Here is a 57,671-nt window from a genome sequence, read left to right as displayed (position 1 = left end):
GATCGTTTCTATTAGCTGAAGCGAGTTTACGCCAAGTCTTTTTCGTTAGAATATTTAGTCGTGGCTAATGTGGAAGGGCCGTTATCCTCGCTATAAAAGCGACTCTCCGTTAGAGGGCATCGCTATGTAAGAATATGTACTGTCATGGAAAACTCCGCACAGCAGGTTTTGCATGATGGTGTATCAGATACGTATCAACGTTGCTGCATATAGTCATCGAGTATTCTGCGGCCGGTGGCCCCCGCTTTGAGTCGCCAGCTAGTAATGACGTTCTCGCTGGCTTCTACCAGTGCATCTTTCAGCGCACGGCGCGCGGGAGCCGCGACGGTGACGCCTTGCTCTGAAAGCGTAGTATAAGTGTTGATAACGCTATTACGCACGGCATCCCAACTGGCGAGATCAGCTTCTTTGGCAGCTTGTAGTATGGCTTGTTGCTGCTGTGGTTTGAGTGTCTCAAAACGCGCTCGTCCCATATGCACCATGTTGAGCGGCATGGCGTAGTGAATGGCGGTGTAGTACTTCATGTGGGCGGGATAATCGACATTGAGCCCAGCTTCTGCTGAGGTCAGTACTGCATCCAAGCTGCGATTCTCGAGCCCCGGCAATACATCATTCCACGCCATTACCTTCGGAGCTGAGCCTGTATTCAGTAGTACTCGCTGCCCATTGCGATCATAGGTGCGAATGGAGAGAGACTGGAGGTCTTCAGGGCTGCGGAGTGCCTTTCGAGACCAGATGCCGCTGGCGGGCCAAGGCGCGGCGTAGAGTAATATTTGATCATTTTCCATGAAGAGAGCGTCGTATGCCGAGCGAGACATGCGATAGAGCTGCTCTGCCTCCGCAATATCCTGTGTCACGAAGGGCAGTGATGAGAGCATGAAAATGGGGTCGTCGCTGCCAAGTGTACCCGCTAGCGTGTTGGCGATTTGTATCGTGTCATTATTGATGGCACGAGAATGATCGGTGGAGCGTAGTCCCGAGGTGCCGGCGCTTTGCAATATGATTTCCAGCTCATCATTGCTTAGCGCTTGCACGCGCTCGGCAAAGTGGCGTGAACGCTGCCCGATCAAAGTGGTGTCACCGTATTCACTGGTGAATATCAATTGAGTGGCCGAATAGGCGGGCAGGCTGATCAGGCTGCCAAGCATCAGCGCCGCGAGGGAGACAGTAATCCGTGCAGAAAATCTGTACGTCATGGGGTTTCTCTTTTCTATCGGCAGCCATTGAGGTGGGCTGGCGACGAGCGAAAGTACTGCTGAGCCACGGTGTGGCAGTTCCCAGTATTGCGTTGCATCCCGACAATCATGGGCCTAGTGCCGGCCGATAATCTCTTGTTTCGAACAACGATATATAAACGAAGTATGGGACGTGAATTCTGTTGCCGAGCATATGTCGGCGGTTGTGTGAGCCGTACGGACAATGACATTGCTGGCAGAAGGCGGCTTGTGGTCTACGCTCAAAACAAGGCCGTGCAATTGCCCTGACACGAATTTCGCGCCGGGAACGCATGACCGGATTGTCGACGACTGTCAACGGGAGGTAGACCACATGCTTACCCACGTATGGGGCCTGATGGCGCATCCGCAGCGGGAATGGCAGACCATCCGCAAGGAACATGAATCCATCACCCACCTCTACGCACACCATGTGCTGCTCATGGCACTGGTCCCTGTTATCTGCGCTTATATCGGCACTACTCAGGTCGGCTGGAGCTTGACGGAGGGGCATTCCATCCAGCTGTCGGCGCTGGATGCCTTCTTTGCCGGCATCGCTTTCTACATCGCTATTCTGACGGCCATCGGGTTCATGGGCACCGTCATCCACATGCTGTCTCAGCGCTTCTCGGGACATCCCAGCCGCCGCCGTTGCATCATCTTTGCTGGTTATGTGGCGACGCCCATGTTCCTGGCTGGGCTGGTCGCGCTCTATCCCATCATCTGGCTATGTATCTTCGCGGGCACTGTGGGGCTTTGCTACAGCGCCTACCTGCTATATCTCGGCATCCCGCCGCTGCTGGATATCTCCAACAAGGAAGGTTTTCTGGTAACAGGCTCTACGCTCGGTATTGGTGTACTGGTGCTGGAAGGGCTGCTGGCCGTGACAGTGCTACTGTGGGGTTATGGAGCCCGCTGGTTCTTATAGCGTAGCGGTTAAGCCTTATCTGCTTAGCCCTGATGATGTCGCTATCGCCGACACTGTGTGGTGGTCTTGAGAAAAGGAGTCCCGAGAAGAAAAGTCCAAGAATATCCTGATAAGTCATGACCAAGGGCGCCCTGATAGCAATATCGGTGGCGCCTTTTGCTGGATACCTACCTGTGCTGGACGCTGCATCGCTTGTGCTAAGCGGCGAGTCCGTGGAAAGTGAGCCCTATTATTGGATGGTCGAGGTGAGGGCGCATGGACAAGTTTGAGCAGAGGTTGGAGCAGGCCGCACGGGCAGCGTGGTTATCTTATGTCGGTGGGCGTACACAGGATGAGATTGCCACGCAGCTTGGTGTCTCGCGCCTGGTGTACAGCGTTTATTGGCACTCGCGCGGCAGGAACGACTGGTCAAGATCAGCATTGATCATCCAATAGCCGGCAGCATGGCCATGTCGGATGCATTGGTAGAGCGCTTCGGGCTAAGTTTCTGTGATGTGGTGCCTTCCGATACTCAATCTCGAGATAGCATCGCAGAATTCCTCGCGGTAGCGGGCGCTGATCGTTTGTCGTTTTACCTCAATCGCCTTGAACCACAGACCATTTCACTGGGTACCGGGCGTACGGTGCGTTCAGCAGTAGAGGCGCTGAGCCGTAGCGAACGGCCGCAGCATCGGATTGTCTCGCTGGTTGGCAATGTCGCACTGGATGGTTCATCCAATCGTTATGATGGGGTGATGCTGCTGGCGGACAAGATTGGCGCTGAACGTTTCCTGCTTCCCGCGCCGGTGGTCGCCGCTTCAATTGACGATAAGGAATCACTGCTGGGCCAGTACCTGGTCAATGCCGTCTTCAAGGTGGCCTGCGAGGCTGACGTTGGGGTGATTGGTATCGGTCGACTCGATGCGCAGGCGACCCTGTTTCAGGATCAGTTCATCAGTGCTGCCGAGCGCGATGAGTTACTGGATGCTGGTGCAGTCGGGGAGTTGATGGGGTGGCCGTTGGATGTGAATGGGCAGTTGATTGATTGCCCGCTGACTCGCCGAATCACCAGTGTGCCGCTTGCTGCGCTCAAGTCTCAGCCATTGATTGGTATGGCGGGTGGTTATGACAAGGGACCGGCAATTCTAAGCGCACTGCGCGGCGGGTGGCTGGAAGGATTGATCATTGATGAGTCGGCCGCTGCGCGTATCTGTGCCGAGTTGTAAGTTGCCTTGAGAGAGAGGTGATCGCTGCCAATACCACGTCATGCGGGACTATGAAGTGTCATGAGTATGGTGTGTGAGTGCTGCCGAGCTACTGGGTTCAGGCTGCGATGGCTACTCCCTTAGCATCAGATTCTAAGGTTGAATAGCCCAAGGTCTAGCGCACAAGAGTTTGCTTTTTCTGCAACCAGATCCGATCATTTGATCATCGGTTGATTGTTTTGATCGGGTAAAGAAGGACAGTCTTGACCTTGGGGAACGCGAGGACAGCGTCTCTTCAAGAGAGCGAACAAGGGAAGAAATCGGTACGGGTAAATCATTGATTACCGATGAGAACAATAACGCCAACAAACGCCCCAGTAGGAGAGCACCATGCGGTTATCTCACTCCATGCTTTCACGTCGTCGCTTGCTGTCATTGGCAGCTCTGGCGGCACTGACACCGCTCAGCGGTCAGGCCAGTGCTGAAACCATCACCGTCGCGACCGTCAACAATGCCGACATGGTGGTGATGCAGAGCCTGACCAATGAATTCGAGAAGTCCCATCCCGATATCAAGCTGGATTGGGTCGTGCTTGAAGAGAACGTGCTGCGCCAGCGACTGACGACCGATATCGCCACCAAGGGCGGTCAGTTTGATGTCATGACCATCGGTACCTATGAAGTGCCTATCTGGGCCAAGCAGGGCTGGCTGACCAAACTCGACAATCTTCCGGCTGACTACAACGAAGCGGATCTCATCAAGCCGATTCGCGATGGCTTGAGCCTGACGGAAGGGGACGATCAAGGGCTGTACGCACTGCCGTTCTACGGCGAAAGCTCCATGCTGTACTACCGCAAGGACCTCTTCGAGAAAGCGGGTATCGACATGCCGGCCAAGCCGACCTGGACCCAGGTCAACGATTGGGCTTCCAAGCTCAATGCACCGGATGAAGGTGTCTACGGTATCTGCTTGCGTGGCAAGCCGGGTTGGGGCGAGAACACGGCGCTGCTGAGCACCATGGTCAACAGCTTCGGCGGCCGCTGGTTTGATGAAGACTGGAAGCCGCAGCTGGATTCCCCGGCCTGGAATGAAGCCGTCAACTTCTATGTCGACCTGATGAACAACTACGGGCCGCCGGGGGCAACTTCCAACGGCTTCAACGAGAACTTGGCACTGTTCTCCAGCGGCAAGTGCGGCATGTGGGTCGATGCGACGTCCGCCGCTGGCAAGCTTTACAACCCGAAGGAATCCTCGGTTGCCGACAAGCTGGGCTTCGCCCCCGCACCGATCGCCAAGACTGAGAAGGGCTCGCATTGGCTGTGGTCCTGGGCACTCGCCATCCCTGAGTCGTCCAAGTCCAAGGATGCAGCACGTACCTTCATCACTTGGGCCACCTCTGAGGAATACATCAATCTGGTCGGTGAGACTCAAGGCTGGGCAAGCATTCCGCCGGGCACTCGCAAGTCAACCTACGAGAATCCGGCCTATCAGGAAGCGGCACCCTTCGCCAGCTTCGTGATGGATGCCATCAACAGTGCTGATCCGACGGATGCGACGCTTGAGCCGGTCCCGTATGTCGGTGTGCAGTTGGTCACCATTCCAGAGTTCCAGTCGATCGGCACTCAGGTGGGGCAGCAAATGGCGGCTGCACTGGCAGGTCAGACATCCGTCGAAGATGCATTGGCCTCTGCTCAGCGCTCCACTGAACGCACCATGCGCCAGTCCGGTTACTGATCACCCTCATCGGTTAGCCATGTCGTTGACATGCTGATCTCGCACCAAAGTCTCCCCGCCGCTCAGGCATGATCACGCGACACTCATTCGATATGCACTTGATATGCACTCGAAAGTTGAATGTTACGCGGACATGAGCGGCGGGACCCCGTCAGGCGGTACCAGGCAACTTCCTCTCCATCAGGTTTCTCGCAACGTCCTCGCGGCGTGGCACGGACAGCCTTGGCCGGAAGTTCGCCCTTCATCGTCAGACGCTTCTACCGTATTGAAGGACTCACCATGTCTACGAGAGCATCCGGACGCACCGTCGGGGGATTGCGAACCCTGTCGCTGCAAGCCCCAGCCGTTGGCCTGTTATTGATGTGGATGCTGATTCCACTGGTCATGACCCTGTGGTTCTCCTTCCAGCGTTACAACCTGTTGATGCCATCGGTCTCCGGGTTTGCCGGTGTCGATAATTATTACTACCTGTTGACTGATCCTTCTCTGTGGACGGCCATGGGTAACACGCTGTTGCTGGTGGGCTGGGTGCTGGTTGCCACGGTCGTGGGCGGTACCTTGCTGGCGGTACTTCTGCAGCAGGAATTCTTTGGACGCGGTGTCGCACGTCTGTTCGTCATCGCGCCGTTCTTCATCATGCCGACCGTGAGTGCACTGGTCTGGAAAAACATGATGATGCATCCGGTCAACGGCATCTTTGCCTGGATTGCCAGCCTGTTTGGTCTGCCGGCGATTGACTGGTTTGCCTCTCTGCCGCTGACCTCCGTGATCATCATCGTCACCTGGCAGTGGCTGCCGTTTGCGGTATTGATCCTGTTGACCGCCATCCAGTCACTGGATGACGACCAGGTCGAGGCCGCGCGCATGGATGGAGCTGGCCCGCTGGCCATCTTCTTCTACATCACGCTGCCACACCTCAAGCGCGCCATCAGCGTGGTGGTGATGATCGAGATGATCTTCCTGCTGACCATCTTCGCCGAGATATTCGTGACCACCTCGGGTGGCCCGGGCCTGGCGACGACCAACCTGGCCTACCTGATCTACATCCGCGCATTGCTGGACTTTGATGTGGGTGGTGCCTCTGCCGGTGGTGTGATCGCCATCATTCTGGCCAACATCGTCGCGTTCTTCCTGGTGCGTACCGTCGCCAAGAATCTTGAGAATTGATGACCCGCGCTCACACAGGGAGTCTGCATGATGACTAGTTCAACCAATTCCGTGGCAGCTGCCAGCATGGCAGTGAATGCCAGTCGGGCTCGCCGCTCTGTCCTCAACCGCAAGCTGGTACTGACTCTGGTGGCGTGGACCATCGCGCTGATGATGTTCTTCCCGATTTTCTGGATGTTCCTCACCAGCTTCAAGACCGAAGCGGAAGCGATTTCCACACCGCCGAGTCTGTTCTTCACGCCCAGCATCGATGGCTATATCGAGATTCAGGCACGGGCTGACTACTTCAAGTACGCCCTCAACAGCGTGGTGATCTCACTGGGTGCCACACTGCTGGCGCTGCTGATCGCCATTCCGTCGGCCTATTCGATGGCTTTCCTGCCGACCAAGCGCACCCAGACCACGCTGCTGTGGATGCTGTCGACCAAGATGCTGCCGTCCGTTGGCGTATTGCTGCCGGTCTATCTGATCTTCCGTGACCTGGGCCTGCTGGATAGCCGCACCGGCCTGATCATCATCTACATGCTGATGAACCTGCCGATCGTGGTCTGGATGCTTTACACCTTCTTCAAGGACATCCCGAAGGACATCCTGGAAGCTGGTCGCATGGACGGCGCCAGCACTTTGCAGGAAATCTTCCATCTGCTGTTGCCGCTGACGCTGCCGGGTATCGCATCGACAGGGTTGCTGTGCGTCATTCTCAGCTGGAATGAGGCCTTCTGGAGTCTGAACCTGACCACGTCGAATGCTGCACCGTTGACCGCTTACATCGCCTCCTTCTCCAGTCCTGAAGGGCTGTTCTGGGCCAAGCTGTCAGCCGCCTCCACGCTTGCCGTCGCCCCGATACTCATCTTCGGCTGGATGACGCAGAAGCAGATGGTGCGGGGCTTGACCTTCGGCGCGGTGAAGTAATCCCTGGCCTCGTGCGAGCCACACTTTGGTCGTTACCGGAGTGCACCTGAACGCGAATGATGCGCTGGTGTCAATCCACAAAATTTGCCATCGCCTGCTCTTGTGGCAGGCGCGGAAAGGAAGCTTACGATGTCCACACTCACGCTCAAGAATATCGTCAAGGAATTCACCTCCGGCAGCGGGGCAAGCGCCTCCACGACCCAGGTCATCAAGGGTGTCGATCTTGAAGTAAAGGATCAGGAGTTCGTGGTCTTCGTCGGGCCGTCCGGCTGTGGTAAATCCACGCTGATGCGCATGATCGCGGGACTTGAGAATGCGACCTCCGGTGACATCCTGATCGACGGCCAGCGCATCAATGATGTAGGCCCTGCCGAGCGCGGCCTGGCGATGGTGTTCCAGAGCTACGCCCTGTATCCGCACATGACCGTGGGCGAGAACATGGGCTTCAGCTTGAAGCTTGCCGGTGTCTCCAAGGAAGAGCGTGCCAAGAAGGTCAATGCGGCGGCGGACGTGCTGCAGCTGGGCCCGCTGTTGGACCGCAAGCCCAAGGCACTGTCCGGTGGTCAGCGTCAGCGTGTCGCCATCGGTCGGGCCATCGTGCGTAACCCGAGCATCTTCCTGTTCGATGAGCCGCTCTCGAATCTGGATGCCGCCCTGCGTGTACAGATGCGTATCGAGCTGGCGCGTCTGCATGCCGAACTCAAGGCCACCATGATCTACGTGACCCACGACCAGATTGAAGCCATGACCATGGCAGACAAGATTGTCGTGCTGCAAGGTGGCGTGGTCGAGCAGATCGGTTCGCCGATGGAGCTTTACCACCATCCGCGCAACCGCTTCGTGGCAGGCTTCATTGGCTCGCCGAAGATGAACTTCCTTGATGTGACTGTCACGGACGTGCAGGCCGAAGGCGTAACGGTACGTCTGCCGGATGACAGCGAGAGCCTGGTTCGGGTCGCTGGCCAGCCCGAGGCCGGCTCGGCAGTCAGCGTGGGTGATCGCCTGACAATGGGCGTGCGTCCGGAGCACCTCATCCTGGATGACAGTGGTCCGTTGGGTGGTCAGGTTCAGGTCATCGAGCGTCTGGGCGGAGTGACGTCGCTGTACCTGGCATCGCCGGATGGCTCGGGTGACGGCAAGATTGGGGGGCTCAAGGCTGACGACCAAGCAGATAGTGGTTGGATTCTGATCGCTGACGGTGATGTGGCGAGCCGCGTCGGAGATAATATTCGTTACACCTTTGATTCGGCACGCGCGCATCTGTTCACGAGCGATGGCTTGGCGTTGCCAAGTCTTGATCGCCATCCGCTGACGGGTCTGACGCGTCAGGACAATTCCTTGTCCAGCGTGTCTGCCGCGCAGGCGACGGACGTATGAACGGCGACGACCACCGCTCAGTGAGCGGACAGCCCTCTGCTACAAGAACAGTGCTCCAGCAGGTGATTTTCGATTGTGATGGTGTGCTGGTCGACAGTGAAGTGCTGGCCGAGCAGGTATTGACTCAGCAGCTTGCCAAATGGCTGCCAGATCTGGATGCCGAAACCGAACTGCGTGCAGCACTGGGCATGACAACCGATGCCATCCTCGCGCACCTGGAAGCCATGAGTGCCCATCAGCTGCCCGAGCAAGCACTGGAGCGTATCGACTCGGCCATCGAATCACGACTGGCAGATGAACTTGTCGCCATTGATGGCGTGGCAGAGTTGCTGGAGCAGCTTTCGTTGCAGGGCATGGCAATGGCGATCGTCTCCAATAGCTCAGCGCGGCGGGTGAAAGCCTCGCTGGCGGCAACGGGGCTGGATCGTTGGTTGGGTTCGGTGCCGCTCTTTACGGCTGAGGAGGTCGCCGTGCCGAAACCAGCCCCTGATGTCTATCAGCTGGCCTTGCGCCGTCTGGGGCGTGATGTGAGCGAGTGTGTCGTGGTCGAAGACAGTCTGGCGGGAGTCACGGCTGCCGTGGCGGCAGGCCTGCGGGTGATTGGTTTTACCGGGGCTGGTCACATCCCACCGGGGCACGATCATTCCCAGCGAGGCGTCGGAGCCTGGCAGTCCACGGCGAGTATGGCCGAGGTTTCTAGCTTGATCAGCAGCTTGCTCACGGATGACGCGCTAGCAAAGGAGTAGTCGCATGAGCCAGATGACAGCACACACCAGCGATAGCGCTCAACAACCTCGTGATATTCCCTCGCGCAAGCTGGTCGGCAAGGTGGCCGTAGTGACGGGCGGTGCCGGGGGGATTGGTCTGGCGATTGCCACGCGCTATGTTCAGGAAGGTGCCAGCGTGGCGTTGGCAGATATCGATATCGAGAGTGCGAATCGCTCGGCAGTGGCATTGCGTCAACAGGAGGGGTCGCAGGCCCGCGTACTGGCAGTGGAGTTGGATGTCACGTCCAGTGTCTCGCGCCAGAGCATGATCGAGTGTGTTCAGGCGCAGCTGGGGCCGATCGATATTCTGGTCAATAACGCTGCGGTCTTTGACATGGCGCCGGTACTGGAAGTCAGTGAAGGCATGTTGCACACCATGCTGGCGGTCAATGTCGAGGGGCTATTTTTTACCCTCCAGGCAGTGGCCAGAACCATGGTAGATCGTGGTCAGGGAGGGCGCATCATCAACATGGCCTCGCAGGCCGGACGTCGCGGCGAAGCGCTGGTCAGTGCCTATTGCGCCTCCAAGGCAGCAGTGATTAGCCTGACTCAGTCCTGCGGACTCGATCTCATCAAGCACGGTATCAACGTCAATGGTATTGCGCCTGGTGTCGTGGATACGCCGATGTGGGATGAGGTAGACGCGCTATTTGCGCATCATGAGCACCGACCGCTCGGTGAAAAAAAGCGTTTGGTCGGGGAGGCCGTGCCTTTCGGGCGCATGGGGCGCCCGCAGGACCATGCAGGTGCTGCCGTATTTCTGGCCTGTGAGGACAGCGATTTTGTCGTTGCTCAGACACTCAATGTCGACGGTGGCAACTGGATGAGCTAAGGATGGGGAACATGTTCCCTCCTGTTGCAAGGTTGTGCATCCATGAATGAGGTAGCCACGTGACATCTTTACCCAATTCTTGTCTGGCCCACATGGTGCCGGAACTTGGTGATATGGCCAGTCGCATACTGGCTCAACATGCCCGTAGTCAGCGTCCACGCACGGTCGTGGCGCTGGCAGGTCCGCCGGCGGCAGGCAAGTCGACGCTCTCTGAGCGTCTGTGCGAAGCATTGAATGCACTGGAATCCGATATCGCAGTGGTGGTGCCGATGGACGGCTATCACTTCGACAATGCTGTACTTGCTCCGCGCGGGCTGTTGGACGTCAAGGGCGCACCAGAGACCTTTGATGCTGAAGGTCTGCGTCAGGACCTGATACGTCTGCGCGCGAATGCTGGCCCGGTCGCTGTGCCCGTGTTCGACCGACCGCTGGATCTGGCGCGCGCCGGTGGGCGTATCGTCGAATCCCATCACCGTATCGTGCTGGTAGAAGGTAACTATCTACTGTTGGAGCACCCCTTGTGGGACACGCTTTCGGCGCTATACGACCTGAGTATCTTTCTCGATATCGAGGATGAAGTGCTGATTCCTCGTCTACTGAACCGTTGGCGGGAAATGGGGCAGGATGCGCGTGGTGCTCATGATCGCACGCATCATAAGGACATGCTCAACGCCCATCTGATCAAGACTGCCTCGCGGTCTGCCGATTGGCGTTGGCGTCTGGCAGACACACCCATTGCCAGGGAAGACGTACTGCCTCCGTCGGTTTGATTCTCTTATCTGTTGTTTACAGCCTTTGCTGTTGTTCATAGCCTTTATTGCCCCAAGGAGTGCCATCATGGCGGTGTCGACATCTACACCTTCTGCTTGTGTGTCCCTGACTCAAGCAGTGCTGGATAAGCCACAGGGGCTGAACAACAGCATTGCGCTGCCGGGGTATGATCGTCGCAGGCTCACCGCCGGGATCGTGCACTTTGGTGTCGGTGGCTTTCATCGCGCTCATCAAGCCATGTATCTAGATCAGTTGATGAACCAGGGTGAGGCACATGATTGGGGTATCGTGGGTGTTGGCGCGATGCCCGGTGATCGGCGCATGCAGGAGGCACTGGCGGCTCAAGACTATCTGTTCACACTGATGGTCAAGCACTCGGATGGGCGTATCGACGCACGGGTAATCGGCAGCATGATCGATTATCTGTTCGCACCGGATGACCCAGAGGCCGTTATCGAGCGCCTGTGTGATCCCGCAATTCGTATCGTCTCGCTGACCGTGACGGAAGGCGGCTACAATTTCCACCAGATCACCGGCGACTATGACGTGGATGCACCTGCCGTCGTGCATGACCTGGCCAATCCGACACGGCCGCAAACCACTTTCGGACTGGTCATCGAAGCACTGGTTCGCCGCCGTCAGCGCGGCATCGCGCCTTTCACCATCATGTCGTGCGACAACATTCAGGGGAATGGCGATGTAGCGCGGCGCATGTTTGTCGCGCATGCCCAAGCATTGGATGCGCAGAGCAGTGCTGGCAGTAATGCCAAGGCTAGCGAGTTGGGTCCTTGGATCGCGAGTGACGTCAGCTTCCCCAATTCGATGGTGGATCGCATAACGCCCGTCACCACGCCGGAAGATATTGCGCTACTGGAGTCATCGTTCGGGGTGGCCGACCGCTGGCCAGTTACCTGTGAGCCGTTCACCCAGTGGGTGTTGGAAGATCACTTTGGCAGCACTGGCAGTAGGGGCGAAGGCGGTGTACATGCCGAGCGTCGTCCAGCGTTTGAAAAAGTGGGTGTTCAGTTGGTCGACGATGTTGTGCCCTATGAGCTGATGAAGCTGCGCCTGCTCAATGCCAGCCATCAGGCCTTGACCTACTTTGGCTATCTCACCGGTTTTCGCTATGCACATGAGGTTTGCCAAGACCCTCTCTTCATCGACTTTCTGCTCGCCTATATGGAACGTGAAGCCACACCGACGCTGAGTCCATTGCCCGGGGTAGACCTTGCTGCCTATAAGCGTACGCTGATAGAGCGCTTCGCCAATCCGAATATTCGCGATACGCTCGCACGGCTATGTGCCGAGTCCTCGGACCGCATCCCCAAGTGGCTGGTGCCGGTGGTCCGTCAGCAGCTGGCTACCGAAGGCGATGTGCGCCTGTGCGCTGCCATCATTGCTAGCTGGGCGCGTTATGCCGAAGGTGTGGATGAGCAAGGTGAGGCTATCACGGTGGTTGATCGCTTGAGCGAGCGACTGACGCGTATCGCGCTGACGCAAAAGTCTCACCCATTAGCCTTCCTTGAGCAGCAGGATCTGTTTGGTGATCTGGCGGCTGTACCGCGCTTTGCCGAGGCTTATAGCGTGGTGCTCAATGACCTACATCAGCTGGGTGCACGTGTGACTCTCGAGCGCCTGATGGTGTCTGTCAGCTAGCCTGTCTGAGCGCTTGCTTTCAAATCGAACAGGGAGAGGGCACATGTTGGTAGGTGTGGATTGTGGCACTCAGAGCACCAAGGTCGTGATTCTTGATCCAGCCCTTGGCCGAATCGTCGCCCAGGGGCAGCGCAGCCATGAGCTGCACGAAGGCGCGAACGGTCGGCGTGAGCAGGACCCTGCTGACTGGATTCGTGCACTGGAAGGTGCCTTTGATGATGCCTTGGCGGCAGGTCAGATTGACCCGCAACACATTCAAGCCATCGGTGTCTCCGGTCAGCAGCATGGCATGGTCGCGCTAGGTGCAGACGGCATGCCACTCTATCCTGCCAAGCTGTGGTGCGATACTGAAACCAGCGAGCATAACGCTGCACTTATTGAGGCGCTTGGCGGTGAGCGTGGCTGCCTCGATGCGCTCGGGCTCGTGCTGCAAACTGGCTATACGGCTTCCAAGGTCGCTTGGCTGCGGGAGCAGCATCCTGAGCTATACCAGCAGATTGCAACGTTGCTACTGCCTCACGACTACCTCAATTTCTGGCTGACCGGTGAGCGCGTTACCGAGCGCGGTGATGCCTCCGGTACGGGCTATTTCGATACTCGTCGCCAGCAATGGCATCAGGAAATCTTCCATCTCATTGCACCGGAACTGGATGCGCGCCGCGTGCTGCCGAGGATAATCGAGTCGCATGCGCCGGCAGGGCGGATACGCTCAGAGATCGCTGCGCGGTTTGGCCTACGCGAGGATGTGATTGTCTCCAGCGGTGGTGGCGACAACATGATGAGTGCCATCGGTACCGGCAATATTGCGCCGGGGCGCGTGACACTGAGCATGGGCACCTCGGGCACAGTCTGTGCCTGGTCCACTGACTATCCTGATGGATGTGATTCGCAGGTAGCGAGCTTCAGTTCAAGCGATGGTGGCTGGCTACCGCTGGTGTGCACCATGAATGTCACCTCGGCCACTACGCGAGTGCGTGAGATGTTTGACCTTGATATCACGGCTTTCTCTGCTCAGGTGGCAAGCTCACCGCGCGGTGCGCAGGGCGTGCAGGTATTGCCGTTCTTCAATGGCGAGCGTGTGCCGATGTTGCCGCGTGCTGAGGCTAGCTTCCACTGCCTCGACAGTCGTAACACCACACCCGCGAATTTGTGCCGGGCGACCATGGAAGGTGCCAGTTACGGGCTACGTTACGCGCTTGAATGCCTCGGGCCATTGGGGGCCAATGCGCGCCAGATTCGCGTGGTGGGTGGTGGTGCCAAGAGTCCGCTATGGCGACAGATGCTGGCCGATATTCTCAATGTCGAGGTGGTTTGCCCGCAGGTCTCAGAAGCGGCTGCGCTGGGTGCGGCGATTCAGGCTGCCTGGTGCTTGGGGCTGCAGCAGGGTAATGAGGTGACGCTGAATGGTTTATGTGAGCGATGGGTGATACTGGACCTCTCCACGCGGACCTTGCCTGAAGCCGCTGGCGTCGCTGACTATCGCAGCGGTTACACCCGCTACCGCACGTTGCTGGAAGAGGTGCATGGTATTGCAGTAGGTGCCACGGTAGATTGATGTGACTCTCGTAAAACGCCCGCCTTCTGATCACTCAGAGGCGGCGTTTGTGTGTCAGAGTACTATTTCTACTCGATCTGGGCTTCAGCCCTAAAGTCACACGTCTCAAGCATCTGAGGAGCGCGCCCATAGATTGACATCGCCATCAACGGCGTAGCGATCAATCTCATCGAGTTCCGCTTGGCTGAATTCAAGGTGATCAAGTGCCTTCACGCAATCGGTGACCTGTTCTGGGCGGCTTGCGCCGATCAATGCTGTGGTGACGCGATTGCCGCGCAGTGCCCAGGCGAGTGCCATCTGCGCGAGCGACTGGTCACGCCGTTCGGCAATCTCGTTCAAGGCACGGACTCGCGCAAGGTTATCCTCACTCAGGTGACTATCCTTGAGCGCTCCGCCCCGTGCCAGGCGGCTATCTTCGGGGATGCCACCGAGATACTTGCCGGTCAGCACGCCCTGCGCCAATGGCGAGAACACGATGGACCCCATACCTTCATCATCAAGAGTGTCCAGCAGGCCATCGTCCTCGATCCAGCGATTGATCATCGAGTAACTGGGCTGATGGATGATGCACGGCGTACCCAGCTCGCGCAGGATGGCTGCGGCCTCGCGGGTGCGTTGGGCGTTATAGGAGGAGATGCCGGCATACAGTGCCTTGCCGGAACGCACCGCGCTATCCAGCGCGCCCATCGTTTCTTCCAGCGGAGTGTCCGGGTCGAAACGGTGGGAGTAGAAGATATCGACATAGTCGAGATCCATACGCTTGAGGCTCTGATCGAGGCTCGACAACAGATACTTGCGGCTACCCCACTCGCCATAAGGGCCAGGCCACATGCGATACCCTGCCTTGCTGGAAATCACTAGCTCATCGCGGTAACCAGCGAAGTCGCGCTTGAGCATGCGACCGAACATCTCTTCGGCGCTGCCCGGCGGCGGGCCATAATTATTGGCCAGGTCAAAGTGGGTGATACCGTGATCGAAGGCAGTGCGGCAGATGGCACGGGCATTGTCTTCGTGACTGTTGTGACCAAAGTTGTGCCACAGCCCCAGTGACAGGCGCGGAAGCTTGAGACCGCTCTTGCCACAGCGCTGATACTGCATGCGCTCGTAACGATCATTGGCGGGGGTATAACTCATGAGGGAATCCCTTCTGACACGTCACCTGACTTGGTCAAGCCAAGTGGTGCTATCGATGAGCAGGGCCGATGCACTACGCACCGGTTATCCATGTCAGTTTAGGTTGCCAGACAGGCACTGATAAGCCGCGCTCAGCGAATAGATTGTTTGCTATAACAGACAATCATCACGAGCTCATTAGTATAGAAAGAGGATAAAGAGGCTAGAGTGAGGCCAGCCCACTGGCTCGCAAGGGGCTGCACATCAGCATACGACAGGAGCCTGCATGCAGCAGCACAAGAAGATGGAGCGCCTGATGTTGTTCGCCCAGGTAGCAGAATCCCTGAATTTCACCCGTGCAGCAGAGGTGCTGGGTATTTCACGAGGTTATCTCTCCGAGCAAGTGCGCCGGCTGGAGCGAGAGATGGGCGCACCTCTATTGATTCGTACTACCCGGGCCGTGCGTTTGACCGAGGAGGGTGAGCGCATTCGTTTGCGCATGCGCGGTGTGCAAAGCGAGCTACTGGCATTGGAGCGCGACCTCGAACATGAGCGCCACAGCTTCAGTGGTGTGCTGCGGATTACCGCGCCGGTGTTGTTTGCCGAACGTTATCTGATGGCCATCTGTCGTGATTTTCAGGTGCGTCATCCGGCACTGGAGATTCGCCTCGACGTCAGTTATGAAAGTCATGATCTGACCCGGGAACCCTTTGATGTGGCGTTTCGCGCCACGCGTCAGCCGCCGGACAACATGATTGCGCGGCATCTACTCGACTATGCTCACTGTTGTTGTGCCTCGACCGGCTATCTGGCGGTTCATGGCACGCCTCATCAGTCGTCGGATCTCACCGCGCATCGCTGTCTGCGCTGGACGGGGCACGCCCATTGGACGATGGCCAACGGTGAGGTAGTCGTCAGCGGTGGCTTGGCCGTCAATGATCATCGCTTGCTGAAGCAGCAGGCACTGGCCGACGGTGGCATCATCCGCGTTGCCGAATATCTGGTGGATCGTGAACTGGCCGATGGGCGTCTGGTTCGGGTGCTGGAAGCCGAAGAAGGTGTACCGCACAGTATTTACATGCTCTACCCTCAGCGCATTCAGCAGTCTGACAAGCTCAGGGCTTTCATGGATGCGGTGATCGCGGGCATGCCGAGATAGGCATGAGCACACAAAAAGGACCAGCGTGCCATTCCTTCAGCATGCTGATCCTTTTTACTGCCAGCCTGACGAATGGCAGGCCAGGCCTGAGAGTTAGAGTCCGAGTGCTGCCACACCAGCCTTGGCGATCTGTGCATCTTGCTCCGGCTTCACGCCTGAGACACCGATGCTGCCGGCGATCTGGCCTTCCACCATGACGGGTACACCGCCGCCCAGCATGCCTTCGAGTTCCGGTGCTGACAGGAATGCTGTGCGCCCTCCATTGATGGAGTCTTCAAATAGCTGAGTCTCGCGGCGACCCAACGCAGCGCTCTTGGCTTTCTGCAGCGCAAAGTGGCCGGTCATCGCCGGAGTATTATCGAGACGCCGCAAGCCCATCGGATGGCCGCCATCATCAGCGACGGCGATGGAGACTGCCCAGCCGTTGGTATCGGCTTCTTTCTGTGCGCCCTCCAGCATGAGGTTGACGTCGTCGAGGGTCAGTACGTGGCGAGTGATCATGGAGCTTCCTTTCGTCTTGATGGATGGTCTTGATGGATAAGGAGTGTCAAATATGACTCAGGGTGTGGTGGACAGTGCTTCATCCACCAGTTCGATCCAGTGGCGTACCGGCATTCGTCCGGCACCATTGAGATGCGTCTGGCAACCAATGTTGGCGGTCACGAATGTCGTGGCACCACTGGCTTCCAGTGCATCCAGCTTGCGGTCTCGAAGCTGGTGTGACAACTGCGGCTGGGTGACGGAGTAGGTGCCGGCAGACCCGCAGCACAGATGACCCTCCGCCACGGGAGCAATGTTGAAGCCGAGCCTGCTCAACAGCGCTTCTGTCTTGCCGCCAAGCTGCTGAGCGTGTTGCAGCGTGCAGGGACAGTGGAAGGCCAGTGTCTTCTTGCCGCTCGTCGCTGCATTTAGCAGTAGCATATTGTGTGAGTGATCGGCGGATGCCTTATCTGCTGCGGCAGTGCTCACTGCAGCATCCAAGACCTCGACAATGTCCTTGGCCAGTGCGCTAACCCGTGCTGCTCGCTCGGCATAGTCAGGATCATCGGCGAGCATCTCACCGTACTCCTTGACGAAGGCACCGCAGCCGCTGGCAGTCTGCACGATGCTCTCGGCACCAGCTTCAATCGCTGGCCACCAGGCATCGATATTGGTGCGCATGCGTGCCCGACCCGCCTGCTGAGCGTTGAGATGGTAGTCGATGGCCCCGCAGCAACCGGCTTCTTTTACGGAGGCGACACCGATGCCGAAGCGGTCCAGCACGCGTGCCGTGGCGGCATTGGTGTTTGGCGAAAGGCTGGGTTGGACACAGCCCTCTAGTATCAACACCTGTCGGGAATGACGCTGTGGCGAGGGCCGCGCCACCGATGAGTGATGGTCTGGCACAGGAATTTTATCAGCCAACGAGGCGGGTGCGAGTGGTCGAAAGCGCACGCCCAGCGCCAACAGCGCCTTGAAGCGCGTGGGCTCAACTAGCGCATGGCGCAAACCGGTGCGCAGCAGTCGTTCATGCCACGGTCGGCTGACGCGACGTTCGAGTTCATGGCGGCCGATATCCAACAGCTTGTGATACTCGACGCCGGAAGGGCAGGTCGTCTCGCAGCTGCGGCAGCTCAGACAGCGATCCAGGTGCAACTGTGTCTCGCGCGTCACCTGTGATGCGCGTTGACGTTCGCTTGCCTCTGCGCTGTCGGGATCGCTCTCCAGCAGCTGTTTGATCAGATAGATACGTCCACGCGGTCCGTCGCGCTCGTCGCCCAGCAACTGATAAGTCGGGCAGGTGGCATTGCAGAAGCCACAGTGAACACAGCTACGCAGCACCTTGTCGGCCTTCTGGATGTGCGGCTTGGCGAGTGCGGCTTCGCTGAAGTGTGTCTGCATGGTCAGGCCTTCCTTGAAATAGGGCAGAGTTCTCTATTTATCATTGCGGTATCAATGCTTGTGCCTTATAGCCCTGCATATAGTCGGCCGGAATTCAGGATGCCGAGTGGATCGAGCTGCTGCTTGAGCTGTACGTGATAGCGGGCATTGATCGTGTTCAGAGGCATCAGTGGGCTGTCTTGCTCACTGACCACGCCTGGCGTGTAGCAGACAGCGTGACCGCCCAGGCGATGCGCTAGCTGACGGACGCGCTCGGCAGGCGCATCGCTGTAAAGCCAGCGCTGCGCACCGGCCCAGTCACACAGCAGGTCTGCCTCATCAATATGGCCCAGCGTTTCGCTGACGGCGGCTTGCCAATCGCCATGGTTGAGCACCAATGGCAGCGACAGGCGCCATAGCGCCTCATGGCTGGCATGAGTCGTGAAAAAGGGAAGTTGGTGCTCGCGCAGGTCTGACCAGTAACGGGCCGCTTCGATCGCGTGCAGTGACTCGCCCCCTAGCATCGTCACGCCGGCTTCTACGGAGCGCATCCCGCCTTCCAGCCGCAGGGATAATGTACCGGCCTGCCAGCTGGCAGCGGAGATCGGCAGTGGTGTGCGCCCCCAGGCGGTAAGCCGTGTGAGCGTCTCGTCCAGGGACAGCTCAAGACGCAGTGACTGACTCGCCGCTGGGCGCGGCATCACCTTGAGGGAGACTTCGCTGATGGCGCCCAGCGTGCCTTGTGCGCCGGTCATCAGGCGCGAAAGGTCATACCCGGCAACGTTCTTCATCACCTCACCGCCAAAGCGCAATGCCTTGCCCTCGGCACTGATGATGCGCGTACCCAACACCAGATCACGCAGACTGCCACTCCACGGGCGGCGTGGGCCCGATAGCCCGCAAGCAAGCGTGCCCCCGACAGTGGCATTCGCTCCGAAGTGCGGCGGCTCGCAGCTCAGGTGCTGATGCTGCTCGGCCAGCACGGCCTCAAGCTCAGCGAGAGGGGTGCCAGCACGTACCGAGACCATCAGCTCCACGGGGTCATAGTGAGTGATGCCGTGATGTGCACGCATGTCGAGCACTTCATCGGCCTCGACTGTCCGGCCGAGAAAGGCCTTGCTGCCACTGCCGGTGATGCGTAGCGGGCGCTGTGCCGCATGTGCTGCGCGCACCTGTTCACCGAGTGCCTCACTCGCGTCATGTCCGCTCTGATTACCGTGGGCATACTCGGCATGGGCCGGTACTTGACGCTGAGAAACAGGGGATGGCTCTGACATGTCATGTCCTTGTGTGGCAGTGCAGCCTTCGTTCAACGCGAAGCCGACAGATCAGCAGTACGACGGATGATCAAAAACGCGGCAGCTCGGGGTGCGGCAGCTGGTTGTGGTGTACATGCATGGCACCAAATTCAGCACACCGCGCCAGGGTCGGGATATTCTTGCCGGGATTGAGCAGGCCAGTCGGGTCGAAGGCAGCCTTCACAGCATGAAAGACGGTGATTTCATCGCTGGTGAACTGAGCGCACATCTGATTGATCTTCTCGCGGCCCACGCCATGTTCACCGGTGATACTGCCACCGGCGGCCACACACAGTTCGAGGATCTTGCCGCCGACGTCCTCGGCCAGCTCAAGTTCGCCGGGACGATTGGCATCGAACAGGATCAGCGGGTGCATGTTGCCGTCACCTGCATGAAACACATTGGCGACGGCCAGTCCCGACTGGCGTGAAAGCTCGGCAATTCCGGTCAGCACTGTCGGGAGTTCGCGGCGAGGGATGGTGCCATCCATGCAGTAATAGTCAGGCGACATGCGACCGACGGCAGGGAAGGCATTCTTGCGTCCTGCCCAGAAGCGCGCGCGCTCCTGCTCGTCACGTGCCAGACGAATCTCGGTGGCGCCGGCGAGCTCCAGCACCTCACGCACTCGCGCGCAGTCGTCACTGACATCCCCTTCGGCACCATCCAGTTCACACAGCAGGATGGCAGTCGCCTCGATCGGGTAGCCAGCATGAATGAAGTCTTCAGCGGCGCGAATGGCCAGGTTATCCATCATCTCCAGGCCACCAGGAATGATGCCGCAGGCGATGATGTCACCGACGGCGCGACCCGCCTTGTCGATATCATCGAAGCTCGCCATCAGTACCTTGCAGTCTCCGGTTTTGGCAGTAGACGAACCGTCACTTCCGTTACCACACCCAGCATGCCCTCGGAGCCCGTGAACAGCGCAAGCATGTCCAGTCCCGCGGCATCGAGGCTGTCGGCGCCAAGTGTCATCGGCTCGCCTTCGATGGTCAGCACTTCCAGTTTGAGCAGGTTATGCACGGTCAAACCGTACTTGAGGCAGTGCACGCCACCGGCATTTTCAGCGACGTTGCCGCCGATGGAACAGGCGATCTGGGAGGAGGGGTCCGGGGCGTAGTAGAGGCCATAGGGGGCGGCTGCTTCTGAAATCGCGAGATTGCGCACGCCGGGTTCCAGACGTGCTATGCGTGCATCAGGGTCAATCTCAAGAATTCTCGCCATACGTGACATCACCAGCAACACCCCCTGTTCCAAGGGCAATGCGCCGCCGGAAAGGCCGGTGCCAGCACCTCGCGTGACCACAGGTACGCCAAGGGCATGGCACTCGCGCAGCAGGGCGGCGACCTGCTCGACGCACTCAGGCAGCGCGACCAGCATCGGCATGACGCGATAGGCCGCCAGACCATCACACTCGAAAGGGTGCAGGTCTTCTTCACGGTGCAGTAGCGTCAGGCTCGGCAGCATCGCCGTGAGATGTGCCAGTACCTTGGCCTTGTCGTGTTGCGTCAGCGGTCCATCCAGCGCTGGGTCGTACAGGATATTCATGAGGCGACTCCCGAAACGGTCAGATCTTCAATCTGGCGTGCAGACCTCGCATTGTCCATGTATGAGTCAAGTGGTCTGACCAGACATTCGTCTAGTGACTGTCGCTAGTGCTCGTCTGTTTGATAGGGATGTCTGTAGGGTGTGAAGAGTGGTCTGACCAGTGAATCGCCGCGATTGATGACAACGAAAAACGACACAAAGAGGTCAGCGATGCAGGTAATGAACAGTGCTCTGCCATCTGATCTGCGGGCGCCCGAGCAAGCCGCGGCACGTCTTGAGCAATTGATACTCGATGGCGTACTGAAGCCGGGTCAGATGATTCCCTCTGAGCGTCGCCTGTGTGAGCGATTGGGGATCTCGCGCCCCTCGCTGCGCGAAGGACTGAGACTGTTGCGTGGCAAGGGCATCATTGAAACGCGTCACGGGAAGGGTTCAAGCGTCGCGCAGCTGCTGCCGAGTGCTGATATCAGCCCACTGATGCATCTGTTTCGTGATCATCCGCGCACACTCTACGATTTACTGGAGGTAAGGGCGTTGCTGGAGGGCGAGTCGGCGCGACTCGCAGCACAACGGGGGACGCCGGCTGACCGCGTATTGATTCGCCGCCACTATGAAGCGATGGCAGCCTGCATACGTGAAGCGACGGGCGATACGCTGCCAGATGCCCAGCAGCTGGCTCGCCTGGATCATGCTTTCCATCACGCCATCTGTGAGGCATCACACAATCCGGTACTGGTACATACGCTGCAGGGCATCAATGACCTGCTATTGAGTTCGGTCTTCGCGTCGTTGCGCAATCTCTATCACCGACCTATTCCTCGTGGACAGATCAATGCTCAGCACACGGCGATCTATCGTGCCGTGATGGACCAGCTTCCTGAGGTGGCCGAACAGGCGGCGCTGCATCACTTGCACAGCATTCGTGACAGTTTGCGTGAACTGGAGGCAGAGGACGAACGGCTAGTGCGATCAGCGATGCGTCTGGAAGGGTTTGGGTAGCAGAAAAAATTCGATGTGACGAAGCGCGAGGAGTAGCCGCGCGAGTTCACTCAGGGCAAAGTAGGCGGATCATCTACTCGGAAGCCATGCTGCCACCATGTTGAAACTCTCTTCTGCCAGTGACTGGCTCGATCGTCTCAATCGCTCGCGTCACGCCATGCTGTGGCTGTTCTTCGCTTCAGTGCTGGAGACGCTGCTGATCCCGATTCCGATTGAGGTGATTCTGATCCCGTGGATGCTGCGTCATCCTGAGCGCCGCTGGCGGATAGCTGCCGTGGCATTGGCGGGCAATCTGTCGGCGGCGTTGGTGGGCTTCTATCTTGGCTCCCATGCACTGGCACTCTGGGGTGACAGCCTGATCGGATTCTTTGGCGGTCAGCAGGCCTTTGATATGTTCCAGCAACGCTTCAGCGAACAGGGCTTTCTCGCCATCGTGCTGATCGGCATCGTGCCGATCCCCTTCCAGAGCGCGATGCTGGTCGCTGGCGCCAGCGGTTATCCCGTGGGGTTGTTCCTGCTGGCGGCGTTGATCGGGCGAGGTGTACGCTATTTCGGGCTGGCCGCGCTGGTAGCGCTGCTTGAAGACCGTGCGATGGCACTGTGGCAGCGCTACTCAGGCCCGTTGGGTCTGGTGGGGCTAGTCGCCGTGGGTGCCTGGCTCTGGCAGGCCTTCATGCAATAGCCCCCTCAATACTCAATAAGGCGACTCTCAGCGACGTGAGGCGAGCAGTGCCTTGCCTCGCTGATATTCCTCTTCCCACACTGCACGTGGCACCATGCTGCCGCCGGTCGACCAGACGATGTGTGTCGTATTGGCCTGTATCGTCGGGCTATCCAGGCCGACATGCTGTCGCCAGGCCCGCCAGAGCGGTGAATCCTCCAATACGCGTAGCATGCCCGGCACGCCGGCCAGTGCCGAGGGTTCAAGTCTCAACCCTTCGCTGTCATAGGCCAGCGCAAGCAGTGCCAGCAAGGTGTCATCCTGCAGGGTGTAGATGCCGCTCAGCAGTGGTGACATGACGCGCCCGACAAAGGCCGAGGCACGGCCCACTGCCAGACCATCGGCGCAGGTGGTGTTATCGATGCCAATGTCCTGCACGGCAATGGCGTCATGTTCGCCGGTCAGCATGCCCAGCAACATGCAGGGCGAGTGCACGGGTTCAGCGAAGAAACAGTGTACGGCATCGCCAAAGGCCAGTTTGAGACCGTACGCCACGCCCCCGGGACCACCCCCCACACCGCAGGCAGATAGACGCAAAGCGGATGCTGGGCATCGATATGAATGCGCTGGGCTGCCAGCTGCTGTTCAAGCTCTCTTGCTGCCGTCGCATAGCCATTGAACAGATCACGCGAGCCTTCGTCGTCGATAAAGTATGCGTTGGGGTGCTGAAGGGCCTCACGCCGTCCGGTGTCCACGGCCTCGCTGTAGTCTCCGGAATGCTCGACGACCTGTGCTCCGCGTTCGCGCAGCAAGTCCTTCTTCCACTGGCGAGCATCTGCTGACATATGTACGGTGACGCAAAAGCCGAGTCGTGCGCTCATGATGCCGATGCTCAAGCCCAGATTGCCGGTAGAGCCCACCAGAATGTGGTGCCGAGATAGCAGCTCACGCAGTGCGGATTGTTCAAAGGCGCGATAATTATCGCCAGTGCTGAGTAGGCCACTGTCCAATGCGAGTGTCTCCGCATGCTTGAGCACTTCGTGAATGCCGCCACGCGCCTTGATGGAGCCAGAGACGGGCAGCGCGTGATCACACTTGATCATCAAGCGGCCGGGGAGTGTATTGGCAGGCGTCGTGATCAGCGATAACGCATGCTGGAGTGCTGGGGCTTCGATCAGCGGCGATTCGATGTTCCCCGCCGTATCACGCGTGTCGGCAAAGGCCTCTGCTATCCAAGGTGCGAAGCGTGTAAGACGTGCGCAGGCTTCATCAACGTCCTGGGGGCTCAGGCCGCTGTCTTGCAGTGCTGGTGAGGCCAGTGCTTCGCGACAAGGCAGCTGGTCAGGGTTTATCCAGCTGGCTTCCTGGTAGGCGACAAGTGATGCGAGTTCAGGAAAGCGGGCGATGAGATCAGCGGTCGTGTGAGGAGTCACGGGCATGCATCAATCCTTGAGGCGACAGGGCAATAGGAGGTAGCGATAGGCTAGCCTGTCCTGCAGGAGCTTGTCAGCTCGGCGCCGTCTGATCAGTATTACGTTCCTCGCTGATATCAGCGGTGTCTTCAGTTGGCAACGCACGTAGTTCAGTCTTCACATCCAGTAAAGTATTGTGACAAAAAAGGCTGAATCTTTTTGTGTTGAACGGGATAGAAATCGAGAAGCGGTGGTCGTAGTAAGCAAGGATATGATGTTATCGCGATGTTATGTCTGGTTTTAACTGTTCTTATCTCCGCCACGGTTTTTCCTGGCGGATTTTTTTTTGTTCAAATTCAGGCAGTCACTCGCCACGTATACGTTCGCGGGAAGGTGCTCTTCTGAAACGGTCACTTTTCTTGCGATGTGAATGTGCCTGACGAGACAGGCGGGTAAATATGTCGCCGCCTGCTTGATTAGCTATCGGGTAATAGTTCATCGATCCGACGTAGTACTGCAGAGTGCTATCAGGTGATGTCGACACCCCCATGAAAATGCCCCGCTGGCGAGTGCTAGCGGGGCATTTTCATGGGGAGCGTTTTCGAATGGCGATACGGACTCAGCAGCCTGATTGCATGATCAATAGTGCGCTCAGCACATCTCGGCGAGTCACCAGGCCCAGTAGGCGGCCCTGCTCAACAACGGGGTAGACCTTGGGGCGCTGACCGTTCATTCGTTGCGCCAGATCAGTGATGCTGTCACTGGGGCTGACGCTAAGTACTTCATTGCGCATCAAATCACCGACATGGGCGTGTTGGCCGCAGTGGTAGGCACTGTCGAGTAGCTTGCCGAGAATGTCTTGCTCTGAGATAAAGCCGATCAGACGGTCTAGGTCATCGACGACAGGTACACCGGGTAGACGATGGTGTGTCAGGCCCTGTGCGAGTTCGAGAATGCTGGTGCGTGCCTTCACTCGATAGCAATCGCGGGACATGATGTCGCGAATAATCGAGGGAACCGTGAGTTGCGCTGCTTTCATGGCAGGCCTCCTGCTCCCCACAGGGAGTCGTTCAATGAATGCCGATAGTCACTCGGATGGCTACCGGCGGCATGCAACCTGTGCCTAGAGCATAGGGCATTCGTACGTGGGTTGCCTGAAGGCGTCAACTCACGAAAGACTCAGTCACCCGGACCACATTCCATGCAGCGCTCGACGATAGCTGGCCCCAGTTGCAAGTTGGCATTGAGGTCACGCAGTGCGGTACGCAGGCCTTCTTCGATCACCGGATGATAGAAGGGCATCTCCAGCATCTGCTCGATGGTCATGCGCTGTTGATGTGCCCACGCCAGCAAGTGAGCAAGATGCTCTGCGCGTGGGCCGAAGATCTCGGCGCCTAGCAGCAGGCCCGTTCCTTGCTCGCCGTAGACGCGTAGCATGCCTTTGTTCATGCGCATCACGCGGGAGCGGCCTTGGCCAGTGAAGTCGACTTCCCCGACCGCGTAGCAATCACAGGCACCATAGCGCTGCTCGATCTCGGCAGTGGATAGCCCGATGGTCGCCATCTGCGGATCGCTGAACACGACAGCAATAGTGCTTTTGCGATGTCCTGCGCGCACATCGGGGAAGCGACCTGCGTTGTCACCCGCGATACGGCCTTCATCCGAGGCTTCATGCAGCAGCGGCAAGTCATTATTGGCGTCGCCCACAATGAACACATTGCTTGGTTTGTCGTCGCAATAGCGAGTCTGCAGGGTATGACGATTGAAGATCGGCACGCCGCGTTCATCCAGTTTGAGATTCAGCGCCTCGATATTGAGACGGTCTACATTCGGGCGGCGCCCGGTGGCGGCGAGCAGGTAATCGAAGCGCTCGGTCAGGCGCGCGTCGCTACCGCGTTCGATGAAGGTGATCTCCACGCCGGCACCGTTCTCGTCTTCGACGCGTTCGATCTTCTCGACCTTGGCGTCGGGGTCCAGGTAGAACTCTTCATTGAAGACGCGATCAGCATTGGCACGGATTGTCTCGTCGCGTAGCGGCCCGATGGCACCGCCGACCCCAAACATGCGGATACGCACCCCCAGTCGACTGAGCGCTTGACCCAATTCGAGCCCGATGACGCCGGGGCCGAAGACTGCGACGGACTCAGGTAGATCATTCCACTCGAACACGTTGTCATTGATGATCAGGCGATCACCGGCGTTATCGAAGAAGCCCGGATAGCTGGGGCGTGAACCGGTCGCGATGATGACGCGCTCGAAGGTCACGCGGGTCTCGTTGTCGCCGATGATCAGGCTATTGGCAGTTTCAAAACGCGCGTTGCCACGTAGACGATCATGTGACGGAATACCTTCGATGGACTCGATCACGAAACCGACGAAGCGGTCACGCTCACGTTTGACGCGATCCATCACGGCGCGACCGTTGACCTTGACCTCGCCCTGGATCTCGATGCCGAAAGAGCCGGCATCACGGGCGTGATGCGCCGCTTCTGCCGCACTGATCAGAAGTTTGGAGGGCATGCAGCCGACACGGGCACAGGTCGTGCCGTAAGGGCCACCTTCGATCATGACAACGGAATCGGTGTGTGCCTTGGCGGCACGATAGGCACCGAGACCTGCACTGCCTGCGCCAATGATGGCGACTTCAACCTGGCGTTCGTTCATCTCGTACTCTCCTGAAGGCCCGTGGTAGGCATGAGCCCTTACTGATTAGTGGGATAGGCTTGCGATTGCCGGGTGATAGGCATGGCATGCGTGAGAAAAAAGTAACGACTCAGGCGCTGGTGAGGCTGCCGAAATAGCGTGCGACTTCATCACTTCCACCGATGTGCTCACCATCGATCCAGACCTGCGGTACGGTGGCGCGGCCGGTCATGGCACGCAGTGAACGGGAGGTGACGCCACGGGTGCCGACTTCAATCACCTCGTAGCTGATACGAGCCTCGTCCAGCATCTGTTTGGCACGTGCGCAGTACGGGCAGCCCGGCTTGCTGAACAGGGTGGCGAAGCTCGGACGACCGGCATCGACATCCAGGTAATCGAGCATGGTGTCGGCATCGGAAACTTCAAAGGGGTCGCCCGGCTTCTGTGGTTCGATGAACTGCTTCTCGACCACGCCATTGCGGACCAGCATGGAATAGCGCCAGCTGCGCTTGCCAAAGCCGAGATCACGCTTGTCGACCAGCATGCCCATGCCGTCGGCGAAATCGCCATTGCCATCCGCAATCAGGCTCAGGTTCTCGGCTTCCTGATGCTCGCCCCAGGATTCCATCACGAAGGCATCGTTGACTGACAGGCAGACGATCTCGTCGACACCCGCGGCGTAGAAGCGGTCTGCCAGCTCGTTGTAGCGCGGCAGGTGAGTGGAAGAGCAAGTTGGGGTGAAGGCGCCAGGCAGTGCGAAGACCACCACATTACGTCCAGTAAAGATATCGTCACTGGTGCGATCAACCAGTCGACCGTCGCGGCGAATCTTGAACGTGACCTGAGGGACAGATTGACCTTCACGGATATCGATATTCATGGAGATGATTCCTGGGACTGAAAGGCGAGTGTCGGGCCGCGGGTTGAGTCATCGTCTATAGACAATGAGCGTCAGGTCACACGTGCCCTCTGAAACTTGCGCCAGTCTAGGCAGAAGCTGTGCTGTGGTGAATTTGATTGAATCAAGCGAGTCGATAGTTTTTATTGATAATGGGGTATATGCGAGTGGATTCTCTGTCGTAACGTTCACTTCAAGGCTTGATATTCAGGATCACCAGCCTCAACTAAAGAGGTAGAACACGATATCGTCAGTTAAGCAGTTCTCTGACAAGTGAGGCATGCGATGAACGCAAAAGAATACATGGCCAAGCATGGCATCTCTCCCGACAGGAAGAGGACAAGCCGCAGAGTCTCGAGGAGCATGCATGGGCGCGTGCACGTGAGGCAGGCAATCACCGGCCGCGCAGTGGCACCCCGCATGATTGGGAAGACTGGGAACGTTATCACGATCAGTTAGCGGCTGATTCTGAGCAACTGACTCAGAAGATCGATCACGATTCTCGTGTGAAGGCATCTCAGTCGAAAGAAGTCAGCGATACCGACGGTGAAGGTCATCAAGACAGTGGCAGTGATGATGGCCATGTCGGTAGAGACACCAGCAGTAAGCACACACATTGATATTGAGTGCATCAGTCTCGATGAATACGTACTGGCAAGATAGGTGCTGGTGCAAGACTGGTGACAAGTGACCTATCGTTCATGACTTCCGTGAGTTCACGGTCGTCACATCCAGACCGCAAGGAGCACATCATGGATATTATCCGCATCATACTGGCTATCATTTTGCCCCCGTTAGGGGTACTGATGCAGGTCGGGATCGCCAACAAGCACTTCTGGATCAACATCATCCTGACGTGCTTCGGTTTCCTGCCAGGCGTCATTCATGCTGTATGGGTCATTACCAAGTTTTGATGCCGTGAATCGTTGAAAGATTTTGAAACCTGAAAGCCCCACTCGCAGACTCTGCGGGTGGGGCTTTTTGCGTTGGCACTTTTTATCGTCATTCAGACGGATGTTTGCCTGAAAGGCACGCCATATATCGGCTGTAAAGGGGCGTAGTTCATTTATCGTATTGACGCACGGGCTGAGTTAAACGCTATTCAGCGCGGGAATGCCTTGTCGACTTTGGTTTGACGCCGTAGGGTCAAAGTGGATGGCAGTGGCGGAGAGGGCGGTGGGCAAAGGCCCAGCGGTTCCCGAGTTACCGCTAGACTCCACTATAAGAACAACATGATGGATACAGCGTATGGTCATGACTGCAGAGCCCGACGTGCCGCAGGAGACCAGCTCCTGTTTTGCTCGATTCAGTGATGTACAGAAGAGTTACGACGGCGAGACGCTAGTGGTCAAGGGCTTCAATCTTGAAGTCCGCCGCGGCGAGTTCGTTACTCTGCTAGGGCCATCCGGCTCTGGCAAGACCACCTGCCTGATGATGATGGCGGGCTTCGAAACCCCTACCCACGGCGAAATACTTCTTGATGGCATCCCTATCAATAAATTACCGCCTCACAAGCGCGGTATCGGGATGGTATTCCAGAATTACGCGTTATTTCCGCACATGAGCGTAGCTGAAAATCTTGCCTTTCCACTGGAAGTCCGCGGCATGAGCAAGGAGGAAATCACCAGCAAGGTCGCCAATGCGCTAGACATGGTGAGGCTTGGTGAGTTTGGTGATCGCCGTCCTGGTCAGCTCTCTGGTGGTCAGCAGCAGCGCGTAGCTCTTGCTCGTGCACTGGTATTTGAGCCTGAATTGGTGCTGATGGATGAGCCGCTTGGCGCGTTGGACAAGAACCTGCGAGAAGAGATGCAGTTCGAGATCAAGCGTATTCATCAGCGTCTTGGCGTCACCATGCTGTATGTGACGCATGATCAAACAGAAGCGCTGACCATGTCGGACCGTATTGCGGTCTTCAATGATGGCATCGTGCAACAGTTGGCTACGCCCGAGGCGTTGTACGAAGCACCCGAGAATGCGTTTGTGGCGTACTTCATCGGCGAGAACAATCGCCTCAATGGCGTGGTATCTCGTCTAGATGGTGGCGAAGCGTACTGCACGGTGACACTCGATGGTGGTGAGGAGGTCAAGGCATTGCCGGTCGCCATCAAGGCCATGGGTGAGCGAACTCAGCTCTCACTGCGCCCGGAGCGAGTGCGGCTGTTGGCGGAAGAGAGCAGCGATGCGCCGTTGCCGGACAATGTCTTCACCGCCGAGGTCAAGGAAGTGATCTATCTTGGGGATCACCTGCGAACTCGCGTAGCAGTCTGCGGAAGTGAGGAATTCATCATCAAGACCCCCAATGCTGACGGTTATCCGGTGCTGAAGCCTGGGCAATCATTGAAGGTCGGCTGGGATGCACAAGACTGTCGTGCGCTGGATGCCTAGGGGCAGGTAACGCAGGCACGGGGCAGTACGCAGCAATCAAGACAGCACAACAACAATAAATCAGGGAGAATCATCCATGTCAGTGATCAAGAAAATCATTCCATCTCGCTCGGGTTTACCACTACGCGGTGCGTTGGTGATTGCCATCGCCGCCGCGGGGATGAGTGCAGGCGCCGTACAGGCCCAGACGCTCAATATCGTGTCGTGGGGCGGCGCTTACAGTGATAGTCAGCTCAAGGCCTATCATGAGCCGTGGGAGAAGAAGAGCGGCGATACCATCATCAATATCGACAAGTCTTCCAATGCACTCTCGGGGCTACGTGCCCAGGTGCAGGCCGGTAATGTGACGTGGGACCTGGTGGACATGCTACCCAGTGATGCGTTGATTGCCTGCTCGGAAGGACTGATCGAACCACTGGATGCCGATACGCTGTTTGCACCGGCACCGGATGGCACACCGGCCAGTGAGGATTTCATCGAGGGCTCGCTGGGTGAGTGCTTCGTGCCGCAGATCGTCTATTCCAACATTGTGGCGTTCAATACCGAGATGTTCCCGGGAGACAAGCAGCCAGACTCCATCGATGATGTCTTCAATCTCGAGGAATTCCCGGGCAAGCGTGCGCTGCAGAAAAAGCCGATCAACAACCTGGAGTGGGCCTTGGTTGCGGATGGTGTGGCGCCAGAAGATGTCTATGCCACGCTGGACACGGACGAAGGCATTGAGCGTGCTTTTGCCAAGCTCGATACCATCAAGGATAGCGTGATCTGGTGGGAAGAGGGCGCACAGCCACCGCAGCTGCTGGCGGATAAGGAAGTCGCCTTCGCCTCAGCGTATAACGGCCGTATCTTCAATGCTGAAGTGAATGAAAAGCAGCCTTTCTCGATCGTCTGGGATGCCCAGGTCTTCGAGCTGGATGGTTGGGTGGTACCGACTGGCAAGCTGGACAAGGTCAAGGACTACCTGATGTTTGCCACTGATACTCAGCGGCTGGCGGATCAGGCCAAGTACATTTCCTACGGCCCAGCGCGTACTTCGTCTGCATCACTGGTCTCGACTCATGCTGATACTGGCATCGACATGAAGCCACACATGCCGACCTATGGCCCCAACTTCGAGACTGCTATCCCCAAGGATGATGAGTTCTGGGCAGATAATCTCGATGAGCTAAGCCAGCGCTTCAACGCCTGGCTGGCACGTTAATCCTCGCACTGTCCTCGATGGCTCCAGTGGCTTAGGCACGCTGGAGCCATTCTTGATGATGCTCGACAGCCATGCGCTATCGTCATGTGTCTGCCGAGTTTTCGCGGATGGCCGATCAAGGAGTGCAGGATGAGTGATTCCTCCGTACCGGCAACGTCCGGCCCCGAGGGGCTGACTACCGCAGACGGTGTCCCCCTCAAGCAGAGTCTCAATCGCGCCGTGCGCCGCAGTCGCCTCAAGGCACTGTTGCTCGTGGCGCCGCTGTTGATCTTTATCGGGCTGGCCTTCGTCATGCCCATCTTCGACATGCTGTCACGCAGTGTCGATAACCCCGAAGTCTCGACCTACCTCCCGCGAACCAGTGAGTCATTGACCCACTGGGACGGAGAAGGATTACCAGATGAGGCAGCCTATGCAGCATTGGCTCAAGATCTGGCGGCGGGTCTCAAGGCACGTAATCTGGGGCGAGTGGCATCACGCCTCAATTATGAAATGTCCGGTATGCGTTCCTTGTTCACGAAGAGTGCACGCAAGGCAGGGCGGATGGAGCCACCGTTCAAGGAAGCCCTTATCAAGGCTGACAAGGACTGGCAGGATCCGGATATCTGGCGGTTGATCAAGCGTGAGTCTGGGCTTTATACCGCGTCCTACTATCTCGCAGCGATAGATCGACAGTTCTCGCCGACAGGGGAAATTGTCGAGAAGCCTGAGTATCTGCAGATCCATGTGGTGCTGTTCATCCGTACTTTCTGGATGAGTGCCGTCATCACGGGGCTAGCGCTATTGCTGGCTTATCCGGTGGCCTGGCTATTGGCGACCTTGCCTGCAGGGCGTGGCAATCTGTTGATGATACTGGTGCTACTGCCGTTCTGGACCTCACTGCTGGTACGTACGACCACCTGGATCGCAATCCTTCAACAACAGGGGGTACTCAATGACATGTTGGTGGGGGTGGGGCTGATCGCTGAAGAGGCGCGCATCCAGATGATCTACAACAAGACGGGCACCATCATAGCGATGACGCACATCCTGTTGCCGTTCATGATTCTACCGCTCTACTCGGTCATGAAGACCATTCCGCCCAGCTATATGCATGCCGCCCGTTCCTTGGGGGCAGGGCCAGTAACCGCCTTCCGACGTGTCTACTTCCCGCAGACATTACCTGGTATCGGAGCAGGCTCCATTCTGGTGTTCATCCTCTCCATCGCTATTACATCACGCCGGCACTGGTGGGTGGGCAGTCCGGTCGCTTCATTACCAACTTCATCGCCTACCACATGCAGACCTCGCTCAATTGGGGGCTGGCAGCGGCCATTGGCTCGATTCTGCTGGTCGTGGTGATCCTCTTCTATCTGGTCTACAACCGCTTGATCGGTGTGGACAAGGTCAAACTGGGGTGACAGATGGCCATACCTTCCTATGCAACGCGCGGTGAGCGGATCTGGCATTGGGTTTTCTGTACGCTCTGTGCGCTGATCTTTCTATTTCTGATCGGGCCAATCCTGGTCATCATCCCACTATCGTTCAATGCTGAACCGTACTTCACCTTCTCGGACAAGATGCTCTCGCTGGACCCTGAGGGCTTCTCGCTGCGCTGGTATCAGGACTTCTTTACCTCCGATGAGTGGATGCGTGCCATAAAGAACAGCATCATCATTGCCATCTGTGCGACGGTGCTGGCCACGGTATTGGGAACATTGGCAGCGTTGGGGCTCTCGAGTCGCTTCATGCCGTTTCGCAATACCATCATGGCGATTCTGATCTCGCCGATGATCGTGCCATTGATCATCAGTGCGGCGGCAATGTTCTTCTTCTTCTCAAAGCTGGGCCTGACCCAGACCTATCTGGGGGTCATTCTGGCGCATACGGCGCTGGGTATCCCCTTTGTGGTCATCACGGTCACCGCAACGTTATCGGGATTTGATCACTCACTGACGAGGGCAGCACACTCGCTAGGGGCAAGCCCGAGTCGTACCTTCTTCCGCATCATCTTGCCGTTGGTGACACCGGGTGTGGTGTCGGGGGCGCTGTTTGCCTTCATCACCTCGTTTGATGAGGTGGTCGTGGTGCTGTTCATTGCCGGTCCGGCGCAGACCACCATTCCGATCAAGATGTGGTCCGGTATTCGCGAAGAAATCAGCCCGACCATTCTCGCAGTCGCCACGTTGCTGGTACTGGTATCGATCATGCTACTCGCCACACTTGAGATGATCCGCCGTCGCAATGAACGATTGAGAGGTCTGACGCCCAGCTGACCATGTACGTTGATGGATAGGAATGGAGAGAAGAAGAGAGGTCCAGATAAGGACAAAGGGTGGTGAGATATGTCGTCCTTGCCGTAATACACAGAAGCCGCAAACAACGTTTGCGGGGCTTCTGTGTATTACGGCACTCCCCACCAGTCGCCGATAGACCAATGGCACCCCTGACTAGTCGTGTGTACCTAGTCGCTTGTAAAGCGTCGTGCGGCTGATGCCTAGTGTGCGCGCCAGGCGTGAGACATTGCCACCAAGGGCATCCAGCGCTATCTGTAGTTCTTGTGCAGAAGATAGGTCGTGCAGTGCAGCGATGTGATTGCCAAGTGAGCGTTTATCGATCAGTGGCTCATTGCCCATGACCGATAGCGGATTAGTGCTCGAGGTCGTGGGCGGCTGAACGCCGCAGGTGACGCGGAAATGCCGGTATTGATATTCATCAATGTCTGCATGGGATGAAGCATCAGATGTGGCACGTCCAGTTGATCGCCATCGCACAATGCCAGTGCCAGGCGTAAACAGTTCTCCAGCTCGCGGATATTCCCCGGCCAGTCGTGATCGCCTAGACAGCGCAGGATTTTCGGCGACAGAGAGGGCGCCTGTCGCTGTTGTTCAGCACACAGTCGCTCGAGCAGCGCCCGGCTCAGCCCCTCGATATCCTGACGGTCTCGCAGTGGTGGCAGGGCGATGGTCGCGCCACACAGGCGATAGTAGAGGTCAGCACGGAAGCTGCCTTCATGAACGCGCTCCAGCAATGGTTGATGCGTTGCTGCCACCAGCTCGAAGTCGACCCGTCGCGCTTGACCGCCCCCCAGCGGAGTGACCTCGCGCTCTTGCAGTACTCGTAGCAAACGCGCTTGAACGTGCAGGGGCATGTCGCCTATTTCGTCGAGAAATAGTCGTCCGCCATTGGCCTCTATCAAGCGACCCTCACGACCTGCTGGATCTGCGCCCGTGAAGGCACCTCTTCGATAACCGAATAGCTCGGCTTCCACCAGTTCATCCGGTAACGCAGCACAGTTGATGGCCACCAGCGGCTGATGGGCACGATTGCTGGCTTGATGCAGTGCCTTGACCACTTGCTCTTTCCCGACGCCCGTTTCGCCTTGTAGCAGTAATGGCAAGCGAGCATTGACGAGCCGTTGCAGCAGGGTACACACCTGTGCCCAACCGGGATCTCCATGATGCAGTCGCGCCAGATGGGCATTGAGAGGGGCTGTTGTTGAGCCTGACGCGAAGAGCGAAGGTGATGTCGTAGTGGCACGCGCTGCCGGTGCACGAGGAGTGATCCGAGGGACAGGCTGTTGGCAACGCAGTGCGTAGCCCGCGAGCTGAGGATGGTCTGTCAGTGTGAGCTGATGATTTCCCGTCAGCGCAGGCCAATTCAGTTGCCAACGATCAAGAGGTTGACCCAATAATAGATGCACATCATCTCGAGTAGGTATGTTTGTGCCGTTGGCGAGATTATCGTCAGGGCCTGTGGTTAGTTGACTGGCGAGTAACTGAAGTCCGCGTCGGCTGGCGGCAGCGATGACGCCGGAAGGAGTGACGGCCAGTAGTGCTGCGCTGGGCGAATCCAGTTGGCTCGTATTGAGGTGTAACCGCAGGAGGTGATGATCAGCTCCAAAATGTTCACTCAGCCGCCGTTGCTCGATGTCATCGGCCAGTACGCTCAGCATGCCCAGACTGTACTGGCGTACCCGATAGGGGTCACAGATCAGCCCCAGACATCCCTCGCAAGCACCCGGTGTCAGGCCACGGCCTGACTGCCAACATGCAGGAGACAACAACGCTGCGCTAGCGCTGGCCAGTCCCTTGAGTAACGGTGCCTCATGATCTTCCAGTGCCACGCGTGCCAAGCGATTGGCGCGTGGTGCATTCAGCGTCTCGGCCAGTGCATTGTGCCCAAGTGATTCCTCGCGCCAGCGAGCCCCAGGGCTTAACAACAGTGCATCACTGCTGAGCAAGCGCTGATGACCATAGCTGGCGAGCACCACACCATCACGATCGGTCAGCACCAGACAGGCCTGCCAGTGTTCGAGAAGATTGAGTGTATGTCCGGCGACAGCTGCCGCGACGGTCGACATCAAACTGGCTGACTGACGCTGGCGCCAGGCCAACTCATCGGGCGGACAGGCAGTGCTGAGGGCAGCACTGGCGAGCAGGTCGTTGGTGGTAGGCGAGAGGGGAGGCGCTGAAGCAGCGGTAGCACATTGCGTTACTGATGAATCGGCGGCGTGACGTGATGGCATGGTAGTCCCTTGTACGGTGGGCCCTGAGAGCCTCTGTTGTTATATGTCTGATCAATTCTGGAGGCGTGAATGTTCACTAGTGCTCATCAAGTGTTCAGTCTCGCAGCCCAATCTGTTCAGATACTGTTCATCAGAATAGTGGCAAAGGCGCCGTTGCGCGGGCTAGACCATCGTCGCCCCCTGCCTTGGTCGTGTATGGCAAGTCACTGAAAGCGCATGGAAAGGCATTGTTCCTTACGGTTTGGAATCGGCGTCACAGTGCTTTCTGCAGGTCTGGCGCGACATGGCTGGCACGCGGTTCGCTTTATGATAGTCAACAGGTGGGCGTGAACACTTGGCAGAGAGCTACCGTGCCAGCGCCCTGATGACTTTCACCAGACGAGAAAGCGCCATGTCCCTGAGCCTTGAGGCGGTGACCCGCCGGGTTGGCCGTGAGACCCATATCGATAAGGTTGATCTAACCTTTGAACCCGGCTCCTTCAACGTGCTGCTCGGGCGTACTCTGTCCGGCAAAACATCGCTGATGCGTTTGATGGCGGGTCTGGATGTGCCAAGCGAAGGGCGCATCTTGATGAACGGCGAGGATGTGACCGGTCGACCGGTCCGCGAGCGCAATATCTCGATGGTCTATCAGCAATTCATCAATTACCCCAGTCTGAACGTTTACGACAATATCGCTTCTCCGCTCAAGCTGGCGCGCATGGCGTCGGATGAAATTCGCCGTCGAGTGCACGAAATTTCCGAGATGCTGCATATCGAGCAGTTCCTCAAGCGCCAGCCATCGGAGCTTTCCGGTGGTCAGCAGCAGCGTACGGCGATGGCACGAGCACTGGTCAAGGATGCCGATCTCGTGCTGTTCGATGAGCCGCTGGTCAATCTTGACTACAAGCTGCGTGAAGAGCTACGCCACGAGATGCGCAGCCTGTTCGCGACGCGCAACACCATTGCGGTCTATGCCACGACTGAACCCGGTGAGGCACTGGCACTAGGCGGCACCACCACACTGATGCACGAGGGGCGGGTGTTGCAGTCCGGGCCGACGGAGTCGGTCTATCACCATCCGGTCAGCGTCGAGGCAGCGCGGCTTTATTCCGAGCCTCAGATCAATCTGTTCGAGGCGGAGGTGCGTGGCCGCGAGCTTTCCTTCTCCGGCGCAGCTGATGCGGGCTCCCACGGCAGTCGCTTCGTGTTACCTGCGCCATTGGCGGGACTAGAGAGTGGTGCCTACCGTTTCGGCATTCGCCCCAGTCATCTGGGGTTGGCTCCACTAGCAGATGATGATCTCGAGTTCGCGGTCAACGTGGATATCGCCGAAATCTCCGGCTCTGAAACCTTCCTGCATGTGAGTAACACGGATCACTCGTTAGTGCTGCATCTGTCGGGTATTCACGACTTTGATGTGGATGATTCCATTCGCGTCTACGCACCAGCGCATAAGCTGTTCGTCTATGCCGAAGAGGTAGCGGAAGGGGCTGATAGCGCATTGATTCGCTCCCCGACACGAGCTGACAACATCGTGCCAGACACCTCATCAGGAGGGCTTGTTTGATGGCCGCGATTCATCTTAATGACCTGGCGCACAGCTACATGGCTGCGCCGAGCGAAGACGCCGATTACGCCATTCGGCGCATGAACCACGTCTGGGAGCAGGGTGGTGCTTATGCGTTGCTGGGCCCCTCTGGCTGTGGCAAGAGCACCCTGCTCAATATCATCTCAGGGCTGCTTGCTCCCTCGGAAGGCGAGGTGCGCTTCGATGATCGGGTGGTCAATCAGCTACCCCCGGAAGAGCGCAATATCGCACAGGTTTTTCAGTTCCCGGTGGTCTACGACACCATGACGGTCTACGACAACCTGGCCTTTCCGCTACGCAATCAGCGTCAACCGGAACACAAGGTACAGTCGCGGGTACGTGAGATCGCTCAGGTACTGGAGCTTGAATCCCTGCTCGAACGGCGTGCTAGCAATCTGACGGCCGATGAGAAGCAGAAAGTGTCGATGGGACGTGGACTGGTGCGCGATGACGTGGCCGCCATCCTGTTCGATGAACCACTGACGGTGATCGATCCACATCTCAAATGGAAGCTCAGACGCAAGCTCAAGCAGATCCACGAGCAGTTCAATATCACGATGGTGTATGTGACTCACGATCAGCTCGAGGCCTCTACCTTCGCCGACAAGATCGCGGTCATGTATGAGGGGCGCATCGTGCAGTTCGGGACTCCGCGTGAGTTGTTTGAAGATCCTGCACATACCTTCGTGGGCTACTTCATCGGCTCACCCGGCATGAATCTGGCGCGTATCTCGCTTGAAGCACAAGGCGTGCGACTGGGAGAGGGTGAGTCCGCACCATTGCTCAGATTACCGCGCACGTTGCTGGCGACATTCTCTGAGCGTAACGGTGATCTCAAGCTGGGCATTCGGCCTGAGTTTGTAGAACTCGAGGCTGCAGCGCTTGAGAGAAGTGAGTCCGAAAGCACTGAGCATTGGCTGAGTGGGCAGGTCACGTTGGTGCAGGATCTTGGCACCTACAAGGTAGTGGACATCGATATAGGCGGTGGTTGCGTGTTCAAGGCACGCATTGAAGAAGATGCAGCCATTCCACATGGACGAGTGCGTATGCGCTTGCCGGCGCGCTGGCAGCGCTTCTATCTGGACGAACATCTGCTGGATGTACTGCCCGCCTCTGCCGAAGTCACAGATGATGTCGTGGATGACAAGGGAGGAGTGGCCTGATGCAGCGCACTCACAACAATCGCGCCTGGTGGCTGGTGCTCCCAGTCGTCATCGTGGTGGCCTTTTCGGCCATCATCCCGATGATGACGGTGGTCAACTACTCGGTGCAGGACATCTTTGATCCCTCGACGCGCTTCTTCGTCGGTACCGAGTGGTATCGCGAGATTCTGCGCGATGAGCGGTTGCACGATTCGTTGATCCGCCAGTTCATCTATTCTTTCGCCGTACTGGCCATCGAGATACCGCTCGGTATTGCGGTAGCACTCTCGATGCCGCGCAAGGGTGCGATGGTCTCGCTGTGCATGATTCTGTTGGCCCTGCCGTTGCTGATTCCCTGGAACGTGGTCGGCACCATCTGGCAGATCATCGGCCGTGAGGATATTGGGCTCTATGGTTGGGCGTTGGGTCAGTTAGGCATTGACTACAACTACGCCTCCAACCCGGCAGATGCCTGGGTGACGGTGCTGGTAATGGATGTCTGGCACTGGACCTCGCTGGTGGCGCTGCTGTGCTACTCGGGGCTGCGCGCCATTCCCGATGTCTACTATCAGGCCGCGCGCATCGACCGTGCCTCGCCGTGGGCGGTATTCCGCTACATTCAGCTGCCCAAGCTCAAAAGTGTGCTGTTGATCGGCATCATGTTGCGCTTCATGGACAGCTTCATGATCTACACCGAGCCCTTCGTGCTCACCGGTGGTGGTCCCGGCACCACTACCACCTTCCTGTCGCAGACCCTGACCCAGATGGCGATTGGCCAGTTCGACCTCGGACGCGCCGCTGCCTTCTCGCTGATCTACTTCCTCATCATCCTGCTGGTCTCGTGGCTGTTCTATACCGCCATGACCCATCAGGACAGTGACGACGCCTGAGGAGACGAGTGATGAAAACACGCAAGCGTCTGGTAATGACGATTTACCTGCTGTTCCTGCTGGTGCCGATCTATTGGCTGCTGATCATGTCGTTCAAGTCGAATCAGGAGATTCTCGGCGGTCTGACCCTATGGCCCGAGAACTTTACCTTTGATAACTACCACGTGATCTTCACCGATCCGAGTTGGTACATGGGCTATGTGAACTCGATGAGCTATGTGGTGCTCAACATGGCGATCTCGCTAACGGTGGCACTGCCGGCAGCCTATGCCTTCTCGCGCTATCGCTTCCTCGGTGACAAGCATCTGTTCTTCTGGCTGCTGACCAACCGTATGGCACCGCCGGCCGTCTTCTTGTTGCCGTTCTTCCAGCTGTATTCCTCGGTAGGACTGTTCGACACACCACTGGCCGTTGCGCTGGCGCACTGTCTGTTCAACGTGCCACTGGCGGTGTGGATTCTGGAAGGCTTCATGTCTGGCGTACCCAAGGAAATCGATGAAACGGCTTACATCGATGGTTATAGCTTCCCACGCTTCTTCCTGACGCTCTTCATCCCGATGATCCGGCCTGGTATCGGAGTGACGGCCTTCTTCTGCTTCATGTTCTCGTGGGTGGAGCTGCTGCTGGCGCGCACGTTGACGGCGACGGAGGCGAAACCGATTGCGGCGGTGATGACACGAACGGTCTCGGCCTCGGGTATCGACTGGGGCGTACTCGCTGCTGCCGGTGCCCTGACGCTGATACCCGGCATTCTGGTGATCTACTTCGTGCGTAACCATGTTGCCAAGGGCTTCGCGCTGGGCCGTGTGTGATCGGCGTCTTGAGCGCTCTTCACGGGAGCGCTCCTCATTTGAGCCCGTCGCGCTAAATATCGACGGCGGGCAGTAAGAGGAAACACTCATGGAATGGATGGCCTGGACCCTACCCACGACACTGTTCTTTGCCGGTATCGGCATCATTTTACTCGGCATGACCGCATGGCAGTTCGCGACACCGACCCTCAGTCGGCAGGGCTTCCTGCCGATCGCGACGACCCGCGGTGATCGCCTGTTCATCGGACTACTCTCCAGTGGCTGGCTACATCTGTTATGGCTTGGCTTTACCGACCAGGTGTTGTGGATCATCAGCGTCGTATGCGTGGTCTGGATGTTATTGCTGATGAAGTGGGGCTAAGTGAGCGCATAGAGAAGATGCTGGGCAAACGGACTGGAGAGAGCTGGGTAGAAGGGTGTTGCAATCACGCGACAGGGAACCCGATGTGTTGAGTGGAGTCCCAAGCGGTTCTGATGAGTTTTGTCTCCGCCGCTGTCACTGCCATTGCTGATGCTTTCGCCAAGGATTGTCCTGAATGCCGTCTTCTGAGTCTTCCGTTCCCCGCCGCATGATTTGCTTGTTGCTGTCGGGGCTTGCTGTCATGAGCGTGCTGAGTATCGGCTATTGGGTTAGCCAGTCACACGAGTCTTCATCTACTGCACAAGGTACTCAAAGTACAGCCGTCGGTCAGAGTACCGCCGAGCCGGAGGATGGTGAACACGATATTGATAAGCAGGGAACGGTATCCGGCATCCCTTTGTGGCAGCGCTATCGCAGCACTTGGCTTGCCAATCGTGAACGAACTGCTGAAGAGCGCGTGGCATTGCCGCTGCCTGATTTCTCGCATGCTGGCTATCGACAGGGTGAGGCGTTGCCGGCCTCCGTCAATGTGCAAAAGAGTGAGCAGCGAGCTGATGAGAATACGCGGCGTTTTGACGTGACTGACTACGGTGCTCGTGGCGATGATGAGGTGAGTGATCGTTTGGCCGTACTCAAGGCACATGCCGCGATGCGTCGTTGGCAGCAGGCGGGCAGTGATGGTCACAGTGACAGAAGTCCTCGACGTGGGGTGCTCTACTTTCCTGCAGGAGATTACGTACTGTATGGCATTGAAGAGCGTGCCTGGTTCTTTGCACGATTGATTGCTCTCAAGGCAGTGGTGGCTGATGAGGAGCGCCAACAGCAGTTGCGCGAGTCGCTGTTGAAGATGCAGGGCCTGAGCCTGGCAGGCAGTTATTGGACATTGGCAGGCGCGGGCAGCGGCAGCACGCACCTCAAACAGACGGCAGCGATGCTGCCACTGCATGCCAGCTGGTATTGGAGCACGCCTTGGCTGCTACATCTGGGCAGCCTGGACGAGGGGAGAACGCTAGACGAGGGTGGCAAGCAGGAAGCCTGGCAGCCACTCGCGGCAAGCTCACGGAATCAGCCTGCTGATACGCAAGATACGGTCATGCTGGCGGATTCGACACAAGATGCGGGAGCGACCTCCTCCCTTGCAGTCGGTGATGAAGTTCTGCTGGAGAGTATCGACAAGCGCCCTGAAACAGTAGCCCGCGCATTGGCTCCCTACCAGATGGAAAAGGATGCCAAGACCGGAAATTCACGCTGGTTGATCGAGCGTGATGGCGTCGTCAAGCGAGCGCGTTATCGCGTGGTGGCGCGCGAAGGAAAACGTCTGACGCTCTCATTGCCGCTGGCGCACGGACGCCTTCCCGGTGAGACGTGGCGGATTGCGCGCATTCATCCTGCACGGGAAGTCGGGGTGGAAGGATTGGCGTTGAGTGGTAACTGGCGTGGACAGTTCAAGCATCATCGTAGTGCCGAGGATGACAGTGGTTTCGGCCTGTTGGATATTGATGGTGTGACCGACAGCTGGGTACGTGACGTGCAGCTTGTCAATTTCAATCAAGGGATCAAGGTGCGCCACAGCTCACAGACAACCCTCGAAAATGTGAGGTTGACAGGCAAACCGGGCCATATTGCGATGACAATCAGCGATAGCAATCAGGTACTGGCGAAACGTGTGATCGACCAAAGTCATGCCTGGCATGCACCCGGTGTTGCACGCTATGCGACACATAACGTCTACCTTGAACTTGAGCATGCTGGTGACAGTGGCGTTGAGCTACACGGGCAGCAGCCACGCGATACGCTGTTTGATCAGAAGCATGGCGGCCATGTGCGGGATCGCTGGGGTGCCAGCGTCGGGCATCAGCCCAATCATCTGCGTGGGCTGGTGTTGTGGAATCCGGTCAATACCGGTGAACCGCATGACGCATGGCCCTTCATGCGTGCCGACAGTCACTACGGCAAGGTCATCATGCCGATCGTTGTGGGGGCGACGGGGCGCGCATTGGGGATTGCCAGCCAGCATGACTACGCACGCGTGATGAATGCCAAGGGCGTGACGGATTACGCTGAATTGCCGGCGATGGATGCGTTACAGGCCATCGTCGAGTCACCGGGAGGAGCAGTGACACCGGCCTCTCTCTATCGTGCTCAGCGCGAGTTGGCAACTGAGAAAGGTCGGTGAGAAGAAGATGTTGTAGGAGAAACCTGCCAAGAGGAGCTAGAGACGTAACGTCAGTACCGAAGAGTCGGTGAAGAGGCGCCAGTAGAGAGCTAGTGACCGAGAGAGTGCGTCAACATACAGCAGTCGAGAAAAGTGGTTGATAAAAAGCGGTTGAGAACAATAACGCCAATAAAGGGACATCCCATGAGTCAGCAGATGATCAGACCTGCACGCCTGCGTTACGCGATTGCCTTTGCCACTGCCGCCGGGCTTGCGGGGCTGTCGAGCCAGGCGATGGCGGATCAGTATCAGGACGCCGCCAAGAAGTGGATCGACAAGGAATTCTCGCCTTCTACCCTCAGCCAGGACGAACAGATGTCCGAGCTTGAGTGGTTCATCAAGGCTGCCGAACCGTTAAGAGGCATGGAGATCAAGGTTGCCTCTGAAACTCTCACGACGCATGAATATGAGTCCAAGGTGCTAGCCAAGGCCTTCAGTGAAATTACTGGCATCAAGCTGACTCATGATCTTATTCAGGAAGGCGATGTCATCGAGAAATTGCAGACCCAGATGCAGTCGGGGCGCAATATCTACGATGCCTATGTCAATGATTCCGACCTGATCGGCACTCACTTCCGTTATGGCAAGGTCGTGCCGATCAGCGACATGATGGAAGGTGATGGCAAGGACTACACCTCACCGACGTTGGACCTGGATGACTTCATCGGGTTGGATTTCACCACCGGACCGGATGACAAGCTCTATCAGCTGCCGGATCAGCAGTTCGCCAACCTTTACTGGTTCCGCGCGGACTGGTTCGAGCGTGAAGACCTCAAGAAGCAGTTCAAGGACAAGTACGGTTACGAATTGGGCGTACCTGTCAACTGGTCTGCCTATGAAGACATCGCCGACTTCTTCACCAATGACGTCAAGGAACTCGACGGCAAGCGTGTCTATGGCCACATGGATTATGGCAAGAAGGACCCGTCACTCGGCTGGCGCTTCACCGATGCGTGGTTCTCCATGGCGGGTGCAGGCGATAAGGGCCTGCCCAACGGCCTGCCAGTGGATGAGTGGGGCATTCGTGTCGAGGAATGTCAGCCGGTCGGCTCCTCCGTGACACGTGGTGGTGCGGCCAACGGCCCGGCGGCGGTCTATGCGACTACCAAGTATGTCGATTGGCTGGACAAGTACGCTCCGCCGGAAGCTCAGGGCATGACCTTCTCCGAGTCCGGCCCTGTGCCGTCGCAGGGCAACATTGCCCAGCAGATCTTCTGGTACACCGCCTTCACTGCAGATATGACGCGTGAGGGATTACCGGTAGTCAATGATGATGGCACGCCCAAGTGGCGCATGGCCCCGTCACCGCACGGCCCGTACTGGGAAGAGGGCATGAAGCTTGGCTATCAGGATGTGGGCGCCTGGACATTCTTCGACTCCACGCCGGAGAAGAATCGTCTGGCCGCGTGGTTGTATGCCCAGTTCGTGACGGCAAAAACCGTGTCACTCAAGAAGACGCTAGAAGGGCTGACGCCGATTCGCGAATCTGATATTCAGTCGCAGGCGATGACTGATGCTGCACCGAAGCTTGGTGGTCTGGTCGAGTTCTATCGCAGCCCTGCGCGTGTGCAGTGGTCGCCAACCGGCACCAACGTGCCAGATTATCCGAAGCTTGCTCAGCTGTGGTGGCAGTACATTTCTCAGGCGGCCAGTGGCGAAGCAACACCACAGGAAGCACTGGATGGGCTAGCCAAGGCGCAGGATCGTATCCTTGAGCGTCTGGAGCGGGCCAATGTAATGCCAAACTGTGGACCGAAGCTCAATGAAGAACGCGATGCTCAGTACTGGTTTGATCAGCCGGGCGCACCCAAGGCCAAGCTGGAAAACGAGAAGCCCAAGGGAGAGACGATCGGCTACGAGGAATTGCTGGAGAGCTGGAAGCAGTAACGCCTCTACTGAAAACATGTAAGCCAGCAACGCGAACGCCCCTGCCGGAATCCCGGCAGGGGCGTTTTGCATACTACGATGACCCTCCTGATCATGACGTTCAGGAGGGGCTCACGAGGCTCAGACGTCAGTTATTGAACATCGATCATGAGCCCCACTGGGCACTAGTCGCGGTAGAGATCGATGCTCGGGCAGGAGCAGATCAGCTGACGATCGCCATGCACGTTATCGACCCGGTTGACTGCTGGCCACTGCTTGGCAGCCTTGACGTGTTCGCTTGGGAATGCACCGACTTCACGCGAGTAGCCACGATTCCAGTCAGCGTCCATCAGATCAGCCTGGGTGTGCGGGGCATGTATCAGCGGGTTGTCTTCCAGCGTCCACTCGCCTTGCTCGACGCGAGTGATCTCGGCACGAATCGCGATCATCGCATCGCAGAAACGATCGATCTCGTAGAGTGACTCGGATTCAGTCGGCTCTACCATCAGGGTGCCGGCGACCGGGAACGACATGGTCGGCGCATGGAAACCGTAATCGATCAGGCGCTTGGCGATATCTTCTTCGCTGATACCGGAAGCTGCCTTGAGCGGACGAATGTCGATGATGCATTCATGCGCCACGGTACCGTTCTTGCCACGATAGAGCACCGGATAATGGCCATCGAGGCGTGTGGCGATGTAGTTGGCATTGAGGATAGCCAGCTCAGTCGCTTCACGCAGCCCGCGTGCGCCCATCATCTTGATGTAAGCCCAGGAAATCGGCAGGATCGCCGCGGACCCGAAGGCAGCCGCTGAGACAGCCGTACATTCTGGCTTCACACCTTGCAGCGGCGTGACCACGTGGTTGGAGACGAAAGGTGCCAGATGTGACTTGACGCCGATAGGGCCCATGCCCGGACCGCCGCCGCCATGTGGAATGCAGAAGGTCTTGTGCAGGTTCAGGTGTGAGACGTCGCCGCCGAAATCGCCAGGGCGGCAGATGCCGACCTGAGCATTCATGTTGGCACCATCGATATATACCTGCCCGCCGTGATCATGAACGACCTGACAGGCCTCGCGCACGGTTTCCTCGAATACGCCGTGGGTAGACGGGTAGGTGATCATGATCGCGGACAGCTTGTCGCTGTGTTGCTCGGCCTTGGCGCGCAGGTCGTCGATATCGATGTTGCCGCTGGCATCGCACTCGACCACCACCACCTTCATGGCGGCCATCGCGGCGGATGCCGGGTTGGTGCCGTGAGCGGAGCTGGGGATCAGGCAGATGTCACGCTCACCTTCGCCGACGGAGGCCTGATAGCGACGAATCGCGACCAGACCGGCGTACTCGCCCTGGGCGCGGAGTTCGGCTGCATGGAGATGGCGTCGTAGCCGGTGATCTCGACCAGGAAGGCAGACAGCTCGTCGATCATCTGACGATAGCCCACCACTTGATCGGACGGCGCGAACGGGTGAATGTTCGCAAACTCAGGCCAGGTGATCGGAATCATCTCGGTGGTGGCATTGAGCTTCATGGTGCAGCTGCCCAGCGGGATCATGGCGTGGGTCAGCGACAGATCCTTGTTCTCCAGACGCTTCAGGTAGCGCAGCATCTCGGTTTCCGAGTGGTAGCGGCTGAAGGTCGGGTGGGTCAGGAAATCGCTGCCACGATGGCAGGCAGCAGGGATGCCGCGGGTGCCTGAGGCAAGCAGCTCTTGATCCAGTCCGGCGACTGACAGGCCGTGCTCTTCACCCAGCAGTACGTCAAACAGCACGCCAACATCGGCAGCGGTGGTGGTCTCATCAAGGTTGATCGTGACGCGACCATCGCCGTGATGACGTAGATTGATCTCGTGTGTCAGCTCGCGACCTAGAATCTTGCCTTCATCGATGCCAGTGATGGTGATGGCATCAAACCAGCTGGAATGCTGCAGATTCAGGCCACCACGCGTGACGCCTTCGGCGAGAATGCTGGTCAGGCGTTGTACGCGAGTCGCGATACGCTTGAGGCCTTCGGCACCGTGATAGACCGCGTAGAAACCGGCGATGTTGGCAAGCAATGCCTGTGCGGTACAGATGTTGGAAGTCGCCTTCTCGCGGCGGATGTGTTGCTCGCGGGTCTGCATGGCCATGCGCAGTGCTGGGTTTCCGCGTGAATCCTTGGAGACGCCGATGATGCGGCCCGGGATGGAGCGCTTGAGCTTGTCAGTGGTCGCGAAGAAGGTGCGTGTGGGCCGCCGAATCCCATCGGCACACCGAAGCGCTGGGAAGTGCCGACGACGATGTCAGCGCCCAGACTACCCGGCGACTTGAGTACCACGAGACTGAGCAGGTCAGCGGCAACGACGGTCATCGCGCCGCGCTCGCGAGCGGCTTCCAGCAACGGCGCCAGATCACGCACTTCACCGGTATTGCCCGGATACTGGAACAGCGCACCGAAGATATCGTGCTCGCCGACGTTTTCGGCAGCATCGACGATCAGCTCAAAGCCGAAGTAGTCAGCGCGGGTACGCATCACGTCCAGTGTCTGCGGCAGCACGTCGTCAGAGATGAAGAAGCGGGTGCTCTTGTTCTTCTTGTTGCCACGCTGACATAGCGCCATGGCTTCAGCAGCGGCGGTAGCTTCATCCAGCAGACTGGCGTTGGCCAGTTCCATGCCGGTCAGATCCATCACGGCTTGCTGGAAGTTGAGCAGGCCTTCAAGGCGCCCTTGAGCGATCTCCGGTTGATATGGGGTATACGCGGTGTACCAACCCGGGTTTTCCAGCACATTACGCTGGATGACCGCGGGCAGGTGAGTGTTGTGATACCCCTGACCGATGTAGGTTTTGAAGACCTTATTCTGACGCGCAAGGCGCTTGAGGTAATCCAGTGCCTCGGATTCCGTGCGTGGCCCTTCGAGATCCAGCTCCCGACCCAGACGAATGGCAGCCGGTACGGTGCGGTCAACCAGCTGGTCGATACTCTCTTCACCAAGCGTGGCCAACATGCGCGCCACATTGGCGTCAGTCGGGCCGTTGTGACGGGAAATGAAGTCATCGTGTCCGGCCAGCTGGGCCAGGGTAAGCGTCTCGTGTGCCATGCAAAAAGTCCTGTGCTGCTTCGGGAGCTGCAGGGTGGCAGCCCGCGGGAGGAACATCGCCTTGCCTGTGTAGTGTCAACGTACCTACCGCAATGAAGCCGTGCGGAACGTGCGATGGTAGGGCAAGGGAGTGAAATGAACAGGTGCTGCAGGGAAATCTCAGCGGGTGTGAAACGTACGTAGAGCCAAAGGTGCCTCCCACTCGCGAGGGCAGGAGGCTGACAGGCATCAAGCTTCGCTTTCGACCAGCAGGGTATAGGCATCAGCGTCGAGCAGCTTTTCGAGATCAGTGCTGTCGGCGACTTTCATCTTGAGAATCCAGGCATCGTCGTAAGGGCTTTCGTTGACGGATTCAGGCGCGTCTTCGAGGCTTTCGTTAACGGCAATAACTTCACCTGCTAGAGGTGCATAAAGATCGGAAGCTGCCTTGACGGACTCGATAACACCGAATTCTTCTTCAAGCGCCAATTCGCGGCCGACTTCCGGCAGCTCGACGAAGACGACATCACCCAGTGCTTCCTGAGCGTGGTCAGTGATTCCGATGGTCACGGTGCCATCACCGTTGTCCTGAACCCACTCGTGACTTTCGGTGTACTTAAGCGTGGCAGGAATATTGCTCATGAGTATTTTCCTATGTGAAAAAATTTTCTAATTCAGGGAATCGGTTCGTCATTATGCACGAAGGTATCCAAGCGTGGCAGTGGCTGGATGTCACGTGCCTCTACGACTTTTGGCGGGTGTGCATGACGCTCGCCTCTTTATCGTGGTCTGCCACTCACCGAACGTCCAGTGCCATCCTGCAGTGAGCCATGAATCGCGTGTTATCAGGCCCAAGGCAGGCGCTTGTCATATCAGATGATGCTTGATTCCTTGCCTGGCGGGCACATCAGTCGGTTATGGGCAGGCTTTCAGCGAAAGCGTCGCCTCGACTTGCGAGCCATTTCATCCCGCGCTAAAGTGCTGGCTGTTTCGTATAGGAAACTTATTTCCATATTGTGCTCCGGTGGCAGGGCTGTCAATTGCGTTCGGCATCAGTGCAGAAGATAAGGCCTGCACAGCCCTACCGTTACTCCAAGAGAGTGCTGCTGCCTCCCAAGAGAGTTACCCGTACTGGATCACCACACGAAAACACGATGAAACGTTATGGAGTGGCGCATTTTTTTGTATTTTTTGCGCACTATCTTGCTCGCAACCTAGCGTAAAGCCCTGCTGGGCTAGTGAAGTCTGGTGGCTTCCGCTAATGTGAGCTTTCACATGGCGATCGAGACGTGTGAAAGCCAGGATGTGTGCACTGTGCATCGTGTAACAAAAATAATTCAGCGGAGGAAATCTGCGTGGAAATGATCAGTTCTGTCTTTACTGCCATCAATGGTGTCGTGTGGGGCCCGTTGATGTTGATCCTCCTTCTCGGGGTGGGTTTCTATCTTCAGGCTGGCCTCAAGGGCATGCCGATTCGCAAGTTGGGTACTGGCTTCAAGTTGCTATGGGGTGGGCGCGGCCCGGGCAAGGCAGGCGATGGTGAGATTTCTCCGTTCAATGCTCTGATGACGTCTCTGTCTGCCACCATCGGCACGGGTAACATTGCTGGTGTGGCCACGGCGATTGCGCTGGGTGGGCCTGGTGCGATCTTCTGGATGTGGATGACGGCGCTAGTCGGTATGGCAACCAAATACGCTGAGGCTGTGTGCGCAGTACGTTATCGTGAGGTCGATGAAACCGGTGCGCACGTGGGCGGGCCCATGTATTACATCCGTAACGGCCTGGGTGCCAAGTGGGGCTGGTTGGGCGGCGCGTTTGCCTTCTTTGGCTGCTTCGCGGCATTCGGCATTGGCAATACCGTACAGTCCAACTCAGTGGCCGATGCGCTGGAAACGTCCTTCGCTATCCCTCACTGGGTGTCTGGGGTCGTGATGATGGTGCTGGCAGGCGCGGTTATTCTGGGCGGCATCAAGCGTATTTCCAACGTAGCAGGCAAGTTGGTGCCGTTCATGGCGATTGCCTACTTCCTGGCAGGCATCATCATCCTAGTGATCAATGCTAGCCAGATCGGTCATGCCTTTGGCTTGATCTTCACCTACGCGTTCAATCCTGTCGCCGCGACCGGTGGTTTTGCCGGTGCAGCGGTCATGGCAGCGATTCGCTTCGGTGTCGCACGCGGTATCTTCTCCAACGAGGCTGGTCTGGGGAGTGCGCCGATTGCACACGCAGCTGCACAAACCAACAACCCGGTGCGTCAGGGCTTGGTAGCGATGCTGGGTACGTTCATCGATACCATCGTCATCTGCACCATTACTGCATTGGCCATCATCACCTCAGGCCTATGGTCTTCTGGTGAGACAGGGGCTGCACTGACCTCAATGTCCTTTGATCAGGCGCTGCCGGGCGTGGGCAATCATCTTGTCGCGATCGCCCTGGCCGTATTTGCCTTCACTACCATTCTTGGCTGGTCCTTCTATGGTGAGAAGTGCTTCCAATATCTGTTCGGCACGCGTGCCATCATGCTGTATCGCATCGTGTTCGTGATCGCGATTCCGATAGGGGCGATGGCCAAGCTGGATCTGATCTGGCTCATGGCGGATACCTTCAATGCACTGATGGCAATTCCGAACCTTATCGGCCTGGCATTGCTGTCACCGGTGGTCTTCAAGCTCACACGTGATTACTTCGACGGCAAGGATGTGATGGCCGGCGAAGATCGCTAAGACATATTTCTGATGTGATGAATCATGAGGCTATCCATCAGCCTCGTGATCAGCGGATCGGGACTGGGTGGGGGGCGCTCTGGCAGCTCTCACCCAGGTGTCCAGATTTTCAGTTCACTAGCCTCCCGCGGCCTGGGGCCACACCCTTGGCTGTCTGCGGGTTTTGCATGCCAACCTGGAGAATTCCGATGTCCGATTCCGCCTCAGTGCAAGGTCTCAAGCAGACCGCCCTCCATGACCTGCATGTCGAGCAGGGCGCCAAGATGGTTGAGTTCGCCGGCTACGCCATGCCGGTGCAGTACCCGCTAGGTGTCAAGAAGGAGCATGAGCACACGCGCGCCAAGGCAGGGTTGTTTGATGTCTCTCATATGGGACAGTTGACTCTGCGTGGCGAGAATGTGCAGGCCGCACTGGAGACCTTGGTGCCGACTGATATCGTTGACCTGCCAGTCGGGATGCAGCGTTATGGATTATTCACCTCTGATGCCGGTGGCATCCTCGATGACTTGATGATCGTCAATGGTGGCGATCATCTCTATGTGGTGGTGAATGCCGCCTGCAAGGATCAGGACATCGCGCATCTGCGTGTCGGCTTGCCGACGGAGATCGAAATTGAAGTGCTCAATGATCGTGCACTGCTGGCATTACAGGGTCCGTTGGCTCACGCCGTCATGCAGCGTCTTGCTCCTGAGGTGTGCGAGCTGACTTTCATGCATCACGCGCGTGTCAGCATTGAGGGTATCGAGTGCTGGGCTAGCCGTAGCGGCTATACCGGTGAGGATGGCTTCGAGATTTCAGTGCCGAATGCTGATGTAGAACGTTTCGCACGTCTGTTGCTGGCTGAAGATGAAGTCGAGCTCATCGGCTTGGGTGCGCGCGATTCTCTGCGCCTGGAAGCAGGGCTGTGTCTTTACGGCCATGATCTGGACACCACTACCACGCCCGTGGAAGGTAGCTTGATCTGGGCGCTTGGTAAGGTGCGTCGTCACGGTGGTGAGCGTGAGGGCGGCTTCCCGGGAGCAGATGTCATCCTGACCCAGGTTGCCAACAAGGACCACGCACGCAAGCGTGTTGGACTCGTGGCTGAAGGGCGTGCGCCGGTTCGTGAAGGCGCTGAGCTCTTCGATGGTGAAGGGAATCTTATCGGTGTCGTGACCTCGGGTAGCTTCGGGCCGACATATGGCAAACCGGTGGCGATGGGCTATGTAGTGGTCGCGCACAGTGCGCTGGAAACACAGCTGTTTGCTGATGTGCGTGGCAGGCGTCTGCCGATGACAGTGACGAAGATGCCGTTCGTTGAGCAGCGCTATTACCGTGGCTAGAGGCTGGTGAGTTGAAGTTGTTGCGTACCGCTCGCGGCGATACGTCAAAAGGGACTGCCATGGCAGTCCCTTTTTCATGACTGTCTTTTCCGTGACGGTCTCTTAGGCCTGCTTTACTCACCGCCGTTGAGCGTTCCAGCCATCGTGTCGGTGCAGAGGTTGTTGTATCAGTACAGAAATGACAGGCGCAAAAAAGCCCGCCGAGGCGGGCTTTTTTGTCGGAGGAGGGGTTAGCCTCTTCCTGCTAAATCAAAGCTTAGTCAACCAGCTTGATGTTAGCGGCCTGGAGGCCTTTCTTGCCCTGGGTGACGTCGAAGGAAACCTTCTGACCGTCTTGCAGAGACTTGAAGCCTTCAGCCTGAATTTCGGAGAAGTGTGCGAACAGGTCGTCACCGTTGTCGTCCGGAGAAATGAAACCAAAACCTTTAGTGTCGTTAAACCACTTGACTGTACCAGTTGCCATGATCGTAATTCCTTACTGATGATATTGCCGGGAGTTACCCGATATACGTGGGTAAAACAAGGAGGATATGCACCAGGTACCGAAGTGTTTCGATCACGACTGACGATATTCGACTTGCTAACCAACGAGAGCAATACTGCGCTGCTAAGGCCGTAAGGTCAAATGAAATATCAAAAACTTCTCTGATTGCCTAATAATCGTGCGCCGGATTTGAGCGCACAAGTGTATTGTAAGGCATGAGAATTGTGTTACGGAAAGAGGACTGTGCTAAATGATTTTTTATCCCGTTATCTTGCGAGAAAGCACTGTTGTTGTTTGCTTTCAGACCTTTCCTCACAAGAAGGATAGTCGTGTATAGCTTCAGTGACAAGAAAGTGAGTGAAGATATTAACTCTATATATATCAATAGATTGGATGAAAAAACCGACAACGATGGCAGCGCTGTCGGTGGATGACTATAACGTCATCAAGGCTCTCGGAGAGAGTGTGTGATGCGCCCATCACACTGTGAGAGATCTTTATCAAAAGGGGAGAGTCAAAGAGGCTGAATCAAGCCAATAAAATTGCTGAAAGGCTAGGCAAGAATTCAGCCTCTTGTCGTTTACGCGTCGAGCTGCATTTCTGGCACGTGATCTGGAATAATCAGCTTGCCTGCGGTCAGGCGGCTGATATCTTCGACACTGACGCCAGGTGCGCGTTCCAGCAGGTGGAAGGCACCGTCCTTGATTTCGAGGAAGGCCAGATCGGTCAATACGCGTCGAATGCAGCCAGCACCGGTCAGCGGTAGCTCACACTGGCTAAGCAGCTTTGACTCACCGTGCTTGGAAGCATGAGTCATGGTGCAGATGATGTTCTCGGCACCGGCGACCAGATCCATCGCGCCTCCCATGCCCTTGATCAATTTGCCGGGAATCATCCAGCTGGCGATATTGCCGTTCACGTCGACCTCGAAGGCGCCGAGTACGGTCAGGTCAACGTGGCCACCGCGAATCATCGCGAAGGATTCGGCCGAGTCGAAGATGGCCGCACCGTCGATGGCGGTTACGGTTTCCTTGCCGGCGTTGATCATGTCTGCGTCGACTTCATCCTCGTAAGGGTAGCGGCCCATGCCCAGCAGGCCATTCTCGGACTGCAGCATCACTTCGATACCATCGGGGATGTAGTTGGCTACTAGTGTCGGAATCCCGATACCTAGATTGACGTAAGAGCCGTCCTGAATTTCCTGAGCCACTCGCTGGGCCATCTGTTCACGTGTCAAAGCCATGATTCATTCCTTGTTCTTGAGCGCCATCAATATGGGCTGACGCAATGCATGCGGGAGAAAGTCAGTACGGGCGGAGCGAGGCTCAACGCGTGCGTACGGTACGTTTCTCGATGCGCTTCTCGAATTTACCCAGGATGACGCGATCGACGTAGATGCCGGGTGTATGGACATCAGCCGGGTCCAGCTCGCCGGGTTCTACCAGCTCTTCTACTTCCACCACGGTGATCTTGCCGGCTGTCGCGGCGAGCGGATTGAAGTTACGCGCGGTATGGCGATAGACGACGTTGCCGTAGCGATCCGCTTTCCATGCCTTGACGATGGCGAAGTCACCCTTGATGGCTTCTTCAAGAATATAGGGGCGGCCGTCAAATTCGCGTACTTCCTTGCCCTCGCCGATGGGCGTGCCGTAGCCAGTAGCGGTGAAGAAGGCGGGGATACCTGCACCGCCGGCGCGCATCTTCTCGGCAAGCGTACCTTGCGGCGTGAGGATGACTTCCAACTCGCCACTCAGCATCTGCTGCTCGAACAGGGCGTTCTCGCCGACGTAGGAGGCGATCATGGTCTTGATCTGACGGTCTTCCAGCAGTACGCCGAGCCCGAAGCCGTCGACACCACAGTTATTGGAGACAACGGTCAAGTCTGTGACGGCGAGACGCTTGATTTCCTGGATCAAGTTCTCGGGAATACCGCACAGGCCAAAGCCACCGGCAATCACGGTCATGCCATCTTTCAAGCCAGCCATGGCATCAGCGTAGCTGGTCACCACCTTGTTGAATCCTGCCATGCGAATCTCCTTGAGCGTGTTGTGTTGTTAGAGTCGATGCCGACATGTCGGGACGTTCACGCTATATCCCACTGCAAAAGAGTATGACTTCATCATTGCCGACAAAAGTGGCGCTGTATATATTTGTATAAGTTTGTTTTTCAGATAGATTGATCAGATTTATTTATCAATGATTGATCTGCAGGTTATCAGTGATTGTCTTCACGGTAGCTGCAGGTGGCACAAGCGGCTGCTTCAGCAGTGATTTTCCCAACGAGGAGTGCTCATGACGCTCAAGCAGTTGCGTGCCTTCGTGGCCGTCGCACGGACCTTGTCATTCGCCGAGGCCGGTACCTTGGTGCATCTCTCGCAGCCGGCATTGTCGTTGGCGGTCAAGAATCTTGAGGAGTCGCTGGGCGGTCGGCTATTTCAGCGCTCCACTCGTCAGGTTAGCTTGACGCCGGAAGGCCGAGCCTTTTTTCCGCTCGCACGGCGGCTGTTGTCTGACTGGGAGCATGCCGAGGATGATATGCGTCAGCGCTTCAGCCTGGGGCGCGGTCGAGTGGCACTGGCGGCCATGCCGACCTTTGCCGGTAATTTGCTGCCGGGCGTATTGGCCGCCTTTCGGCGCCAGTTTCCCGAGATCACCATTGAAGTGAACGATGTGATTGCCGAGGAGGTGGTCGAGCGCGTTACCGATGGCCGAGTGGAGCTGGGCATCAGCTTTGACCCCGGTGTGCGGGAAGACCTTATTTTCGAGTTACTGTTCGAGGACCGCTACATCGCTATCCTGCCGCCTGGCCATACGCTATTGCAATCCAACCCACGGCACATCGACTGGGCACAACTGCATAAGGAAGACTTCATTACCTTGCAACGGCCTTCTGGTGTGCGGCACATGTTAGAGCAGCGCTTGGCGGAAGCTGGTCTTGGGCTAGCAGTAGCGTTCGAGACCCATCAGCTAGTCACGTGCGGACGCATGGTGGCAGAGGGCCTGGGGGTCAGTGCAGTGCCCGCGATGAGCGCTGGCCAGATGACGGCGCTCGGGTGCCACTGCATTCCGCTTGAAGGTCCCGTGATTCACCAGAAGGTGGGGGTGATACGCCGTCGCCGTCACGAGCTTTCCGTGGCGGTACAAGCCATGCTCGACACGTTGCGCGCCCGCTATCCGAATGCTGCTCTCGCGAGTGATCAGCGTGAGGATGTCAGTAACTGACGATAGGTCAGGCTAATGCGCAGACCTTCGAGTTTGCGCGGTGGCAGGGCGTGATGCAGGTAATCCTGACAGCCGCGCCCCATGACTAGCAGTGAGCCATGCGGCAACCAGAGATTGAAGGCTGGTGTCTCTGCATATGGGCTGCGCGGATGGCCTTTGAAGCGTAATGGCCGCATCAGTCCTAGTGAGATCGCCAGTACCACGGGACGATTCCCCAACTCTGGCTCATTGTCACTGTGCCAGCCCATGCGATCATTGCCATCGGCATAGCGATTGGCCAACAGGCTGTTGAAGGGGGTGCCTATTCGAGGCTCGATACGCACTTTCTGGTTCGGTTGAGCACCGAGTTCATCATTGATCGCGCGCCGTGATAACTCACCAATACGCCAGGCCATCGGTAGCCAGGGCGTTGGCTCAAACAAACTGCCCGAGTAGCGATAGCGTGCTCCTCTATCTCCCATCCAGGCCTGTCGGCGGGGTATCGGGTGTGTCTGTCCATGCACGCTCAAGCTAGGACGTTGCCAGTCGAGTGTGCCTTCCAGCGTGGCAAGCGCCTGATCGGCCTGGAGCGGCGTCAGTGCTTGCGGTTTGAGGTAAAGCGGATGTAGCGGATGGCGATACCAGCCGTGAGCGAGCGGCTGCCAGTCCTCGGGCAGTCGTCGGACGATATCGACAGCAGACGGTGTCGCATGCGTCGCGAACAGATCATCGGTTGGAGGTGGTGTGCTCATTCATCGAGATTGCCAGAGCCGTCGCGTAGTGAGCAAGCCTCTGTAGAGGGTTCGGTGGAGACGATCGTACTAGCGGGCTAGAGATTCGAAACCCAGGATCGCCAGCTCCGCCAGACCCAGACCGAGCACTGCACCGGCCAATACATCGCTGACGTAATGCAGCCCCAGAATTACGCGAGACAGTGCAATCAGTAGGGCGAGTGGTGTCACGATGATGGCTAATTCAGGCACCTGTTGTGCCGTCAGGCTGGCAAATAGCGTGGCATGCAGGGTGTGGCCGCTGGGGAAGCTATAGCGGTCCAGCGGTGGCATGGTGCAGTTGATGGTGTTGAAAGTAATGAAAGGGCGTTCGCGACACAGTCGCGTCTTCAGTGCGCGGTAAAGTAAGGCCCCCGCACCGGCCGCGAGGCCGAATTCCAGTAATAACCAGCCACCCAAGGCATGGTGAAACGGCAGACTCAGTGTCAGCAGCAGCCATGCTGGCCAGTCGCCGAGTCGCGAGACCACTCTAAATAGCGCCAATACTGGCCGAAACAGCGCCAGACGGGCGACCTGTCGGCACAGCCGCCATTCCAGCAGGTCTAGCCGTTCAAAGACGAGAAGGTTGCGATCGTGCATGAGCTTTTTCCTCGGCGTGGCGCAGGCAGGCGAGAAAGCCATCGGCGATACGGCTCCAGCCTAGCGGTTCGACGCGCACACGTGCAGCGCGTCCCAGGCGGGCGATGCGGGCCGGCCGTTGGCAGACCTCCACCGCCTGTTCGATGAAGCGCTCGGGCTGCGTGCAAGGTGCTAGCAGCCCCTGATGATCATCACGAATCACTTCTCCCGCCGCTGCGTAATCGAACGCGATGACGGCTAGCCCGCTGGCCATGGCTTCCAGCACGACATTGCCGAAGGTTTCCGACAGTGAGGGGAAAACGAAAATATCGGCGCTGGCATAGTAAGTGGCGAGAGCGTCGCCGGTCTGAAAGCCAGCAAAGATGGCATTTGGCAGGCGCTGCTGTAGTCGTTCACGTAGAGGGCCATCGCCTACCAGTACCAGTACGAGGTCCGGCTGTACTGCCTGCATGGCATCGTAGGTGCGAATCAGTAGCTCGATATTCTTTTCGGCCGCCAGACGCCCGACATAGAGTGCGATGGGTTGCTGAGAGCTTACCCCCCACTGCTCGCGGAGCACCTCGCTACGATGCTTGGGAGAAAAGTGCGAGCAGTCCAGTCCGCGTCCGACGACCTGTACATGCTGAAAGCCTTGCTGCATGAGGGTGTCAGCTTGGGTGCGCGTCGGGACGAGTGTCATGCGTGCGGCATTGTGGAATTGGCGTAGGCCATACCGTACCAGCGGACGTAACGCCTTGAGCCGATAATGGGTGCTGTATTGATCAAAGTTGGTATGGAAGCCAGCGACCACAGGTAGCCCCAAGTGGCGTGCTACTAGCAGGGCACTGATGCCAAGCGGGCCTTCGGTTGCGATATACTGAAGTGGACCCCAGAATTC

The 57,671-nt window shown here is 57.6% G+C and carries 47 protein-coding genes and 3 pseudogenes; 29 read left to right on the top strand and 21 right to left on the bottom strand.

The features are described 5' to 3' along the window. Positions 1 to 194 precede the first annotated feature (194 nt). Positions 195 to 1,196 carry a TRAP transporter substrate-binding protein DctP gene (gene dctP, locus BF12_RS0107080; RefSeq protein ID WP_024951671.1) on the bottom strand — a complete coding sequence of 334 codons (1,002 nt, stop codon included), beginning with the start codon at positions 1,194 to 1,196 and terminating at the stop codon, positions 195 to 197. Between the two features lie 352 nt (positions 1,197 to 1,548). Here dctP and BF12_RS0107075 point away from each other — a divergent pair, with 352 nt between their 5' ends. From BF12_RS0107075 to xylB, 11 genes and pseudogenes are all read left to right on the top strand, one after another. Then, positions 1,549 to 2,142 carry a Yip1 family protein gene (locus BF12_RS0107075; RefSeq protein ID WP_024951670.1) on the top strand — a complete coding sequence of 198 codons (594 nt, stop codon included), beginning with the start codon at positions 1,549 to 1,551 and terminating at the stop codon, positions 2,140 to 2,142. A 255-nt stretch (positions 2,143 to 2,397) separates the two neighbouring features. After that, a pseudogene (locus tag BF12_RS19115) lies at positions 2,398 to 3,347 on the top strand (sugar-binding transcriptional regulator). A gap of 369 nt (positions 3,348 to 3,716) precedes the next feature. Continuing rightward, positions 3,717 to 5,060 carry an ABC transporter substrate-binding protein gene (locus BF12_RS0107065; RefSeq protein ID WP_024951669.1) on the top strand — a complete coding sequence of 448 codons (1,344 nt, stop codon included), beginning with the start codon at positions 3,717 to 3,719 and terminating at the stop codon, positions 5,058 to 5,060. Between the two features lie 279 nt (positions 5,061 to 5,339). Further along, positions 5,340 to 6,227 carry a carbohydrate ABC transporter permease gene (locus BF12_RS0107060; protein ID WP_024951668.1) on the top strand — a complete coding sequence of 296 codons (888 nt, stop codon included), beginning with the start codon at positions 5,340 to 5,342 and terminating at the stop codon, positions 6,225 to 6,227. Positions 6,228 to 6,293: 66 nt separating this feature from the next. Beyond that, positions 6,294 to 7,139 (top strand): carbohydrate ABC transporter permease, encoded by an 846-nt coding sequence (locus BF12_RS0107055; protein WP_051510813.1) that lies wholly within the window; start codon positions 6,294 to 6,296, stop codon positions 7,137 to 7,139. A 129-nt stretch (positions 7,140 to 7,268) separates the two neighbouring features. After that, positions 7,269 to 8,516 carry an ABC transporter ATP-binding protein gene (locus tag BF12_RS0107050; RefSeq protein ID WP_024951666.1) on the top strand — a complete coding sequence of 416 codons (1,248 nt, stop codon included), beginning with the start codon at positions 7,269 to 7,271 and terminating at the stop codon, positions 8,514 to 8,516. Continuing rightward, entirely contained in the window at positions 8,513 to 9,262 is a 750-nt protein-coding gene (locus tag BF12_RS0107045; RefSeq protein WP_024951665.1) for an HAD family hydrolase, read from the top strand. The genes BF12_RS0107050 and BF12_RS0107045 overlap by 4 nt, the downstream gene beginning before the upstream one ends. 13 nt (positions 9,263 to 9,275) lie before the next feature. Further along, on the top strand, positions 9,276 to 10,115 hold the full coding sequence (locus BF12_RS0107040; protein WP_051510811.1) for an L-iditol 2-dehydrogenase: 840 nt from the start codon (positions 9,276 to 9,278) through the stop codon (positions 10,113 to 10,115). A gap of 59 nt (positions 10,116 to 10,174) precedes the next feature. Continuing rightward, positions 10,175 to 10,885, top strand: a complete 711-nt coding sequence (locus BF12_RS0107035; RefSeq protein ID WP_339379012.1) for a nucleoside/nucleotide kinase family protein — start codon at positions 10,175 to 10,177, stop codon at positions 10,883 to 10,885. A gap of 67 nt (positions 10,886 to 10,952) precedes the next feature. After that, positions 10,953 to 12,542 carry a mannitol dehydrogenase family protein gene (locus BF12_RS0107030; RefSeq protein WP_084488014.1) on the top strand — a complete coding sequence of 530 codons (1,590 nt, stop codon included), beginning with the start codon at positions 10,953 to 10,955 and terminating at the stop codon, positions 12,540 to 12,542. A gap of 43 nt (positions 12,543 to 12,585) precedes the next feature. Beyond that, the gene (gene xylB / locus BF12_RS0107025; protein ID WP_024951661.1) at positions 12,586 to 14,097 is read left to right on the top strand and encodes a xylulokinase; all 1,512 of its coding nucleotides are present in this window, start codon (positions 12,586 to 12,588) and stop codon (positions 14,095 to 14,097) included. A gap of 105 nt (positions 14,098 to 14,202) precedes the next feature. Here xylB and mgrA read toward each other — a convergent pair whose 3' ends face one another. After that, positions 14,203 to 15,231 (bottom strand): L-glyceraldehyde 3-phosphate reductase, encoded by a 1,029-nt coding sequence (gene mgrA / locus BF12_RS0107020; RefSeq protein WP_024951660.1) that lies wholly within the window; start codon positions 15,229 to 15,231, stop codon positions 14,203 to 14,205. Positions 15,232 to 15,496: 265 nt separating this feature from the next. Here mgrA and BF12_RS0107015 point away from each other — a divergent pair, with 265 nt between their 5' ends. Beyond that, complete coding sequence (locus BF12_RS0107015; protein ID WP_024951659.1) at positions 15,497 to 16,369, top strand: LysR family transcriptional regulator; 873 nt, start codon at positions 15,497 to 15,499, stop codon at positions 16,367 to 16,369. A gap of 93 nt (positions 16,370 to 16,462) precedes the next feature. Here the strand turns inward: BF12_RS0107015 and BF12_RS0107010 are convergent, their stop codons facing one another. From BF12_RS0107010 to glcD, 4 genes and pseudogenes are all read right to left on the bottom strand, one after another. Beyond that, positions 16,463 to 16,870 carry a GlcG/HbpS family heme-binding protein gene (locus BF12_RS0107010; RefSeq protein ID WP_024951658.1) on the bottom strand — a complete coding sequence of 136 codons (408 nt, stop codon included), beginning with the start codon at positions 16,868 to 16,870 and terminating at the stop codon, positions 16,463 to 16,465. A 57-nt stretch (positions 16,871 to 16,927) separates the two neighbouring features. After that, entirely contained in the window at positions 16,928 to 18,250 is a 1,323-nt protein-coding gene (gene glcF, locus BF12_RS0107005) for a glycolate oxidase subunit GlcF (RefSeq protein ID WP_024951657.1), read from the bottom strand. Between the two features lie 65 nt (positions 18,251 to 18,315). Beyond that, the gene (gene glcE / locus BF12_RS0107000; RefSeq protein WP_024951656.1) at positions 18,316 to 19,506 is read right to left on the bottom strand and encodes a glycolate oxidase subunit GlcE; all 1,191 of its coding nucleotides are present in this window, start codon (positions 19,504 to 19,506) and stop codon (positions 18,316 to 18,318) included. Positions 19,507 to 19,576: 70 nt separating this feature from the next. Beyond that, positions 19,577 to 21,075 (bottom strand): annotated as a pseudogene (glcD, locus tag BF12_RS19110) (glycolate oxidase subunit GlcD). 210 nt (positions 21,076 to 21,285) lie between these two features. Between glcD and glcC the strand changes: the two are divergent. Together glcC and BF12_RS0106985 are read left to right on the top strand one after the other, a co-directional pair. Further along, a complete protein-coding gene (gene glcC, locus BF12_RS0106990; protein WP_084488013.1) occupies positions 21,286 to 22,074 on the top strand; it encodes a transcriptional regulator GlcC in 789 nt (262 codons plus the stop codon). 97 nt (positions 22,075 to 22,171) lie between these two features. After that, positions 22,172 to 22,756 (top strand): YqaA family protein, encoded by a 585-nt coding sequence (locus BF12_RS0106985; protein ID WP_024951654.1) that lies wholly within the window; start codon positions 22,172 to 22,174, stop codon positions 22,754 to 22,756. Between the two features lie 27 nt (positions 22,757 to 22,783). Here BF12_RS0106985 and BF12_RS23105 read toward each other — a convergent pair whose 3' ends face one another. The 5 genes from BF12_RS23105 to BF12_RS0106965 all read right to left on the bottom strand — a co-directional run bounded on the left by BF12_RS23105 (position 22,784) and on the right by BF12_RS0106965 (position 27,670). After that, positions 22,784 to 23,290, bottom strand: coding sequence for a PALP domain-containing protein (locus tag BF12_RS23105; RefSeq protein ID WP_282705486.1), 507 nt, complete (start codon positions 23,288 to 23,290; stop codon positions 22,784 to 22,786). Next, entirely contained in the window at positions 23,197 to 24,174 is a 978-nt protein-coding gene (gene dsdA, locus BF12_RS19105) for a D-serine ammonia-lyase (RefSeq protein WP_282705485.1), read from the bottom strand. The genes BF12_RS23105 and dsdA overlap by 94 nt, the downstream gene beginning before the upstream one ends. A gap of 592 nt (positions 24,175 to 24,766) precedes the next feature. Continuing rightward, on the bottom strand, positions 24,767 to 25,186 hold the full coding sequence (locus tag BF12_RS0106975; RefSeq protein ID WP_024951653.1) for a CBS domain-containing protein: 420 nt from the start codon (positions 25,184 to 25,186) through the stop codon (positions 24,767 to 24,769). Positions 25,187 to 25,326: 140 nt separating this feature from the next. Next, a complete protein-coding gene (locus tag BF12_RS0106970; RefSeq protein WP_024951652.1) occupies positions 25,327 to 26,811 on the bottom strand; it encodes a dihydrolipoyl dehydrogenase in 1,485 nt (494 codons plus the stop codon). A gap of 109 nt (positions 26,812 to 26,920) precedes the next feature. Beyond that, positions 26,921 to 27,670 (bottom strand): glutathione peroxidase, encoded by a 750-nt coding sequence (locus BF12_RS0106965; RefSeq protein ID WP_024951651.1) that lies wholly within the window; start codon positions 27,668 to 27,670, stop codon positions 26,921 to 26,923. Positions 27,671 to 28,440: 770 nt separating this feature from the next. Between BF12_RS0106965 and BF12_RS21600 the strand changes: the two genes are divergently transcribed. From BF12_RS21600 to BF12_RS0106930, 5 genes are all read left to right on the top strand, one after another. Next, entirely contained in the window at positions 28,441 to 28,602 is a 162-nt protein-coding gene (locus BF12_RS21600) for a YqaE/Pmp3 family membrane protein (protein WP_035159406.1), read from the top strand. Positions 28,603 to 28,942: 340 nt separating this feature from the next. After that, positions 28,943 to 30,073, top strand: coding sequence for an ABC transporter ATP-binding protein (locus BF12_RS0106945; RefSeq protein ID WP_035159432.1), 1,131 nt, complete (start codon positions 28,943 to 28,945; stop codon positions 30,071 to 30,073). A gap of 76 nt (positions 30,074 to 30,149) precedes the next feature. Further along, entirely contained in the window at positions 30,150 to 31,274 is a 1,125-nt protein-coding gene (locus BF12_RS0106940) for an extracellular solute-binding protein (protein ID WP_024951649.1), read from the top strand. A gap of 129 nt (positions 31,275 to 31,403) precedes the next feature. Further along, positions 31,404 to 32,615, top strand: a complete 1,212-nt coding sequence (locus tag BF12_RS19095) for an ABC transporter permease (RefSeq protein WP_248623634.1) — start codon at positions 31,404 to 31,406, stop codon at positions 32,613 to 32,615. A 62-nt stretch (positions 32,616 to 32,677) separates the two neighbouring features. After that, entirely contained in the window at positions 32,678 to 33,529 is an 852-nt protein-coding gene (locus BF12_RS0106930; RefSeq protein WP_024951648.1) for an ABC transporter permease, read from the top strand. A gap of 174 nt (positions 33,530 to 33,703) precedes the next feature. Here the strand turns inward: BF12_RS0106930 and BF12_RS19090 are convergent, their stop codons facing one another. Both BF12_RS19090 and BF12_RS21105 read right to left on the bottom strand, forming a co-directional pair. Further along, positions 33,704 to 33,889 (bottom strand): helix-turn-helix domain-containing protein, encoded by a 186-nt coding sequence (locus BF12_RS19090; RefSeq protein ID WP_035159404.1) that lies wholly within the window; start codon positions 33,887 to 33,889, stop codon positions 33,704 to 33,706. Beyond that, positions 33,871 to 35,781 (bottom strand): sigma-54-dependent Fis family transcriptional regulator, encoded by a 1,911-nt coding sequence (locus BF12_RS21105; RefSeq protein ID WP_051510798.1) that lies wholly within the window; start codon positions 35,779 to 35,781, stop codon positions 33,871 to 33,873. The genes BF12_RS19090 and BF12_RS21105 overlap by 19 nt, the downstream gene beginning before the upstream one ends. 391 nt (positions 35,782 to 36,172) lie before the next feature. Between BF12_RS21105 and BF12_RS0106920 the strand changes: the two genes are divergently transcribed. The 7 genes from BF12_RS0106920 to BF12_RS19080 all read left to right on the top strand — a co-directional run bounded on the left by BF12_RS0106920 (position 36,173) and on the right by BF12_RS19080 (position 44,658). Further along, the gene (locus BF12_RS0106920) at positions 36,173 to 37,330 is read left to right on the top strand and encodes an ABC transporter ATP-binding protein (RefSeq protein WP_024951647.1); all 1,158 of its coding nucleotides are present in this window, start codon (positions 36,173 to 36,175) and stop codon (positions 37,328 to 37,330) included. After that, positions 37,330 to 38,514, top strand: a complete 1,185-nt coding sequence (locus tag BF12_RS0106915; RefSeq protein ID WP_024951646.1) for an ABC transporter ATP-binding protein — start codon at positions 37,330 to 37,332, stop codon at positions 38,512 to 38,514. Before BF12_RS0106920 ends, BF12_RS0106915 begins: the two co-directional genes overlap by 1 nt. Continuing rightward, positions 38,514 to 39,383: a carbohydrate ABC transporter permease gene (locus BF12_RS0106910; protein ID WP_024951645.1), complete on the top strand. Its 870-nt coding sequence runs from the start codon at positions 38,514 to 38,516 to the stop codon at positions 39,381 to 39,383. The genes BF12_RS0106915 and BF12_RS0106910 overlap by 1 nt, the downstream gene beginning before the upstream one ends. A gap of 11 nt (positions 39,384 to 39,394) precedes the next feature. Further along, positions 39,395 to 40,195, top strand: a complete 801-nt coding sequence (locus tag BF12_RS0106905) for a carbohydrate ABC transporter permease (protein ID WP_024951644.1) — start codon at positions 39,395 to 39,397, stop codon at positions 40,193 to 40,195. Between the two features lie 88 nt (positions 40,196 to 40,283). Further along, complete coding sequence (locus BF12_RS0106900; protein ID WP_024951643.1) at positions 40,284 to 40,556, top strand: DUF2160 domain-containing protein; 273 nt, start codon at positions 40,284 to 40,286, stop codon at positions 40,554 to 40,556. Between the two features lie 175 nt (positions 40,557 to 40,731). Next, entirely contained in the window at positions 40,732 to 42,732 is a 2,001-nt protein-coding gene (locus tag BF12_RS0106895) for a DUF4955 domain-containing protein (RefSeq protein ID WP_024951642.1), read from the top strand. Between the two features lie 183 nt (positions 42,733 to 42,915). Next, positions 42,916 to 44,658, top strand: a complete 1,743-nt coding sequence (locus BF12_RS19080; protein WP_439644483.1) for an ABC transporter substrate-binding protein — start codon at positions 42,916 to 42,918, stop codon at positions 44,656 to 44,658. 164 nt (positions 44,659 to 44,822) lie between these two features. Here BF12_RS19080 and gcvP read toward each other — a convergent pair. Both gcvP and gcvH read right to left on the bottom strand, forming a co-directional pair. Beyond that, a pseudogene (gene gcvP / locus BF12_RS19075) lies at positions 44,823 to 47,715 on the bottom strand (aminomethyl-transferring glycine dehydrogenase). 228 nt (positions 47,716 to 47,943) lie between these two features. After that, a complete protein-coding gene (gcvH, locus tag BF12_RS0106880) occupies positions 47,944 to 48,336 on the bottom strand; it encodes a glycine cleavage system protein GcvH (RefSeq protein WP_024951641.1) in 393 nt (130 codons plus the stop codon). Positions 48,337 to 49,055: 719 nt separating this feature from the next. On the opposite strand from gcvH, the gene BF12_RS0106875 reads away from it, so the two are divergent. Both BF12_RS0106875 and gcvT read left to right on the top strand, forming a co-directional pair. Further along, positions 49,056 to 50,417: an alanine/glycine:cation symporter family protein gene (locus tag BF12_RS0106875; protein WP_439644489.1), complete on the top strand. Its 1,362-nt coding sequence runs from the start codon at positions 49,056 to 49,058 to the stop codon at positions 50,415 to 50,417. 188 nt (positions 50,418 to 50,605) lie between these two features. Next, the gene (gene gcvT, locus BF12_RS0106870; RefSeq protein ID WP_024951639.1) at positions 50,606 to 51,739 is read left to right on the top strand and encodes a glycine cleavage system aminomethyltransferase GcvT; all 1,134 of its coding nucleotides are present in this window, start codon (positions 50,606 to 50,608) and stop codon (positions 51,737 to 51,739) included. Positions 51,740 to 51,995: 256 nt separating this feature from the next. Here the strand turns inward: gcvT and BF12_RS0106865 are convergent, their stop codons facing one another. The 3 genes from BF12_RS0106865 to BF12_RS0106855 all read right to left on the bottom strand — a co-directional run bounded on the left by BF12_RS0106865 (position 51,996) and on the right by BF12_RS0106855 (position 54,250). Further along, on the bottom strand, positions 51,996 to 52,202 hold the full coding sequence (locus tag BF12_RS0106865; RefSeq protein ID WP_024951638.1) for a cold-shock protein: 207 nt from the start codon (positions 52,200 to 52,202) through the stop codon (positions 51,996 to 51,998). 601 nt (positions 52,203 to 52,803) lie between these two features. Beyond that, positions 52,804 to 53,466: a 3-oxoacid CoA-transferase subunit B gene (locus tag BF12_RS0106860; RefSeq protein ID WP_024951637.1), complete on the bottom strand. Its 663-nt coding sequence runs from the start codon at positions 53,464 to 53,466 to the stop codon at positions 52,804 to 52,806. 82 nt (positions 53,467 to 53,548) lie between these two features. Next, positions 53,549 to 54,250: a CoA transferase subunit A gene (locus BF12_RS0106855; protein ID WP_024951636.1), complete on the bottom strand. Its 702-nt coding sequence runs from the start codon at positions 54,248 to 54,250 to the stop codon at positions 53,549 to 53,551. 265 nt (positions 54,251 to 54,515) lie between these two features. Here BF12_RS0106855 and BF12_RS0106850 point away from each other — a divergent pair, with 265 nt between their 5' ends. After that, positions 54,516 to 55,445, top strand: a complete 930-nt coding sequence (locus tag BF12_RS0106850; RefSeq protein WP_024951635.1) for a LysR family transcriptional regulator — start codon at positions 54,516 to 54,518, stop codon at positions 55,443 to 55,445. On the opposite strand, the gene BF12_RS19070 is transcribed toward BF12_RS0106850, so the two are convergent. The 3 genes from BF12_RS19070 to BF12_RS0106835 form a co-directional block, all read right to left on the bottom strand. After that, entirely contained in the window at positions 55,421 to 56,176 is a 756-nt protein-coding gene (locus BF12_RS19070) for an alpha-ketoglutarate-dependent dioxygenase AlkB family protein (protein ID WP_024951634.1), read from the bottom strand. The genes BF12_RS0106850 and BF12_RS19070 overlap by 25 nt on opposite strands. 69 nt (positions 56,177 to 56,245) lie before the next feature. Beyond that, on the bottom strand, positions 56,246 to 56,794 hold the full coding sequence (locus BF12_RS0106840) for a phosphatase PAP2 family protein (RefSeq protein ID WP_024951633.1): 549 nt from the start codon (positions 56,792 to 56,794) through the stop codon (positions 56,246 to 56,248). Then, on the bottom strand, positions 56,766 to 57,671 hold a 906-nt coding region (locus BF12_RS0106835), incomplete at its 5' end, for a glycosyltransferase family 4 protein (RefSeq protein ID WP_024951632.1). The genes BF12_RS0106835 and BF12_RS0106840, both read right to left, overlap by 29 nt.

This window comes from Cobetia crustatorum (genome assembly GCF_000591415.1).
GTDB classification, from domain to species: domain Bacteria; phylum Pseudomonadota; class Gammaproteobacteria; order Pseudomonadales; family Halomonadaceae; genus Cobetia; species Cobetia crustatorum.
This window is presented reverse-complemented; position numbering and strand designations above follow the sequence as displayed.

Bases quoted from the DNA above. Each gene is read 5' to 3' on its own strand.
- dctP (WP_024951671.1), bottom strand. From the start codon at position 1,196: ATGACGTACAGATTTTCTGCACGGATTACTGTCTCCCTCGCGGCGCTG.
- BF12_RS0107075 (WP_024951670.1), top strand. From the start codon at position 1,549: ATGCTTACCCACGTATGGGGCCTGATGGCGCATCCGCAGCGGGAATGG.
- BF12_RS0107065 (WP_024951669.1), top strand. From the start codon at position 3,717: ATGCGGTTATCTCACTCCATGCTTTCACGTCGTCGCTTGCTGTCATTG.
- BF12_RS0107060 (WP_024951668.1), top strand. From the start codon at position 5,340: ATGTCTACGAGAGCATCCGGACGCACCGTCGGGGGATTGCGAACCCTG.
- BF12_RS0107055 (WP_051510813.1), top strand. From the start codon at position 6,294: ATGGCAGTGAATGCCAGTCGGGCTCGCCGCTCTGTCCTCAACCGCAAG.
- BF12_RS0107050 (WP_024951666.1), top strand. From the start codon at position 7,269: ATGTCCACACTCACGCTCAAGAATATCGTCAAGGAATTCACCTCCGGC.
- BF12_RS0107045 (WP_024951665.1), top strand. From the start codon at position 8,513: ATGAACGGCGACGACCACCGCTCAGTGAGCGGACAGCCCTCTGCTACA.
- BF12_RS0107040 (WP_051510811.1), top strand. From the start codon at position 9,276: ATGACAGCACACACCAGCGATAGCGCTCAACAACCTCGTGATATTCCC.
- BF12_RS0107030 (WP_084488014.1), top strand. From the start codon at position 10,953: ATGGCGGTGTCGACATCTACACCTTCTGCTTGTGTGTCCCTGACTCAA.
- xylB (WP_024951661.1), top strand. From the start codon at position 12,586: ATGTTGGTAGGTGTGGATTGTGGCACTCAGAGCACCAAGGTCGTGATT.
- mgrA (WP_024951660.1), bottom strand. From the start codon at position 15,231: ATGAGTTATACCCCCGCCAATGATCGTTACGAGCGCATGCAGTATCAG.
- BF12_RS0107015 (WP_024951659.1), top strand. From the start codon at position 15,497: ATGCAGCAGCACAAGAAGATGGAGCGCCTGATGTTGTTCGCCCAGGTA.
- BF12_RS0107010 (WP_024951658.1), bottom strand. From the start codon at position 16,870: ATGATCACTCGCCACGTACTGACCCTCGACGACGTCAACCTCATGCTG.
- glcF (WP_024951657.1), bottom strand. From the start codon at position 18,250: ATGCAGACACACTTCAGCGAAGCCGCACTCGCCAAGCCGCACATCCAG.
- glcE (WP_024951656.1), bottom strand. From the start codon at position 19,506: ATGTCAGAGCCATCCCCTGTTTCTCAGCGTCAAGTACCGGCCCATGCC.
- glcC (WP_084488013.1), top strand. From the start codon at position 21,286: ATGCAGGTAATGAACAGTGCTCTGCCATCTGATCTGCGGGCGCCCGAG.
- BF12_RS0106985 (WP_024951654.1), top strand. From the start codon at position 22,172: ATGTTGAAACTCTCTTCTGCCAGTGACTGGCTCGATCGTCTCAATCGC.
- dsdA (WP_282705485.1), bottom strand. From the start codon at position 24,174: ATGCCCGTGACTCCTCACACGACCGCTGATCTCATCGCCCGCTTTCCT.
- BF12_RS0106975 (WP_024951653.1), bottom strand. From the start codon at position 25,186: ATGAAAGCAGCGCAACTCACGGTTCCCTCGATTATTCGCGACATCATG.
- BF12_RS0106970 (WP_024951652.1), bottom strand. From the start codon at position 26,811: ATGAACGAACGCCAGGTTGAAGTCGCCATCATTGGCGCAGGCAGTGCA.
- BF12_RS0106965 (WP_024951651.1), bottom strand. From the start codon at position 27,670: ATGAATATCGATATCCGTGAAGGTCAATCTGTCCCTCAGGTCACGTTC.
- BF12_RS21600 (WP_035159406.1), top strand. From the start codon at position 28,441: ATGGATATTATCCGCATCATACTGGCTATCATTTTGCCCCCGTTAGGG.
- BF12_RS0106945 (WP_035159432.1), top strand. From the start codon at position 28,943: ATGACTGCAGAGCCCGACGTGCCGCAGGAGACCAGCTCCTGTTTTGCT.
- BF12_RS0106940 (WP_024951649.1), top strand. From the start codon at position 30,150: ATGTCAGTGATCAAGAAAATCATTCCATCTCGCTCGGGTTTACCACTA.
- BF12_RS19095 (WP_248623634.1), top strand. From the start codon at position 31,404: ATGAGTGATTCCTCCGTACCGGCAACGTCCGGCCCCGAGGGGCTGACT.
- BF12_RS0106930 (WP_024951648.1), top strand. From the start codon at position 32,678: ATGGCCATACCTTCCTATGCAACGCGCGGTGAGCGGATCTGGCATTGG.
- BF12_RS19090 (WP_035159404.1), bottom strand. From the start codon at position 33,889: ATGGGCAATGAGCCACTGATCGATAAACGCTCACTTGGCAATCACATC.
- BF12_RS21105 (WP_051510798.1), bottom strand. From the start codon at position 35,781: ATGCCATCACGTCACGCCGCCGATTCATCAGTAACGCAATGTGCTACC.
- BF12_RS0106920 (WP_024951647.1), top strand. From the start codon at position 36,173: ATGTCCCTGAGCCTTGAGGCGGTGACCCGCCGGGTTGGCCGTGAGACC.
- BF12_RS0106915 (WP_024951646.1), top strand. From the start codon at position 37,330: ATGGCCGCGATTCATCTTAATGACCTGGCGCACAGCTACATGGCTGCG.
- BF12_RS0106910 (WP_024951645.1), top strand. From the start codon at position 38,514: ATGCAGCGCACTCACAACAATCGCGCCTGGTGGCTGGTGCTCCCAGTC.
- BF12_RS0106905 (WP_024951644.1), top strand. From the start codon at position 39,395: ATGAAAACACGCAAGCGTCTGGTAATGACGATTTACCTGCTGTTCCTG.
- BF12_RS0106900 (WP_024951643.1), top strand. From the start codon at position 40,284: ATGGAATGGATGGCCTGGACCCTACCCACGACACTGTTCTTTGCCGGT.
- BF12_RS0106895 (WP_024951642.1), top strand. From the start codon at position 40,732: ATGCCGTCTTCTGAGTCTTCCGTTCCCCGCCGCATGATTTGCTTGTTG.
- BF12_RS19080 (WP_439644483.1), top strand. From the start codon at position 42,916: ATGAGTCAGCAGATGATCAGACCTGCACGCCTGCGTTACGCGATTGCC.
- gcvH (WP_024951641.1), bottom strand. From the start codon at position 48,336: ATGAGCAATATTCCTGCCACGCTTAAGTACACCGAAAGTCACGAGTGG.
- BF12_RS0106875 (WP_439644489.1), top strand. From the start codon at position 49,056: ATGATCAGTTCTGTCTTTACTGCCATCAATGGTGTCGTGTGGGGCCCG.
- gcvT (WP_024951639.1), top strand. From the start codon at position 50,606: ATGTCCGATTCCGCCTCAGTGCAAGGTCTCAAGCAGACCGCCCTCCAT.
- BF12_RS0106865 (WP_024951638.1), bottom strand. From the start codon at position 52,202: ATGGCAACTGGTACAGTCAAGTGGTTTAACGACACTAAAGGTTTTGGT.
- BF12_RS0106860 (WP_024951637.1), bottom strand. From the start codon at position 53,466: ATGGCTTTGACACGTGAACAGATGGCCCAGCGAGTGGCTCAGGAAATT.
- BF12_RS0106855 (WP_024951636.1), bottom strand. From the start codon at position 54,250: ATGGCAGGATTCAACAAGGTGGTGACCAGCTACGCTGATGCCATGGCT.
- BF12_RS0106850 (WP_024951635.1), top strand. From the start codon at position 54,516: ATGACGCTCAAGCAGTTGCGTGCCTTCGTGGCCGTCGCACGGACCTTG.
- BF12_RS19070 (WP_024951634.1), bottom strand. From the start codon at position 56,176: ATGAGCACACCACCTCCAACCGATGATCTGTTCGCGACGCATGCGACA.
- BF12_RS0106840 (WP_024951633.1), bottom strand. From the start codon at position 56,794: ATGCACGATCGCAACCTTCTCGTCTTTGAACGGCTAGACCTGCTGGAA.